Source organism: Halopseudomonas phragmitis (genome assembly GCF_002056295.1).
In the GTDB taxonomy this organism is placed as follows: domain Bacteria; phylum Pseudomonadota; class Gammaproteobacteria; order Pseudomonadales; family Pseudomonadaceae; genus Halopseudomonas; species Halopseudomonas phragmitis.
Genome location: NZ_CP020100.1, coordinates 2,303,150 through 2,359,402 on the forward strand (window position 1 = coordinate 2,303,150; position 56,253 = coordinate 2,359,402).

Annotated in this window: 55 protein-coding genes and 1 pseudogene (2 of these 56 only partly in view); 31 read left to right on the forward strand and 25 right to left on the reverse strand. The window is 59.4% G+C overall.

The features are described from left to right. Window positions 1–95, reverse strand: the 5' portion of a protein-coding gene (locus tag BVH74_RS10640) for a YecA/YgfB family protein (RefSeq protein WP_080050045.1). The gene continues 493 nt to the left of window position 1, outside the view; 95 of the gene's 588 nt are visible here — the first part of the coding sequence; its start codon is at window positions 93–95; its stop codon lies off the left edge, out of view. 165 nt (window positions 96–260) lie between these two features. On the opposite strand from BVH74_RS10640, the gene recQ reads away from it, so the two are divergent. Beyond that, window positions 261–2,399 (forward strand): DNA helicase RecQ, encoded by a 2,139-nt coding sequence (recQ, locus tag BVH74_RS10645; protein WP_080050046.1) that lies wholly within the window; start codon window positions 261–263, stop codon window positions 2,397–2,399. 28 nt (window positions 2,400–2,427) lie between these two features. On the opposite strand, the gene BVH74_RS10650 is transcribed toward recQ, so the two are convergent. Further along, window positions 2,428–4,611, reverse strand: a complete 2,184-nt coding sequence (locus BVH74_RS10650) for a patatin-like phospholipase family protein (RefSeq protein ID WP_080050047.1) — start codon at window positions 4,609–4,611, stop codon at window positions 2,428–2,430. Between the two features lie 159 nt (window positions 4,612–4,770). Here BVH74_RS10650 and BVH74_RS10655 point away from each other — a divergent pair, with 159 nt between their 5' ends. After that, window positions 4,771–5,586 (forward strand): UDP-2,3-diacylglucosamine diphosphatase, encoded by an 816-nt coding sequence (locus tag BVH74_RS10655; protein WP_080050048.1) that lies wholly within the window; start codon window positions 4,771–4,773, stop codon window positions 5,584–5,586. Here BVH74_RS10655 and BVH74_RS10660 read toward each other — a convergent pair. The 3 genes from BVH74_RS10660 to BVH74_RS10670 form a co-directional block, all read right to left on the reverse strand. Further along, a complete protein-coding gene (locus BVH74_RS10660; protein WP_080050049.1) occupies window positions 5,579–6,955 on the reverse strand; it encodes an adenylate/guanylate cyclase domain-containing protein in 1,377 nt (458 codons plus the stop codon). The genes BVH74_RS10655 and BVH74_RS10660 overlap by 8 nt on opposite strands. A gap of 133 nt (window positions 6,956–7,088) precedes the next feature. Then, on the reverse strand, window positions 7,089–7,670 hold the full coding sequence (locus tag BVH74_RS10665) for an HD domain-containing protein (protein ID WP_080050050.1): 582 nt from the start codon (window positions 7,668–7,670) through the stop codon (window positions 7,089–7,091). 94 nt (window positions 7,671–7,764) lie between these two features. Continuing rightward, entirely contained in the window at window positions 7,765–8,100 is a 336-nt protein-coding gene (locus BVH74_RS10670) for an Mpo1-like protein (protein WP_080050051.1), read from the reverse strand. Window positions 8,101–8,285: 185 nt separating this feature from the next. Here BVH74_RS10670 and BVH74_RS10675 point away from each other — a divergent pair, with 185 nt between their 5' ends. After that, on the forward strand, window positions 8,286–9,332 hold the full coding sequence (locus tag BVH74_RS10675; protein WP_080050052.1) for an AraC family transcriptional regulator: 1,047 nt from the start codon (window positions 8,286–8,288) through the stop codon (window positions 9,330–9,332). After that, window positions 9,332–9,889, forward strand: coding sequence for a nitroreductase family protein (locus BVH74_RS10680; RefSeq protein WP_080050053.1), 558 nt, complete (start codon window positions 9,332–9,334; stop codon window positions 9,887–9,889). Before BVH74_RS10675 ends, BVH74_RS10680 begins: the two co-directional genes overlap by 1 nt. 3 nt (window positions 9,890–9,892) lie before the next feature. Here the strand turns inward: BVH74_RS10680 and BVH74_RS10685 are convergent, their stop codons facing one another. From BVH74_RS10685 to BVH74_RS10705, 5 genes are all read right to left on the reverse strand, one after another. Then, window positions 9,893–11,227 carry a sensor histidine kinase gene (locus BVH74_RS10685; protein ID WP_080050054.1) on the reverse strand — a complete coding sequence of 445 codons (1,335 nt, stop codon included), beginning with the start codon at window positions 11,225–11,227 and terminating at the stop codon, window positions 9,893–9,895. An 11-nt stretch (window positions 11,228–11,238) separates the two neighbouring features. Further along, window positions 11,239–11,589 (reverse strand): Spy/CpxP family protein refolding chaperone, encoded by a 351-nt coding sequence (locus BVH74_RS10690; protein WP_080050055.1) that lies wholly within the window; start codon window positions 11,587–11,589, stop codon window positions 11,239–11,241. A gap of 209 nt (window positions 11,590–11,798) precedes the next feature. Then, on the reverse strand, window positions 11,799–12,488 hold the full coding sequence (locus BVH74_RS10695) for a response regulator (protein ID WP_080050056.1): 690 nt from the start codon (window positions 12,486–12,488) through the stop codon (window positions 11,799–11,801). After that, entirely contained in the window at window positions 12,476–12,880 is a 405-nt protein-coding gene (locus BVH74_RS10700; RefSeq protein ID WP_080050057.1) for an SH3 domain-containing protein, read from the reverse strand. Before BVH74_RS10700 ends, BVH74_RS10695 begins: the two co-directional genes overlap by 13 nt. An 11-nt stretch (window positions 12,881–12,891) precedes the next feature. Continuing rightward, the gene (locus tag BVH74_RS10705) at window positions 12,892–13,194 is read right to left on the reverse strand and encodes a YciI family protein (protein ID WP_080050058.1); all 303 of its coding nucleotides are present in this window, start codon (window positions 13,192–13,194) and stop codon (window positions 12,892–12,894) included. A gap of 139 nt (window positions 13,195–13,333) precedes the next feature. Between BVH74_RS10705 and BVH74_RS10710 the strand changes: the two genes are divergently transcribed. From BVH74_RS10710 to BVH74_RS10740, 7 genes and pseudogenes are all read left to right on the forward strand, one after another. Beyond that, window positions 13,334–14,191 (forward strand): PHP domain-containing protein, encoded by an 858-nt coding sequence (locus BVH74_RS10710; RefSeq protein ID WP_080050059.1) that lies wholly within the window; start codon window positions 13,334–13,336, stop codon window positions 14,189–14,191. 24 nt (window positions 14,192–14,215) lie between these two features. Then, the gene (locus BVH74_RS10715) at window positions 14,216–14,851 is read left to right on the forward strand and encodes an L-threonylcarbamoyladenylate synthase (protein ID WP_080050060.1); all 636 of its coding nucleotides are present in this window, start codon (window positions 14,216–14,218) and stop codon (window positions 14,849–14,851) included. Between the two features lie 82 nt (window positions 14,852–14,933). Then, complete coding sequence (locus tag BVH74_RS10720; protein WP_080050061.1) at window positions 14,934–16,151, forward strand: tryptophan--tRNA ligase; 1,218 nt, start codon at window positions 14,934–14,936, stop codon at window positions 16,149–16,151. Window positions 16,152–16,219: 68 nt separating this feature from the next. Further along, complete coding sequence (locus BVH74_RS10725; protein ID WP_080051701.1) at window positions 16,220–17,029, forward strand: segregation and condensation protein A; 810 nt, start codon at window positions 16,220–16,222, stop codon at window positions 17,027–17,029. Then, entirely contained in the window at window positions 17,010–17,762 is a 753-nt protein-coding gene (gene scpB / locus BVH74_RS10730) for an SMC-Scp complex subunit ScpB (protein WP_155121708.1), read from the forward strand. Before BVH74_RS10725 ends, scpB begins: the two co-directional genes overlap by 20 nt. 88 nt (window positions 17,763–17,850) lie before the next feature. After that, a pseudogene (gene rluB / locus BVH74_RS10735) lies at window positions 17,851–18,723 on the forward strand (23S rRNA pseudouridine(2605) synthase RluB); the annotation flags it as partial. Window positions 18,724–18,778: 55 nt separating this feature from the next. Beyond that, entirely contained in the window at window positions 18,779–19,519 is a 741-nt protein-coding gene (locus BVH74_RS10740; protein WP_080050064.1) for a SapC family protein, read from the forward strand. A gap of 52 nt (window positions 19,520–19,571) precedes the next feature. Here the strand turns inward: BVH74_RS10740 and BVH74_RS10745 are convergent, their stop codons facing one another. The 5 genes from BVH74_RS10745 to BVH74_RS10765 all read right to left on the reverse strand — a co-directional run bounded on the left by BVH74_RS10745 (window position 19,572) and on the right by BVH74_RS10765 (window position 24,109). Next, entirely contained in the window at window positions 19,572–20,474 is a 903-nt protein-coding gene (locus tag BVH74_RS10745; protein ID WP_080050065.1) for a GGDEF domain-containing protein, read from the reverse strand. A gap of 184 nt (window positions 20,475–20,658) precedes the next feature. Beyond that, the gene (locus tag BVH74_RS10750; protein ID WP_080050066.1) at window positions 20,659–21,402 is read right to left on the reverse strand and encodes a YciK family oxidoreductase; all 744 of its coding nucleotides are present in this window, start codon (window positions 21,400–21,402) and stop codon (window positions 20,659–20,661) included. Window position 21,403: 1 nt separating this feature from the next. Next, complete coding sequence (gene gph / locus BVH74_RS10755) at window positions 21,404–22,075, reverse strand: phosphoglycolate phosphatase (protein ID WP_080050067.1); 672 nt, start codon at window positions 22,073–22,075, stop codon at window positions 21,404–21,406. A 2-nt stretch (window positions 22,076–22,077) separates the two neighbouring features. Then, window positions 22,078–22,776: a bifunctional 2-polyprenyl-6-hydroxyphenol methylase/3-demethylubiquinol 3-O-methyltransferase UbiG gene (gene ubiG, locus BVH74_RS10760; RefSeq protein WP_080050068.1), complete on the reverse strand. Its 699-nt coding sequence runs from the start codon at window positions 22,774–22,776 to the stop codon at window positions 22,078–22,080. Continuing rightward, entirely contained in the window at window positions 22,769–24,109 is a 1,341-nt protein-coding gene (locus BVH74_RS10765) for a TRZ/ATZ family hydrolase (RefSeq protein WP_080050069.1), read from the reverse strand. Before BVH74_RS10765 ends, ubiG begins: the two co-directional genes overlap by 8 nt. 143 nt (window positions 24,110–24,252) lie before the next feature. On the opposite strand from BVH74_RS10765, the gene mtnA reads away from it, so the two are divergent. The 12 genes from mtnA (at window position 24,253) to pyrF (ending at window position 38,999) form a co-directional block, all read left to right on the forward strand. Next, window positions 24,253–25,329, forward strand: a complete 1,077-nt coding sequence (gene mtnA, locus BVH74_RS10770) for an S-methyl-5-thioribose-1-phosphate isomerase (protein ID WP_080050070.1) — start codon at window positions 24,253–24,255, stop codon at window positions 25,327–25,329. A gap of 188 nt (window positions 25,330–25,517) precedes the next feature. Then, a complete protein-coding gene (gene gyrA, locus BVH74_RS10775) occupies window positions 25,518–28,154 on the forward strand; it encodes a DNA gyrase subunit A (protein WP_080050071.1) in 2,637 nt (878 codons plus the stop codon). A gap of 8 nt (window positions 28,155–28,162) precedes the next feature. Next, window positions 28,163–29,245 carry a 3-phosphoserine/phosphohydroxythreonine transaminase gene (serC, locus tag BVH74_RS10780; RefSeq protein ID WP_080050072.1) on the forward strand — a complete coding sequence of 361 codons (1,083 nt, stop codon included), beginning with the start codon at window positions 28,163–28,165 and terminating at the stop codon, window positions 29,243–29,245. Window positions 29,246–29,249: 4 nt separating this feature from the next. After that, a complete protein-coding gene (pheA, locus tag BVH74_RS10785) occupies window positions 29,250–30,347 on the forward strand; it encodes a prephenate dehydratase (RefSeq protein ID WP_080050073.1) in 1,098 nt (365 codons plus the stop codon). A 34-nt stretch (window positions 30,348–30,381) separates the two neighbouring features. Further along, window positions 30,382–31,494 carry a histidinol-phosphate transaminase gene (gene hisC, locus BVH74_RS10790; protein ID WP_080050074.1) on the forward strand — a complete coding sequence of 371 codons (1,113 nt, stop codon included), beginning with the start codon at window positions 30,382–30,384 and terminating at the stop codon, window positions 31,492–31,494. Beyond that, window positions 31,487–33,730 carry a bifunctional prephenate dehydrogenase/3-phosphoshikimate 1-carboxyvinyltransferase gene (locus BVH74_RS10795; protein ID WP_080050075.1) on the forward strand — a complete coding sequence of 748 codons (2,244 nt, stop codon included), beginning with the start codon at window positions 31,487–31,489 and terminating at the stop codon, window positions 33,728–33,730. Before hisC ends, BVH74_RS10795 begins: the two co-directional genes overlap by 8 nt. Further along, the gene (cmk, locus tag BVH74_RS10800) at window positions 33,727–34,419 is read left to right on the forward strand and encodes a (d)CMP kinase (RefSeq protein ID WP_080050076.1); all 693 of its coding nucleotides are present in this window, start codon (window positions 33,727–33,729) and stop codon (window positions 34,417–34,419) included. The genes BVH74_RS10795 and cmk overlap by 4 nt, the downstream gene beginning before the upstream one ends. Before the next feature lie 156 nt (window positions 34,420–34,575). Next, entirely contained in the window at window positions 34,576–36,258 is a 1,683-nt protein-coding gene (gene rpsA / locus BVH74_RS10805; protein ID WP_080050077.1) for a 30S ribosomal protein S1, read from the forward strand. Between the two features lie 158 nt (window positions 36,259–36,416). Then, complete coding sequence (ihfB, locus tag BVH74_RS10810; protein WP_080050078.1) at window positions 36,417–36,701, forward strand: integration host factor subunit beta; 285 nt, start codon at window positions 36,417–36,419, stop codon at window positions 36,699–36,701. 73 nt (window positions 36,702–36,774) lie between these two features. Beyond that, window positions 36,775–37,074, forward strand: coding sequence for a lipopolysaccharide assembly protein LapA domain-containing protein (locus BVH74_RS10815; RefSeq protein ID WP_080050079.1), 300 nt, complete (start codon window positions 36,775–36,777; stop codon window positions 37,072–37,074). 5 nt (window positions 37,075–37,079) lie between these two features. After that, window positions 37,080–38,258, forward strand: a complete 1,179-nt coding sequence (gene lapB, locus BVH74_RS10820) for a lipopolysaccharide assembly protein LapB (protein ID WP_080050080.1) — start codon at window positions 37,080–37,082, stop codon at window positions 38,256–38,258. Window positions 38,259–38,297: 39 nt separating this feature from the next. Continuing rightward, window positions 38,298–38,999, forward strand: a complete 702-nt coding sequence (gene pyrF, locus BVH74_RS10825) for an orotidine-5'-phosphate decarboxylase (RefSeq protein ID WP_080050081.1) — start codon at window positions 38,298–38,300, stop codon at window positions 38,997–38,999. Window positions 39,000–39,047: 48 nt separating this feature from the next. On the opposite strand, the gene BVH74_RS10830 is transcribed toward pyrF, so the two are convergent. From BVH74_RS10830 to BVH74_RS10845, 4 genes are all read right to left on the reverse strand, one after another. Continuing rightward, window positions 39,048–40,103 carry an NAD(P)-dependent alcohol dehydrogenase gene (locus BVH74_RS10830; protein ID WP_080050082.1) on the reverse strand — a complete coding sequence of 352 codons (1,056 nt, stop codon included), beginning with the start codon at window positions 40,101–40,103 and terminating at the stop codon, window positions 39,048–39,050. A gap of 129 nt (window positions 40,104–40,232) precedes the next feature. After that, entirely contained in the window at window positions 40,233–40,700 is a 468-nt protein-coding gene (bfr, locus tag BVH74_RS10835; protein ID WP_080050083.1) for a bacterioferritin, read from the reverse strand. A gap of 118 nt (window positions 40,701–40,818) precedes the next feature. Then, on the reverse strand, window positions 40,819–41,031 hold the full coding sequence (locus BVH74_RS10840; RefSeq protein ID WP_080050084.1) for a bacterioferritin-associated ferredoxin: 213 nt from the start codon (window positions 41,029–41,031) through the stop codon (window positions 40,819–40,821). A gap of 122 nt (window positions 41,032–41,153) precedes the next feature. Next, a complete protein-coding gene (locus BVH74_RS10845) occupies window positions 41,154–41,573 on the reverse strand; it encodes an anti-virulence regulator CigR family protein (protein ID WP_269434084.1) in 420 nt (139 codons plus the stop codon). Between the two features lie 396 nt (window positions 41,574–41,969). Here BVH74_RS10845 and BVH74_RS10850 point away from each other — a divergent pair, with 396 nt between their 5' ends. The 6 genes from BVH74_RS10850 to BVH74_RS10875 all read left to right on the forward strand — a co-directional run bounded on the left by BVH74_RS10850 (window position 41,970) and on the right by BVH74_RS10875 (window position 48,832). Then, entirely contained in the window at window positions 41,970–43,400 is a 1,431-nt protein-coding gene (locus BVH74_RS10850) for an MFS transporter (protein ID WP_080050085.1), read from the forward strand. 154 nt (window positions 43,401–43,554) lie between these two features. After that, complete coding sequence (locus tag BVH74_RS10855; protein ID WP_080050086.1) at window positions 43,555–45,432, forward strand: MFS transporter; 1,878 nt, start codon at window positions 43,555–43,557, stop codon at window positions 45,430–45,432. Beyond that, window positions 45,433–46,404, forward strand: coding sequence for a DUF2157 domain-containing protein (locus tag BVH74_RS10860; protein WP_080050087.1), 972 nt, complete (start codon window positions 45,433–45,435; stop codon window positions 46,402–46,404). Further along, entirely contained in the window at window positions 46,401–47,462 is a 1,062-nt protein-coding gene (locus BVH74_RS10865) for a DUF4401 domain-containing protein (RefSeq protein WP_080050088.1), read from the forward strand. Before BVH74_RS10860 ends, BVH74_RS10865 begins: the two co-directional genes overlap by 4 nt. After that, on the forward strand, window positions 47,459–47,974 hold the full coding sequence (locus tag BVH74_RS10870) for a GDYXXLXY domain-containing protein (protein ID WP_080050089.1): 516 nt from the start codon (window positions 47,459–47,461) through the stop codon (window positions 47,972–47,974). The genes BVH74_RS10865 and BVH74_RS10870 overlap by 4 nt, the downstream gene beginning before the upstream one ends. Window positions 47,975–48,100: 126 nt before the next feature. After that, window positions 48,101–48,832: an SDR family oxidoreductase gene (locus tag BVH74_RS10875; RefSeq protein ID WP_080050090.1), complete on the forward strand. Its 732-nt coding sequence runs from the start codon at window positions 48,101–48,103 to the stop codon at window positions 48,830–48,832. A gap of 6 nt (window positions 48,833–48,838) precedes the next feature. On the opposite strand, the gene BVH74_RS10880 is transcribed toward BVH74_RS10875, so the two are convergent. From BVH74_RS10880 to msrB, 4 genes are all read right to left on the reverse strand, one after another. Further along, a complete protein-coding gene (locus BVH74_RS10880) occupies window positions 48,839–49,018 on the reverse strand; it encodes a PFL_1563 family small protein (protein WP_080050091.1) in 180 nt (59 codons plus the stop codon). Between the two features lie 106 nt (window positions 49,019–49,124). Beyond that, window positions 49,125–49,604 carry an FKBP-type peptidyl-prolyl cis-trans isomerase gene (locus BVH74_RS10885; protein ID WP_080050092.1) on the reverse strand — a complete coding sequence of 160 codons (480 nt, stop codon included), beginning with the start codon at window positions 49,602–49,604 and terminating at the stop codon, window positions 49,125–49,127. Between the two features lie 62 nt (window positions 49,605–49,666). Continuing rightward, a complete protein-coding gene (gene msrA, locus BVH74_RS10890; RefSeq protein ID WP_080050093.1) occupies window positions 49,667–50,281 on the reverse strand; it encodes a peptide-methionine (S)-S-oxide reductase MsrA in 615 nt (204 codons plus the stop codon). 3 nt (window positions 50,282–50,284) lie between these two features. Further along, complete coding sequence (gene msrB / locus BVH74_RS10895; protein WP_080050094.1) at window positions 50,285–50,803, reverse strand: peptide-methionine (R)-S-oxide reductase MsrB; 519 nt, start codon at window positions 50,801–50,803, stop codon at window positions 50,285–50,287. 149 nt (window positions 50,804–50,952) lie between these two features. Between msrB and BVH74_RS10900 the strand changes: the two genes are divergently transcribed. Further along, complete coding sequence (locus BVH74_RS10900) at window positions 50,953–52,176, forward strand: serine hydrolase domain-containing protein (protein ID WP_165443778.1); 1,224 nt, start codon at window positions 50,953–50,955, stop codon at window positions 52,174–52,176. A 149-nt stretch (window positions 52,177–52,325) separates the two neighbouring features. Here the strand turns inward: BVH74_RS10900 and BVH74_RS10905 are convergent, their stop codons facing one another. Together BVH74_RS10905 and argF are read right to left on the reverse strand one after the other, a co-directional pair. Further along, on the reverse strand, window positions 52,326–53,447 hold the full coding sequence (locus BVH74_RS10905; protein WP_080050096.1) for an ABC transporter ATP-binding protein: 1,122 nt from the start codon (window positions 53,445–53,447) through the stop codon (window positions 52,326–52,328). A gap of 14 nt (window positions 53,448–53,461) precedes the next feature. Further along, window positions 53,462–54,367 (reverse strand): ornithine carbamoyltransferase, encoded by a 906-nt coding sequence (gene argF, locus BVH74_RS10910; protein ID WP_080050097.1) that lies wholly within the window; start codon window positions 54,365–54,367, stop codon window positions 53,462–53,464. Window positions 54,368–54,652: 285 nt separating this feature from the next. On the opposite strand from argF, the gene BVH74_RS10915 reads away from it, so the two are divergent. After that, on the forward strand, window positions 54,653–56,253 hold the 5' portion of the coding sequence (locus tag BVH74_RS10915; protein ID WP_080050098.1) for a molybdopterin oxidoreductase family protein. Its footprint extends 493 nt past the window's final position; the window shows 1,601 of its 2,094 coding nt (coding positions 1–1,601); its start codon is at window positions 54,653–54,655; its stop codon lies off the right edge, out of view.

Here is a 56,253-nt window from a genome sequence, read left to right on the forward strand (position 1 = left end):
TAGCCATGCCCGGCAAGATAGTCCAGCGCCTCGTCATGCAGGTCGTCGGCGTCGAGGAACTGTTGCAGGCGTTCAAGTTTGGCAGCAAAGGACATGGGAACACCTCGTGGTCGATGATTCAGGCATTGTACGCATGGCCGGCGCAATTGCCAAAGGCTGAGTGCGTCCCGTCAACATTGACTATATGGCTGTGCAAGGCTGGTATAATCGTCGGCTTTCGACCGCCGAGCCCGCTCAGGGGCTATTGACCAAGGGGAAGCATGCGCGAGCAAGCGTTACAACGGCTGCGGGAGGTATTTGGCTACAGTCAGTTCCGTGGCCAGCAGAGCGATATTATCGATCAGGTAGCCCAAGGTGGCGATGCCCTGGTGTTGATGCCGACCGGTGGCGGTAAATCGCTGTGCTACCAGATCCCCGGCCTGTTGCGTTCAGGGCTGACAGTCGTGGTGTCGCCGTTGATCGCGCTGATGGACGATCAGGTCGCCACGCTCAACGAGCTGGGCCTGCGAGCGGCAGCCTTGAATTCAACCCTGGATGAGCAGGCTCAGCGTGAGATTGCCGATAGCATGCGCCGCGGCGAGCTGGAATTTCTCTATTTGGCTCCTGAGCGCTTGGTCAAGCCCCGAACTCTGGCCTTTCTGCAGAGCCTGGAGATCGCCCTGTTTGCGATTGACGAGGCCCACTGTGTGTCCCAATGGGGGCACGATTTCCGTCCGGAATACCTGCAACTCGGGGTGTTGGCCGAGCAGTTCCCCGGGGTGCCGCGCATTGCCCTGACCGCTACTGCCGATGAGCGTACCCGTCAGGAAATGATCCAGCGTCTGAAGCTGGAGCAGGCGCGCTGCTTCGTATCCGGTTTCGACCGGCCGAACATCTTCTACCGGATCGTACCCAAGGACCGGCCTCGCCAGCAGTTGCAGCAGTTCCTGGCCCAGCACCGGGGCAATGCCGGCATTGTCTATTGCATGTCGCGCAAGAAGGTCGAAGACACTGCCCAGTGGCTCAGTGAACAGGGCTGGCCGGCTTTGCCCTATCACGCCGGGCTCTCGGCGGAGCTGCGCAGCTATCACCAGAAGCGTTTTCTCAACGAGGAAGGGCTGATCATGGTCGCTACCATTGCCTTCGGTATGGGAATCGACAAGTCCAATGTGCGCTTTGTTGCCCATCTGGACCTGCCCAAGAGCGTTGAGGCCTATTACCAGGAAACCGGCCGGGCGGGGCGGGATGGCTTGCCGGCCGATGCCTGGATGGCCTATGGGTTGCAGGATGTTCTGATGCTCAACCAGATCATGGCCAACTCCGAAGGTGATGAGCGGCACAAGCGCATTGAGCGGCACAAGCTGGATGCCATGCTGGCTCTATGCGAGTTGACCAGTTGCCGGCGCCAGACCTTGCTGGGCTATTTCGACGAAACGCTGGCCGAGCCTTGCGGTCATTGTGATAACTGCCTGGAGCCGGTAAGCACCTGGGATGGCAGTGAAGCGGCGCGCATGGCACTGTCGACGGCCTACCGCAGCGGCCAGCGTTATGGCGTTGGGCATCTTATCGATATTTTGCTGGGACGCGACAACGACAAGATTCGCAGCGCCGGTCATCAGCACCTGTCTACATACGGGATTGGCAAGCAGCTTAGCGAGGCAGACTGGCGCTCGGTTTTTCGCCAGTTGATTGCCCGCGGCCTGATGGATATCGATCTGGATGGATATGGCGGGCTGCGTCTGAACGATAGCTGTCGTCCTTTGCTGCGCGGTGAACAGGGGCTGGCGTTGCGTCGCGATCCCAGTCGCTCGGCACCGTTGCCGGGCCGCAGCAGCGATCGCCCGGTGATCGCCGACGCCGATCGGGAGCTGTGGGAGCGACTGCGGGCGTTGCGCAAGCGCCTGGCTGAGGCCCACAGCGTGCCGCCTTATGTGATTTTCCCGGACTCAACCCTGGTCGATATGCTGCGTCAACGGCCTGCGACGCTGCAGGATATGGCGCTGGTCAGCGGGGTGGGTGCCCATAAGCTGGAGCGTTACGGGGCCGAATTTTTGCAGGTATTGCTTGAGGGGCAAGGCCGTGATCCGGCGGCTGAGAGTGCCCAGGGCAGCGCTCGCGAGGCTGTAGCACTGGCCTTGGCCGGAATGGGGGCGGAGCAGATTGCGCACCAGCTCGGCCAGCCGGTCAAGCAGGTCTGGATGCAGTTGGCGCAGGCGATCAGTCTGGGGCAGTTGGCGTTGGAGCAGGTGCTCGATCTGCCGGCCGAGCAAATCGAACGCTTGCAGGATGCCTTTCTCAATGATGGCGGCGATGAGCTGCCTGGAGTGCGGACCTTGGCCCGGCAACTGGATGAGCCGGTGGACGAAGGCATTCTGCACTGTATCCGGGCTGCTCTGGAGCTGGAGATTTCTGGCGCCTGAGGCTCTTGCCAGGGCGCCAGAACTATCGTCAGAAGGTCTGCCCCAGATTCATGTACAGCGCCCGCTCACCCTCCTGGTTGGCGCCAAAACCGAGGAACAGCGGGCCGAGCAGGGTGTCCATGCCAACCATCAGGCTGCCGGCACCCATATAACCGGTGTCGAAGCCATCGTCGTCCTTGTTGTAAACCCGCCCGTACTCGAAGCTTCCGCCCAGATAGAGCGGCAGACTGACCGGCAGGAAATTGCCCGGGTTCAGTTGCCGGTAGTAGATTACCCGACCCATATTGTAGTTCTGACCGGCCAGGCCATTCTGGCGGAAACCGGAAAACCTGCCGATGCCGCCGAGCAGGAAGCTGCTCTGGGCCACATCGACCTTGCTGTCGGTACGGCCAAGGAAGGCGCCCAGTTGCCAGGTGTTGGCTCCGAGACTGAACACCCGGTTGTACTTGAACTCGGCCTGGCGGTAACGCTCGTTGGCTCCCAGATCCGGTTCTGACAGACGCCAGACCAGTTTGCCCTCGTCACCCGCGCGCGGGAAGTTGACGTTGTCCAGCGTGTCGCGCTCAAGCTGCAGGGTGTAGAACGCTTCCTCGAAACTGAAGGACGGGGAGTCGGGGTCGCCAACCCGGACCTTCGATTCGCCCCAGTAGCGTGACAGGCCGAAACGTACCTCGCCGTTGTTGGCGATTTGTCGGCCCAGATTGATACCGCCGCCGTAGCGTAGCTGCCGGTAGTCGACGACCGGATCGTTGTCGATGATGACTTCGACGTTCTGCGATTCGACATCGATAAAGGGCGCAACGAAATAGCGTGAGCCAAAATCCAGGGGCTGGTAAAACTCGCTGTAAACGAGCTGGTGCTGGCCGATTTGCAGGCGAGTCAGCCATTCGGCGCCCAGGGGGTTGACGCCGTTGACCCGGTAACTGGCACCGATATTGAAATAGCTGCCGCCACGGAAATCATCGACCAGGTTGAGGCCCAGGCGCAGATAGTCGGTCCCGGTTTCCCGGCCGCTGGTGCGCACCAAAAGAACATTGCGCTCATCTTCGTTGACGATCTCATAATTGACCCGGCTGAAATAGTCGGTGCCGTAGATGGTGCCCATGTCCTTTTCCAGTCGCTCGATATTGAGCGGCTCGCCAATTTCCTGGCGCAACAGGTTGCGTACGACCTGATCGGACACCTTGCCACTGTTGATAATGCGAATTTCATCGATCACTGGGGTACGGACCGGGCGAGTGCTGGCCAGATTACCGCCTGGCTCAGCCTGAGAACGCAGTGCCAGTAGGGTTTGACCGTTGCTGTCTCTGAGACTCTGCTCGCCGGCGGCAATCGCTTCGGCAATTTCGGAGAAGCTGCTAAAGCCCATATCGCCCAGCGCTGGCTGCAACAGAAGATCATTGGGGCCGAGGGTCGCCAGCTGTTTCTCGGTATTAGCCCGGGTCAGCAGAGTGGTGGTCTGATCCATGATGTCGAGGATCGAGTTGAGATCGCTGGCGGATTTGAGCGGGGTGCCGATGTCGACCACGATTACCCGGTCAACACCCATGCTGCGGGCAACATCCACGGGCACGTTCTTGCTCAGCACCCCATCGACCAGTAGCCGGTCACCGATCTTGACCGGCGAGAAAAAGCCGGGCAGGGCGATACTGGCGCGAATAGCCTGGGGCAGATGGCCCTGGTCGAATACCACGGCCTCACCGGTGGCGATATCGGTAGCTACTGCCCGGAACGGAATTGGCAAACGGTCGAAGTTTTCGACATCGTTGGTGTGAACCAGCAGGGTCTCCAGAGCCAGGGTCAGGTTTTGGCCCTGCAGCAGGCCCAGAGGCAGACCCAAACGGCCACGGTCGAAGGTCAGGCGCTGCTTGACCAGGAAATCGCGGTCATCCTGTTTGCGCCGGTAGGGAATGTCCTCGCGCATGGGATTGTCGCTGAGGGTGTTCACCCAGTCCAGTTCCAGCGCTATGGCCTGCAGCTCATCGGCACTGTAGCCGGCGGCGTACAGACCGCCAATCACCGCACCCATGCTGGTGCCGGCGATCGCATGAATGGGAATGTTGAGTTCCTCGATCTGTTTGAGGACGCCAATGTGGGCCAGGCCGCGGGCGCCGCCGCCCGACAGTACCAGACCAGTGCGCAATTGATCTGCCTGCGCCTGCAGTAGCGGCGTCAGGACAACCAGCAGAACGAAAACAAGGCGTTTGAACATGATGCAAGCCTGAGATGGGCGGACGACAAATCCAGCTATTGTATACGAGGCTGGGAGTCGCGGCATGTGCAGATCCTTGTCACTGGGCGGTCATGTTTTCGCCATGTTGCTGTCACCAGGCGGGGTTAGCTTGGACTCAGGCTGAAGAGGAGAGTCCTCATGACCCAGGTAGAAACCCGGCGCCCCGGCGCCAAACAGCGGGTTCGCACCCTGTGGATATCCGACTTGCATCTGGGTACCCGCGGCTGTCAGGCCGACAAGCTGACGGCTTTTCTCAAACGCTACGACTGTGACCAGCTTTATCTGGTCGGCGATATCATCGATGGCTGGCGGTTACGCAAGGGCGTCTACTGGCCGCAGAGCCACACCAATGTGGTGCGTCGGGTGCTGACCATGAGCAAGCGGGGAACACGGGTCACCTATGTCACCGGCAACCATGACGAGTTCTTGCGCCGTTACTCGGTGCTTATGCTGGGCAATATCGAGCTGGTGGACGAGGCTGAGCATGTTACAGCCGATGGTCGGCGCCTGCTGGTCATTCATGGCGATCAGTTTGATGTCATCACTCGCTGCCACCGCTGGCTGGCGTTTCTGGGCGATCATGCCTACGAGTTCAGTCTGGTACTCAACCGCTGGTTCAACCATTGGCGCAGCCGGTTCGGTTACGGTTACTGGTCGTTATCGGCCTACCTCAAGCAGCGGGTCAAAAAGGCCGTCAACTTTATCAGCGACTTCGAAGATGCGCTGGCCCACGAGTGCGTCAAACGTGGCTACCAGGGTGTGGTTTGCGGGCATATTCATCACGCCGAGATTCGTGAGGTCAGCGGCATCGACTATCACAACTGTGGCGACTGGGTGGAATCCTGCACCGCGTTGATCGAGCACTGGGATGGACGGATCGAGCTGTACCAGTGGCACGAAACAGCCAGCCAGCCTGAGTTGCAGATGGTCGAGGGTGAAGCGGTCGCTAAATAATTACCTTGTCGCGCAGCTTGCGAGCAGCCTGCTCCAGAGCCTCGACAATATCGTCCTTGTCATAATTGCGGATGTGGCTGGTGTCCAGGTACATCGAGAAGCCCGGTTTCTCATGCTCGACAAAACTGGGCGCGGCACCCAGGTCGCGCCGTAGACCGACCACTTCGTAGATCTGCACTGGCTTGGAAAAGCCCTTGACTCCGATTTGCCCCTTGTCGCGGCACATGATGGTGTCCTTGATCAGGGAGTAGGTCTCGTGGGAAATCAGGATTTCACCCGCCTCGGCGGCGCTTTCCAGGCGACTGGCCAGATTAACCTCGCGGCCGATGATGGTGTAGTCCATGCGGCTGTGGGCGCCGAAGTTGCCGACCGTGCAATAACCGGTGCTCAGGCCCATGCGGATTTCCAGCGGACGAGTGATGCCCTGGCTGCGCCATTGCTGGCGCAGTACCTTCATATGTTTGCGCATGGCAATGGCCATGGATACCGCTGCCTCGGCGTCCTGCTTGGCTCCCTGGGTGAGCGGGTCGCCAAAGAACACCATCACGCAATCGCCGATGAACTTGTCGATGGTCCCGCCATATTGCAGGGCGATGCGCGCCATTTCGTTGAGATAGTTATTGAGCAGGTCGGTCAGGGCTTCAGCTTCCATCTCCTCGGCCAGCTCGGTAAAACCGCGAATGTCGGAAAAGAATACCGTGAGCTTCTTGCGTCGGGTCTCTAGGGTGACACTGCGCTTGCCGGAGAAAATAGACTCCCAGACCTGCGGTGACAGGTATTTGGACAGATTGGTGGCCAGCCGGGCGGTCTTTTCCTGCTCGACCCTGATGGCCCGTTGAGCCTGCTCCAGGCTGTTGCTCTGGCGGTAGACGAAGGTGGCGATCAGGCCGATGAACAGGCCGCCACTGAGCAGGCTGGCCAGCGATACCAGCAGGCTGCTGTGCAGCATCGGTTCAGGCATCAGTAGCAGGGCGCTGGCAACCAGTCCGATCAGTACCAGCAGCCAGGCACTCAACAGATAGAACGGGCCTCCGCTAATCAGGCAGGCAAAGCTGATCAGTAGCAGAAACATCAGGCTGGGCACCAGATTGAACTGGGCCAGGGTGATGAATACGCCAACGTGCAGAGCATCGATGGCCAGCAGACCCAGGCGCTGGTTTGGGCGCGAGTGAACCAGGCGCGGGCCGATCAGGCGAATCATCAGTGGGTAGAGCAGGGCATAGCCAATAATGCCCAGGTAAACCAGGTCATAGCCCTGCTGGTAGCCCATGGCCGCGAAGCTGATGGCGACGCACAGGTAAGCGATCATCCGCGAATGGTAGCCTTCCACAGGCGGTTTGGCCTGTTGCATACGGGGCTCGATGCTCATGCAGTTCCCTGATCAGATAGGTCCGGAGTCCGCAGCGGCGTGGGGCCGGCTGCTCGGACTGACCGGGCCGATCATAATATGCAAGACGGCCCAGGGGAACACTGGGCCGCTGATTCGGTTTGCTCGGAGCTTCTCAGGCCTCCTGAGCTTTGGCGTACATCGAGTTGCGTGGAGCGGCGAACACCCGGCGCAGCATGGGTTCGAAAAACTCCAGTTGCTCGTTCGGGTAGTCCGGATCAAACGCCGGGGCATCGTACTTGGCGCAGAACTCGGCGGTGTAGGCGTACAGCGGGTGATCCTTGAACTGGTCGCGCAGATGGCGATCCATGCCCAGGTGATGGAAAAAGTAATAGCCCTGGAAGACGCCGTGCTTTTCCACCATCCACAGGTTTTCCGGTGAGACGAAGGGCTTGAGAATGGCGGCGGCAATGTCAGGGTGGTTATACGAGCCCAGGGTGTCGCCAATATCGTGAAGCAGGGCGCAGACCACGTATTCCTCGTCACGACCGTCGCGGTGGGCACGTGTGGCAGTTTGCAGTGAGTGCTGCAGGCGATCGATCGGGAAGCCCCCGAAGTCGCCGTCGAGCAGTTTAAGGTGGGCCAGAATACGCTCTGGCAATTCCTTGGCGAAGGGACGGAAGTGGCCGGAAATGATATTCCAGTCTTCGGCGGTTCCTTCCTGCATGGCACGGAAGCTGGCGCGTTGTTCGCCCATCACGGTTCTCCTCGGTTGTTCTTGGTTTGTCGAGGCAGGGTAATCGCTAACCTGGGTGGGGACTGTCGCGTCCCCGACAGTTGGCACCAGAGCCCTAGAAACGAATCCGCCCGGTAAAGGCATCACGCAGCATGACCCAGTCGCCAATGAAGCTGTACAGTGGGTACTTGAACGTGGCCGGCTTGTTCTTCTCGAACAGGAAGTGACCAACCCAGGCGAAGCCGTAGCCGGCTACCGGCAAGGCCAGCAACCACCACCAGTTTTGGCTAAGCAGGGCGTAGGCCAGAATCAGCAGTACCAGACAACTGCCGACATAGTGCAGGCGGCGGCAGGTGTCATTGCTGTGTTCGCTGAGGTAGTAAGGGTAGAACTCGGCAAATGACTTGAATACCGGAGTGTCGTTGGCGTTTTGGGACGTGGGTGCTGACATGGCGGTTTCTCCAGGCTTTTCCCGTCACTATAGTGTAGCTCCCCTGGTGCCCGGCATGACCTGGGTGGCCAAAGCTGTGGCGTAGACGGTTTTTACCCTTGGCCGGTTTGTTCTATGATCGTGCCTTTTACATATTGACCATAACAACAGGCTTCAGGGGCACGACTCCTGGCTGCGAGAGAGCTATGCCGCATTCTGAACGCACCACATCATCCAGTTGGGCGCTGGCGATTGTCCAGGCGCTGGAGCTGAGTGGTCTTGATGGCCGAGCGTTGTTTGTCGAGCTGGGCGTTGATCCTGGACTGCTGAACGACCCTGATGCCCGCATTGCCCAGGATCAAATGACCCGGCTCTGGCAATTGGCGGTCGAGCGCTCGGGGGACCCGGCCATTGGTTTGAACATGGCCCAGGTGATTCGTCCTGCACATTTCAATGTAGTGGGCTTTGCCCTGATGTCGAGCCGTACCTTAAAGGATGGCTTTGCCCGCATTGTGCGTTATCAGCGGCTGATCGGTGAGGCGGCTGATCTGGCGCTGGAGGTACATCCGGACTGTTATCGGCTGGTCATGTCGATTCATGGTGATCGCTTGCCAGCGCCAGCCCAGAGCCATGATGCGGCGATGGCTTATGCCCTGGCTTTCTGCCGCTGGATGACCGGCCGTGTGTTGATGCCCCTGGAGGCTCATTTTGCCTATCCGGCGCCAGCCGAGCTGAGCGCCTATCAGGCTTTGTTCGGTTGCCCACTGGTGTTTGGTGCGCCGAGCTACAGCCTGAGTTTCTCCCGGAGCATGATGGAAGAGCCGTTGGCCACCGGCAATGAAACCCTGGCTCAGTTACACGATCAGTTGGCCGCCGACTACCTGATGCGGTTCGAACGTGACAGGGTGACTCATCAGGCCCGTCAGGTACTGTGTCGTCTGTTGCCGCAGGGCGAGCCCAAGCGCGAGGCAGTGGCCAGTGCGCTGCGCATGAGCACCAGAACCTTGCAGCGGCGCCTGCAGGACGAAAACACCAGCTATCAAGCGCTGCTTGATGAAACCCGGCGTGAGTTGGCGTTGCAGTATCTGGGGCAGCGACAACTGACCTTGCTGGAGATCGCCTATTTGCTCGGTTTTGCCGACCCGAGCAATTTTTTTCGGGCCTTCAAGCGCTGGTTCGGCATACCTCCCGGGCAGTATCGTGAGCGGCAATTGGCTCGTCGGCCAATGGTGAATAACGAAGAGGATCGATGATGGATGCGCTCAAAGCGCTGCATGAACGGGTTTCGGTTCCGCGCCTGACGGGCCCAGCCCCGACCCAGGCTCAGCGCGAAGCATTATTCCGGGCGGCCTTGCGGGCGCCGGATCATGCCTATCTGCGACCTTGGCGTTTTCTGGTGGTGGAGGGCGACGGGCTGGAACGGTTGGGAGAGTTGTTCGGTCGGGCGGCCTTGAGTGACTGCGCCGATATCACGACGGAAACTCTGGCCCGCTATCAGGGTTTGCCACTACGGGCACCGATGATGGTGATTGCCATCAGTTGCCATCAGGCGCACCCCAAGGTTCCTGAAATCGAACAGGATCTGGCCTGTGGTGTGGCGGTTGGCAATATGCTGCTGGCTGCCCATGCGCTGGGGCTGGGCGCGGTCTGGCGCACCGGCGAGCTGGCTTATCACCCGGTGGTGCGTGAGGGGCTGGGCGTGGCCGACAACGAACGGATCATCGCCTTTCTATATTTGGGCCAGCCGCTTGGGGCGCGCAAGGCCCTGCCAGAGTTGACGGTCGAGGATTATTTCCAGACCTGGGGATAGAGCTCAGGAGGCGTAATAGTCCTGGGCTGCCAGCTTCAAGCTAATACGTGCCTTCAGGCCACCAAGATCGCTGGCCGCGAAGCTCAGTTGGCCTTGATGGCGCTCCACCGCCCGACGGGCGATCGCCAACCCTAGTCCATGGCCGCTGTCGGTGGCCTGACCGGGTAGCCGGACAAAGGGTTCGCCAAGCTGACTTAGCCAGTCTTGCGGTACTCCGGGGCCCTGATCGTCGACTTCAATCAGGCAGTTCTGACCCTGGCGTGACAGGCGGACCCGGATCAGCCCTTGGGTAGGACTGAAGCGCTGGGCGTTGCGCAGCAGATTGTCCAGGGCGCTATAGAGCTGTTCTGGCCAGCCTTGCAGAGTGGCCTGGGTTCGCCCTTCAAGCACCAGCTCGCAATCTTCGGCGGCAAACTGAGCGTCATCGACCGCACGCGCCACCAGATTGTCGAGCTCGAAGGGTTGGCGTGGCTGATCCTGGGTATCCAGCCGGCTCAGGGTCAGGATGTCGTCAATCAGTGCATCCAGCCGACTGCATTCGCGGTCAAGCCGAGCCCACAGAGGGTCGTCCTCGGATAATTGCTGTTTGCTGCCCAGCGCCAGACCAATCCGCAGTCGGGCCAGTGGTGAGCGCAGTTCGTGGGAGATGTCGCGCATCAACTGTCGCTGGCTGTCCAGCAGGCTCTGTACCCGGTTGCCCATGCTCTCGAACTGCCTGGACAATTCACCGAATTCATCCTGGCGTTGGCCCAGATCCTGAAGCTTGGCTGCGTCGAAGTTACCCTTGGCCAAGGCTTGGGCAGCCTGGCCGAGTTTGGCCAGTGGTGCGGTCAGGTAACGGCTGAGCAGCAGGCTCAGCAGCGCTAGTACGGTCATGGCCAGTAGAACATTGGCAATTAGCGCCAGTGGTGTGCGTTGCCAGCGGAACAGCTCGGGACTGGGGACATGCAGGGTCAATTGATAGGTGCTGTCGGGTGAATCCCAGACCAGTTGGAACAGGCGTCCGTAACGAGGGGTTTCGCTGCCGGGCTCGCCTCGGGGATCGGCAAATCGCGGGGAGGTGGGCAAGGTGCCAGGCAGCAGCAGTTGCCCACTGGTGTCATACAGATTGGCCCGTAGTCGGTATTCCCGGCGTTGTTGTTCCAGCCAGCTCTGGGCGGCACGTGGGCCGCGCTGTTCGTAATGCTCGACCAACTGTTCGGCGAAGTCCCGTAGCTGTGGATGGAACTGCAGTAGCAGCCAGTCCTGTTGAAGGGTGCGGCTGACCAGAAAGCCCGATCCACCGACCAGCAGGGTTGCCAGCCAGAGTACCGCAAAGACTTTCCAGAACAGCCGCATATACGTTTACCTTAGCTTCTGTGTTGGTGTTTGCGCGGGCGATCGCCATCCCGATGGGAGCGACGCTCCTGCATACGTTCCTGCCGTTTTTCGCGCAGTTCGGCCATTTTGGCGCGTTGCTCATCGGTCAGCACGGCATCGACGCGGCTGATGCTTTCTTCGCGCAGGGCCTTGTGTTTTTCCCGTTGCTCGGCATGAATGCCGTGCAGTTGCTCCTGTTGCTCTGCTGTTAGTTCCAGAGCTTTGGCCATACGTTCCATATGGCGCTCATGGCGGGGTTCGGCATCTCCCGATGCAGCGAAAGCGACGGTAGCGATACCCGTAGACAGTGCCAGCAGACCGGCGATCAGGGCTTTCTTCATAATCTCTACTCCTGGTTCAGGGCTGGCCGGCTTGTCCGGCCATTGACTGCAGAGTGTAGAGATCGCCATGTCAAGCAGGGCTATCCTTTGGTAAAGGCAGTGTAAAGCTTAATGAGCCTGTGCAAAGGAAACACTGATTAAATCTGTTCCGGCGCCAACCGGGCTGCCGGGCTTGCGTGCAATTAATCAGTGTTGCCCAAAGTATGTCATTAGCTGTAAAGATAGCCGCGACCACGGATCGACTGGATGCGGCTACGGCCGTCGGGATGGTTGCCCAGTTTGCGCCGCAGGTTGCTCATGTGCATGTCCAGGCTGCGGTCGTAGGGGCCAAGGGGTTTGCCTAACGCTTCGCGTGACAGTGACTGGCGGTCGACCAGTTGGCCGTGGTTGTTCAGCAGGCAGCGCAGGATCAGTGCTTCGGTCTGGGTCAGCGGCAGTGGTTGTTCGCCCTGCCAGGCCAACAGGCTGTCCGGGTCCAGGCGAATATCGCCGGCTTGCAGTGGTTGGTGTCCTGTGCTGGTGTTTTGGCTGCGGCGCAGCAGCGCGCGTAGTCTGGCGACCAGCTCGCGGGGGTCGCAGGGTTTGGCCAGGTAGTCATCGGCACCCAGTTCCAGGCCAAGAATCCGATCCACCGGTTCGCCTCGGGCGCTGAGCATAAGTAGCGGGGTCTGGAATTCCTGGCGCAACGCGCGCAAAACATCCAGACCATTCATACCGGGCATCATGACGTCGAGGATTACCGCCTCGAACGGTTCGGCACGCAGTGCCTCAAGTCCGCTTTCGCCATCGTGGCGTACGGTCAGGCTGAAGCCTTCAACTGCCAGCCAGTCGCCCAGGAGCTCACAGAGCTCCTGGTCGTCATCGATCATCAATATCGGGTGTGAATTCAATTCAGCCATTCGCTACGTTTACGGCGGCCACCGATCCTGGCAAGCAGGAAGCCCAGCAGTAAACTGCCGGCGACGGTGGCTCCGCCAATAATGAACCATTGTTGACGTTGCTCTTCGAGCCTGGCACGGGCGCCAAGTTCCGCATCCAGTTGCCGAGCACGCAGGTTTTGGTTTTCTTCACGCAAACGCTGTAGTTCAAGGTTGGAGTCGTTTCCACCGGCCAGTTGTTCTGCCAGTTGCTGACGTTCGGCCTCAACCCGGGCCAGTTCGGCCTGGAGTACGCCGACATCTTGTGCGTTGGCGCTTGGTGGCGACTCTGGCTGGGTTGCACTCTCGTCAGCTATCGCCTGGATGCAAAGCAGGGCCGTGCCGCACAGCAGCGCAATCATCAATCGGGGCATCGCTGAACTCCTCAGGCCGGCAGCACGGGTTTAAAGGGTTTGATAAGTACTTCGGCATAGACTCCGGCGCTGACATAGGGGTCGGCATCGGCCCAGGCCCGGGCCTGTTCCAGAGACTCGAACTCGGCGACCACCAGGCTGCCGGTGAAACCAGCCGGGCCTGGGTCGTTGCTGTCGATGGCCGGATGCGGACCGGCCAGTAGCAGGCGCCCGGCGTTTTGCAGAGCTTGCAGGCGAGCCAGGTGATCAGGACGCGCCGCCAGGCGTGCGTCCAGTGTGTCTGGAGCGTCGCTGGCCATGATGGCGTAGTACATGAAGCTTCCTTATCTGTGATAGATAGTGAGGTTTTGATAGTAGTTTAGTAGTTGGCGGGCCTAAGTTATTGCATCGGCTGGGCCTTGTCAGCGTTCAACAGGCATAATAGTGAAAATATTTTGTCGGGCTGGAATAAACGTGATTGCTGATTTGCACATGCACAGTACCGCCTCGGATGGAGTCTTGGCTCCGGCTGAGTTGATGCGCCAGGCGGCCGAGGCAGGTGTCGAGCTGGTCGCTCTGACTGATCACGATACGTTGGAGGGGCTGACTGAAGCTCGGGCGGCGGCGTTGGCTGCCGGCATCCGTTGGGTCAGTGGGGTAGAGCTGTCGGCGCAGTGGCAAGGCCACACACTGCATGTCTTGGGTTATGGCTTTGATCCGGCTGCGCCGGCATTGCTTCAGGCCCTGGAAGAGGTGCGTGCAGGGCGCTGGCAGCGGGCGCAACAAATAGCCGAGCGGCTGGCGGCCAAGCGCATGCCTGGGGCCCTGGAAGGGGCGCAGGAGGTTCAGTTGGCCATGGGCGCGGATGCCGATGCGCCGCCAGCGCGCCCGCACTTTGCCGACTGGCTGGTGCGTGAAGGTCATGTAAGTGACCGGGCCGAGGCTTTTCGTAAGTGGTTGGGAGCTGGCAAGCTGGGCGATATCAAACAGCACTGGCCGGCTTTGGGCGAGGTGGTCGGGCAGATTCGTGCCGCCGATGGCATGGCGGTGTTGGCGCACCCCTGGCAGTATGGCTTTACTCGCAGCAAGCTACGGCGTCTGCTGCGTGAGTTCGCCTCTGCCGGAGGGCGGGGCATTGAAGTGGTCAATGGCCGACAGCCGCCAGAGCAGGTAGCTTACCTGGGCAAGCTGAGCAACGAGTTCGGGTTTCTGGCCAGTTGTGGCAGTGACTTTCACCATCCCGGTTCGCCATGGATGGCGTTGGGCGTGATGACTGCCATGCCGTCAGACTGCGAGCCAGTCTGGGCCGACAGGTTGTTCAACTACACTTGATGTATGCATGCAACGGATGATGATGTGAGCCAATACTTTCAGATACACCCCGAAAACCCGCAGGCGCGTCTTATTCGTCAGGCGGTTGAAATCATTCGCCAGGGTGGGGTGATCGCCTATCCCACCGATTCGGCCTACGCGCTGGGTTGTCATCTGGGTGATAAGGACGCGCAGGAGCGCATACGCCGATTGCGGCAACTGGACGACAAGCACAACTTCACCCTGGTCTGTCGCGATCTTTCTGAATTGAGCGTTTACGCCAAGGTCGACAACAGCATCTTTCGCCTGCTAAAGGCCAATACCCCCGGGCCTTACACCTTCATTCTCAATGCCACCACCGAAGTCCCGCGCCGGCTGCTGCACCCCAAGCGACGGACTATCGGCCTGCGGATTCCCAACCACCAGATCACCCTGGACCTGCTTGAGGCTTTGGGCGAGCCACTGATGAGTGTGACGCTGATGCTGCCGGGCGATAGTCTGCCGTTGACCGATCCGCAGATGATTCGTGACCGCCTGGGCAAGCAGCTCGATTTGATCATCGACGGTGGGGCCTGCAATATCGAACCGACGACCGTGGTCAGTCTGCTGGATGGTCAGATCGAGGTTCAACGGCTTGGACTGGGTGACCCCGAGCCGTTTGGCGCAAGCCGTGAACACTGATTGGGCCTGACGCCGCTGACGTCTGGCCCAATCCGGGTATAATCGCGCCACAACATACTGATGAGACCTTCAGGAGATACCTTTGAGTTCCGTTGATTCCCAGCGCCGTGTCCTGTCCGGCATGCGTCCGACCGGGCGCCTGCATCTTGGTCACTACCACGGAGTGCTGAAGAACTGGGTCAAGCTGCAGCATGAGTACGAGTGCTTCTTCTTCGCCGCCGACTGGCATGCGCTGACCACCCATTACGAAAACCCGCAGGATATCGAACAGAATGTCTGGGACATGCTGATTGATTGGCTGGCGGCTGGCGTCAGCGGTAACTCGGCGACTCTGTTCATCCAGTCTCAGGTGCCTGAGCATGCGGAGCTGCACCTGCTGCTGTCGATGGTCACTCCAGTCAGTTGGCTGGAGCGGGTGCCGACCTACAAGGACCAGCAGGAAAAACTCAAGGATCTGGATCTGGCAACTTACGGGTTCCTCGGTTATCCACTGCTGCAAAGTGCGGATATTCTGATTTACCGGGCCGGCCAGGTGCCGGTCGGGGCTGATCAGGTAGCGCATGTCGAGATCACCCGTGAGGTGGCGCGACGCTTCAACCATCTGTATGGCAAGGAGCCGGGCTTTGAAGACAAGGCCGAAGCCGCGATCCACAAAATGGGCAAGAAGGCCGCCAAGCTGTACAGCAGTTTGCGCAAGGCTTATCAGGAGCAGGGCGATGCCGATGCGCTGGAAACTGCCCGGGCACTGCTCAAGGAACAGCAGAACATTACCCTGGGCGACAAGGAGCGACTGTTCGGCTACCTTGAAGGTGGCGGCAAGGTGATCCTGCCCGAGCCCCAGGCGCTGCTGACCCCGGATTCGAAAATGCCGGGGCTGGACGGGCAGAAAATGTCCAAGTCCTACAACAACACCATCACCCTGCGTGACACCAGCGACGAGGTCAACGAGAAGGTCCGGCGCATGCCAACCGACCCGGCCCGGGTCCGCCGTACTGATCCGGGTGACCCGGACAAGTGCCCGGTCTGGCAACTGCACCAGGTGTATACCGACCAGGCAACCCATGACTGGGTGCAGCAGGGTTGCCGTAGCGCCGGGATTGGCTGCATTGACTGCAAGAAGCCGGTGATTGATGCGATCGCGACCGAGCTTGCACCCATGCAGCAGCGTGCCCGTGACTATGAGGGCAACCCCGATGCGGTTCGATTAATCCTCAACGAAGGAACCGAGCGGGCCCGTGAAGCGGCGCGCGATACTCTGGCCGAAGTACGCCAGGTCATGGGCCTGGAGTACCGTCGATAACCATGAGCGGACCGGAGCAGGCACAGGATTCGCCAACTCCGGCCGCCACGGCGGCTGATGCGTCTGTCATGACGCCACGTCAGCATGAACTGCCGTTCGCCATGGTCTATGGCCAGGCGGTGACTGAGCTGCCGCAGGATCTCTACATCCCCCCCGAAGCCCTCGAAGTCTTTCTGGAAGCCTTTGAGGGGCCGCTTGACCTGCTGTTGTACCTGATTCGGCGACAGAACATCGATATTCTCGACATCCCGGTGGCGGAAATCACTCGCCAGTACATGAGTTATGTCGAGTTGATGAAGACGGTACGTCTGGAGCTGGCTGCCGAATATCTGGTCATGGCGGCTATGCTGGCCGAGATTAAGTCACGCCTGCTGCTACCGCGCCACGATGACGGTCATGAGGATGAGGAAGATCCGCGGGCTGAGTTGATCCGGCGCCTACAGGAGTACGAGCGCTTCAAACAGGCAGCCGAAGACCTGGATGCGCTGCCGCGAGTTGGCCGCGATATCGTTCTTGCCAGTGCCGAAATGCCCGAGCAGCCAACCCGGCGTCTACATCCTGAGGTTAATCTGCAGGAGTTGCTGCTGGCACTGTCCGAAGTGCTGCGCCGCGCCGACATGTTCGAAAGTCACCAAGTTACCCGCGAAGCCTTGTCTACCCGGGAGCGCATGGCCGAAGTGCTGGAGCACCTCAAGGGTGGGCAGTTCGTGCCCTTTGTCAGTCTGTTTAGTGTCAGTGAAGGGCGGCTAGGGGTGGTGGTTACCTTTATGGCAGTGCTGGAGCTGATCAAGGAGCAACTGGTCGAATTGGTACAGAATGAACCGTTCGCCCCCATTCACGTCAAGGTCAGAGGTGAGGATGAGTCAACCAGCACTTGAACTGATTCTCGAGGCCGCGCTGCTGGCAGCAGGCAAGCCGTTGAGTCTTGAGCGTCTGCGTGAATTGTTCGACGAAGACCGCGCGCCGACCAATGAAGCTCTGCGCGAGGCTCTGGTTCGGCTTGGGGATAGCTACGCCGAGCGCGCCTTTGAGCTGCGAGAGGTGGCTGGCGGTTGGCGCTTGCAGGTACGTGAAGACTACATGCCCTGGGTCAGCCGGTTGTGGGAGGAGCGGCCGCAGCGCTATTCGCGAGCCATGCTTGAAACCCTGGCATTGATTGCCTATCGCCAGCCGATCACCCGTGGCGAAATTGAAGATATTCGCGGTGTTGCAGTCAGTAGTCAGATCATCAAGACTCTGCTTGAGCGCGAGTGGGTACGGGTAGTCGGGCACCGTGACGTGCCGGGCCGCCCGGCGATGTTCGCCACCACCCGGCAATTTCTCGACTATTTCAATATGCGCAGCCTCAATGAACTGCCGCCGTTGGCCACTATTCGCGATATCGATCAGCTTGAGCCGGAGTTGGAGTTCAAGGATGAAGGTGTCGATGCTGCTGCCGATCAGGCGCCCTGGATGCCGGTCGAGCCGCTCAAAGCGCTGGATGGCGAGGAAGGCGAAGAAACCGGCTTTCATGCGCTGCTGGACGAGCTCAAGGCAATGGAGGCCAATATTAAAACGGACTTCGACGACCTGTTGCCGGACGAGCCAGACGAGGATCAGGCGGGCAGCTAGGGTCTTCACTGCGATTGCGCTTGTGCTGCGCTGGTTATATCCTGCGCCTTGATTATCCACACACCGGGAGGTGCTCTAAATGACCGACATTATCGAAAACGATTCAACTCCTACCCCCCCCGCCAGCGGCGAAAAGCTGCAAAAGGTACTGGCACGACTTGGGCTTGGCTCGCGCCGCGAAATCGAAGCCTGGATTGGTGCTGGCAGGGTCGAGGTTAATGGCGAGGTGGCCCAGCTTGGTTGCCGGGTCGACAGTCTTGATCAGATCAGTGTTGATGGCCGGCCGCTGCGTCGGGATCTGAACACCGAAGTGATCCGCCGGGTGATGATCTACAACAAGCCTGAAGGCGAGGTTTGTACCCGTGATGACCCGGAAGGTCGACCGACCGTATTCGATCGCCTGCCACGCCTGAAGCAGGGTCGTTGGATCAATGTTGGGCGTCTGGACATCAATACCTCGGGCCTGTTGCTGTTTACTACCGACGGTGAACTGGCCAATCGGCTGATGCATCCCTCTTACCAGATGGACCGTGAATACGCAGTGCGGGTCATGGGTGAAGTCGATGAGGCCATGATCGAGCGACTGAAAACCGGCGTGATGCTCGAAGATGGCCCGGCGCGTTTTACCGATGTGGTTTCTTCCGGTGGTGACGGAATCAACCGCTGGTATCACGTTTGTCTGCTCGAAGGGCGCAACCGCGAAGTGCGTCGTCTGTGGGAGTCTCAGGGCGTCAAGGTAAGCCGTCTCAAGCGGGTGCGCTTCGGGCCGGTATTTCTCGGTGCCGAGCTGCCGATGGGGCGCTGGCGGGAAATGAAGCAGAACGAGATCGACACCTTGAGTGAGGAAGTCGGTCTGAAGCCGATCCCGTTGCCGGCGATGAAAACAGCCGACAAGGAAAAACTGAAACGGCATGAGCGCAAGCCGTCGATGCATCAGGCGCGTACCAGTCGCCGGCCGCGTCGGAGCTGACAAGGTTGATTGTACGGCCTTGATTACCAATATGGAGAATGAACGGATGCCAACGCTGTTGTTGTACAAGGAAATCAAGGCGCTCAATCGAGATGAGCACAAGCTGTTAAAGCTCAAAGCCGGCGGTGATAGTTATTTTGCCTCCGAAACCCATTTGGTCCCCTTGGCAGGCCTGGAGTTTTTCCAGGCCGCGCGCAGTTACCCGATTGTATTCGTTGGTGAGGGCGATAGTGTCAGTCCGATTGCTTTGCTGGGATTGGAGCAGGGTGATAACAGCTATGTGCAGGACGATGGTCAGTGGCATGCCAATGCCTATGTGCCTGCTTTTATCCGGCGTTACCCCTTTGTATTGGCGCAAGGGGAAGATGATGGTTTCACCGTTTGCATAGATGCCGGCTACTCGGGCTGGAATGAAACCCAAGGGCAAGCGCTTTTCAAGGACGATGGCTCGAACAGTGACTATCTGAATGAAATGATTCAGTTCATGCAGGGCTTTACCGCAGAAATGCAGCGTACCCGCGATTTTGTCGAAACCTTGAAGACATTAGATCTGCTGGTGGCACGTACGCTCAAGCTAACCCACATCAGTGGCGAGAGTTTTGTCTTGCGTGATTTCATGGCTGTTGATGAAGAACGTTTCCTCAAGCTTGACGACGATCAGGTCCTGAGACTGAATCGGAAGGGCTATTTAGGCTGGGTTTATGCTCATCTGATGTCGTTGGGTAATGCCAACCAGTTGTTTGAGCGCTACTTGGTCGCTCACCAGCAAGCGGCAGCTACCCACTAGGTGAGGGAGGGAACAGGCCTGATTAGGTCTGTTCTCCCATTCGTTTATTGGCTTATTCGCTGACCACGATATTGCGGCCGCGGTGTTTGGCGGCGTACATAAGTTTGTCGCAGCGATCGAGCAGCTCCCGGCCGGTCTCGTCGTTATGGCGGATGGCGACCCCCAGGCTTACGGTCATGGGTAGTGGTTGGCCATCGATCTTGAATTGCAGGTTTTCCACTGCACTGCGAATACGCTCGGCAATGCTTTTGGCAGGCTCCAGACCGGTGTTGCCCAGCACTACTACAAACTCCTCGCCTCCCAGACGATACAACCCATCCACTGCACGCAAACACTGGCGAGTGCAGTCAACCACAGTTTTCAGGGCCTGGTCGCCGTAGGCATGACCATAAATATCATTGATTTGCTTGAAGCGGTCCAGGTCCAGTACCAGCAGCGACAGAGGAGTGCGGTTGCGGATGGCAAGCTGAACCTCACGGTTGATGGCCTGGTCCATGGCCAAGCGGTTGCCGGCTCCGGTCAGGTTGTCGCGCAGGGCGCACGACACTGCCTCGTGGTACATCAGGGCGTTGCGTAGCGGATACAGCAGAGTGCTGAGCAGAGTTTCCAGGTTACTCAGTTCCAGTTCGCGAAAGCGTTTGGCGCGACTGAACTGCAGTTCGCCGAGAAAATCGTTGCCATGATTGAGTCGATAGCTGCAGCGATGCAGACTGGGGTTGCCCTGTTGCAGTTGCAGGTCGTGGGTGCTGTTCTGGTACTCCAGTCCGTCGACCGGGATCAGGCTTTGCAGTTCAGTGAAGAACAGTTCCAGAACCCGGTCGATTTCCAGTGAGGTTTGCAGCACCTGGAGCAATCGCTGGTGCAGTTCCGGCAGCGAGCGCTGCTGGCTGCTGGCAGGCTGAAGCAGTTTGCGGGCGCTGTCGAGATCGATGGTATTGCCTTGGGTCGACATCATGACAAATCCTGAGCGGGTGCTGGAATTATCTTGATTCAAGCAAGCTGTGTGCCATCGAAAATAAGTTCTTTATTATCAATGTGTTGGAGTTTTTTGATGGCGTTTTGGTGGCGAGGGTGGCAAAAAATTGCCGTTGCACGGGCTTTTTGCCGCTGCCCAGCGGCAGCGGCGTCGAAAAACCGTCTTATTGGGCGTTCAGCGCCTGGCCATTGATTTCGCGGCTGTCGGCACCCAGCAGGTAGAGAAATACCGGCATGATGGCGGCGGGCTCGGGATTGGTCTCCGGCTCTTCGGCCGGGTAGGCCTTGGCCCGCATGGCGGTGCGGGTAGCGCCGGGGTTGACGCTGTTAACCCGGATATTGCTGGTACCGTCCTGCTCGTCTGCCAAAACCTGCATCATGCCCTCCAGAGCGAACTTGGATACTGCATAGGGGCCCCAGTAGGCGCGCCCTGTGCGACCAACGCTGGATGACACCATGACTACCGAGGCGTCACCAGCGACGCGCAGTAGTGGCATCATCGCCTTGGTCAGCAGGAATGGGGCGTTGACGTTGACCTGCATGGCCTGCAGCCAGTCTTCGGTTTTGATCTGTTCGAACGGGGTGCGCGGGCCGCCCAGCAGGGCGGCGTTGTGGACCAGGCCGTCGAGTCGACCGAAGCTGTCGAAGAGCTGGTCGGCCAGGTCCTCGTAGTCCTTTTCAGTTGCGGTTTCCAGGTTGAGTACGCAAATGGCCGGTTGCGGCTGGCCCGCGGCCTCGATCTGATCGTATACCGCTTCCAGTTTGCTCAGGCTGCGGCCGATCAGTACTACGGTGGCGCCGTGAGCTGCGCAGCTCAGGGCGCAGGCCTTGCCAATTCCGTCGCTGGCGCCGGTGATGAGGATGACCCGATCCTTGAGCAGGTCGGTCGGGGCATGATAGTCGAACATGTTACTTCTCCTGTTGGCGTAACTGCATCAGCCAGGGATGCAATGCCGCTGCCTCGTGAATACTATGGTCAGCCTGCCAGGTACTGGGGTCGTCGCCGGGCGGCAGATAGCCGTACAGCGCTGCAACGGTCAGCATGCCGGCGGCGCGTCCGGCCTGAATGTCGCGCAGGTGGTCACCAATGAATACCGAATCGCGCGGCTCTACTCCCATCTCGACACAGGCTTTGAGCAAGGGTTCCGGGTGAGGTTTTGACTGGCTGACCTGGTCTGGGCAGACCAGGCTGGCGCAACGCTGACCAATCCCCATGGCGTCCAGTAATGGCACACTGAAGCGACTTAGCTTGTTGGTAACCACGCCCCAGGGCAGGCCTTCGCTATCGAGCCAGTCGAGCAGAGCTTCGATGCCCGGGTAGAAGCGGGTATGTACTGCCAGCTGGCGGTCATAGCGTTGCAGAAAGTCTTCGCGAAGCTCATGGAAACCGGGTGCCTGCGGGTTCAGTTCGAAGGCGGCGCAGAGCATGCCGATCGAGCCGTCCGATACCCGGCTGCGCACCTGATCTTCGGGCGCTGGCGGCAGGCCGCGTTCGGCGCGCATGACCTGGATGATGTCGACGAAGTCGCCTGCGGTATCCAACAGGGTTCCATCGAGATCGAACAGGACGCTGGTGATCATGACTACAGGCTCCGCTGGCAGTGAATCATGTAGTTGACGTCAACATCCTGCTCCAGGCGGTAGATCTTGGTCAGCGGGTTGTAGGTCAGGCCAGTGATGTCCTGCAGGTCCAGACCGGCTTCGCGGCTCCAGGCGCCCAGTTCAGCAGGACGGATGAATTTGGCGAATTCGTGAGTGCCGCGCGGCAACATGCGCAGTACGTATTCAGCTCCGACGATGGCGAACAGGAATGACTTGGGGTTGCGATTGATGGTCGAGAAGAACACCTGGCCGCCGGGTTTGACCAGTGTGGCGCAGGCACGGATCACCGATGAGGGGTCGGGTACGTGCTCGAGCATTTCCATGCAGGTCACCACGTCGAACTGGCCGGGGAGCTCTTCGGCCAACTCTTCAGCAGTGCACTGGCGATAATCGATCTCGACGCCGGATTCGAGCTGGTGCAGCCGGGCTACGCCAAGCGGCGCTTCGCCCATATCGATGCCGGTAACCTTGGCGCCACGCTGGGCCATGGCTTCGGCCAGGATGCCGCCGCCGCAGCCAACGTCAAGTACGGTCTTGCCGGCCAGGCCGGCGCGCTGGTCGATCCAATTGGTGCGCAGTGGGTTGATTTCATGCAGTGGGCGGAATTCGCTGTTGCGGTCCCACCAGCGGCTGGCCAGCGCCTCGAATTTGGCGATTTCAGCGCGATCGACATTAAGCATCCTGGGTATCCCCTTGTTGAATACGTTGAGCCCAGTCCCGGGCCTGGGCAAGCAGTGGCTCCAGTTCGAAGTGAGTCAGTTGTCGGTCGCGGACCCTTTCCCGGCCGGCAACCCATACGTCACTCACCTGGCTGGCGCTGCAGGTATAAAGCAGTTGTGATAATGCATGATACACCGGTTGGCGGCCGGGGCCCTCGAGTTCTACGGCGATCAGGTCGGCGGCCTTGCCGGGTTCCAGTGAGCCGATGCGCTCGCTCAGGCCCAAGGCCTTGGCGCCAGCCAGGGTAGCCATATGCAGGGCGGCGTGGGCATCCAGGGCAGTAGGTTGACCGCTGACACCCTTGGCCAGCAGGGCGGCTGTGCGCAACTCGCCAAGCATATCCAGATCGTTGTTGCTGGCTGCACCGTCGGTACCGAGCGCAACGTTGATACCTGCCTCCAGCAGGCGTTGGGTCGGGCAGAAACCGCTGGCCAGTTTGAGGTTGGATTCCGGGCAGTGGATCACCTGCACATCGAAGGCCTGAAGCAATTCAAGATCATTGTCGTCCACCTGGGTCATGTGCACGGCTTGCAGACGCGGGCTAAGTAGCCCCAGATCACGCAGGCGCTGAAGCGGGCGTCGTCCATCCTGTTGCAGGGCCTGATCGACTTCGGTTGCGGTTTCGTGCACATGCATGTGGACAGGCAGATCCAGTTCGTCGGCCAAAGTGCGGATTCGGGTCAGGGTATCATCGCCAACCGTATAGGGTGCGTGTGGGCCGAAGGCAATGCTGACCAGTGCACTGTGGCGTAGTTCGTCATGCAGGCGCAGGCCTTGACTGATGGCGTCGTTGGCGTCGCGGGCCCCGGGGATCGGGCTGTCGACGACCGGAAAGGCAATTTGTGCGCGGATTCCGCGCTCCTGCGCGACCTGGGCGGCCACTGCTGGATAGAAGTACATGTCGGCAAAGCAGGTGGTGCCGCCCAGCAGCATCTCCGCTACGGCCAGTTCGGTACCGATACGCACGAACTGTTCGTCGACCCAGCGGCCTTCGGCTGGCCAGATATGCTCCTGCAGCCAGGTCATCAGGGGCAGATCGTCGGCCAGGCCGCGCAGCAGGCTCATGGCGGCATGACCGTGGGCATTTACCAGGCCCGGTATTAGCAGATGATTGCCGAGCTCGCGCCACTCGCGTGGGCGTAGGTCGCCGCAGGCGCTTTGCGGCACAATGGCGAGAATGTTGCCCTGATGAATGGCCAGCGCGTGATCCGTCAGAAGTTGGCCGGCAGGTACTACCGGAGCGATCCAGCGTGCGCTGATCAGCAGGTCGAATTCGTTGGGTATCTGGAACATGGGCACAATACCTGCCTGGGTTGCGGTGTGGCGCAGTATACCCTCCGACAAGGTGTTATTGCTGCCCGGTGAGGTGTGTATGCAGGGTATAATCAGCGACTTTGATCATGCCGGCCTCCTGTCGGCAGTGGCTGGAGATGTGCATGTCACCGGATTTCACGTTGTTGCCCGAGACGTTCAAGGCGGTTGAGTGGTGCTCTGACTGCCTGCGTTTACTGGATCAGCGGCATTTGCCTGGGCAGGAGTTGTATCAGAATTGCGACGATGCGTCACAGGTTGCGGCGGCGATCCGTGACATGGTGGTGCGTGGTGCGCCGGCGATTGGTGTGGCTGCTGCTTATGGTATTGCGCTGGCGGCCCGGCGGATTGCTCAGGCTGACGATTGGGAATCTGCCCTGGCGGACGACTTTGCCTGTCTGGAGGTGGCTCGGCCAACTGCGGTAAATCTGACCTGGGCGTTGCGCATGATGCGAGAACAGTTGCGACGCCTGCCGGCTGATGCCGATGTGCCTGCCCGCTTGCTGCAAGCTGCCGAGGAAATCCATGCCGGTGATCGTGAAGCCAATCTCAGCATGGCGCGCTTGGGCTTGCAGGTGCTGCGCCGGCATGGGCGTGGCAAGCAGAAAGTGCTGACCCACTGCAATGCCGGAGCCCTGGCCACTGGCGGTTACGGTACAGCGCTTGGGGTTATCCGGGCTGCTCATGCGGCCGGAGTGCTTGAGCGGGTCTATGCCGATGAAACCCGGCCCTGGCTGCAGGGTGCCAGGCTGACGGCCTGGGAGTTGGTACGCGGAGGGGTGCCGGTCACGTTGCTGGCGGATGTCACTGCAGCCCATCTGATGAAGACCGAAGCGATCAGTTGGGTCATCGTGGGTGCTGACCGGATCGCGGCCAATGGCGATGTGGCCAACAAGATCGGCACCTATTCGCTGGCTGTATTGGCCATGCATCATGGGGTGCGGTTCATGGTGGTGGCGCCAACCTCGACCATCGACATGAGTCTGGAAGAGGGTGAGCTGATTCCGTTGGAAGAGCGCTCGGGTGATGAGTTGTTGCAGGTCGGTGGGCAGGATCTGACAACTGGTGCCGAGGTGTTCAATCCGGTGTTCGATGTTACGCCGGCCGACCTGATTGACGTGATTGTGACCGAAAAGGGCATTGTCGAGCGCCCCGACGCCCGCAAGCTGGCCGAGCTTATGAGTACCCGACGCCTGCACTGACTGGTTCTTGGCGCCGGGCGCTTTCGCGCTCCCTCCCTTACCTCGTCTGTGGTATGCTGCTGGGCTTTGATCGGGCGTGGTCCGGATCGCTCGACACAGAGTTTCGCCGGGCGCCGAGAGCCCCTTCGCGCACTGAACCAAAGCTATAGGCATCAGCAGGTTGCCGACTAATAAAGGAATGCCGTTTCATGGGTGAACTGGCCAAAGAAATCCTTCCAGTCAATATCGAAGACGAGCTGAAACAGTCCTACCTCGATTACGCTATGAGCGTCATCGTCGGCCGGGCACTGCCGGACGTGCGTGACGGCCTCAAGCCCGTACACCGGCGCGTGCTGTTCGCCATGAGCGAGCTGGGCAACGACTGGAACAAGGCATACAAGAAGTCCGCCCGTGTGGTCGGTGACGTGATCGGTAAATACCACCCGCACGGCGACTCGGCCGTTTATGACACCATCGTGCGGATGGCGCAGGACTTCTCCATGCGTTACCCGCTGGTTGACGGGCAGGGCAACTTCGGCTCGATCGACGGTGATAATGCCGCCGCCATGCGTTATACCGAAGTGCGGATGGCCAAGCTGGCACATGAGCTGCTGGCCGATCTGGACAAGGAAACCGTCGACTGGGTGCCCAACTATGACGGCACCGAACAGATCCCCGAGGTTTTGCCGACCAAGGTCCCCAATTTGCTGGTCAACGGTTCCAGCGGGATTGCCGTGGGCATGGCTACCAATATTCCGCCGCACAACCTGACCGAAGTGATCAATGGCTGTCTGGCGCTGATTGCCAACCCCGATCTGGGTGTTGACGAGCTAATGGAGTACATTCCAGGCCCCGACTTCCCCACCGCCGGCATCATCAATGGCCGCGCCGGTATCGTCGAGGCCTATCGCACTGGTCGCGGGCGCATTTATGTGCGGGCGCGCTGTGAAATCGAAGATATCGACAAGGTCGGTGGGCGTCAGCAGATCATCATCAACGAGCTTCCCTATCAGTTGAACAAGGCGCGGCTGATCGAGAAGATCGCCGAGCTGGTCAAGGAGAAGAAGCTCGAAGGTATCACCGAGCTGCGTGATGAGTCCGACAAGGACGGTATCCGGGTGGTGATCGAGCTGCGTCGTGGCGAAGTACCGGAAGTGGTACTCAACAACCTCTACGCCCAGACCCAGATGCAGAGCGTGTTCGGCATCAATATTGTCGGCCTGCTCGACGGCCAGCCAAAGATCCTGAATCTCAAGGAACTGCTCGAAGCCTTTATCCGTCACCGTCGTGAAGTGGTGACCCGGCGCACCGTGTACGAGCTGCGCAAGGCCCGTGAGCGCGGCCATATCCTTGAAGGTCAGGCGGTAGCCCTGTCCAACATCGACCCGGTTATCGAGCTGATCAAGGCATCGCCGACTCCGGCTGAGGCCAAGGAACGCCTGATTGCCACAGCCTGGGAACCGGGCGCCGTGGTGGAGATGGTCAAGCGCGCTGGCGCCGAGTCCTGCCGCCCGGAAGGGCTCGATGAGCAGTACGGTCTGCGTGAGGGCAAGTACTACCTGTCACCGGAGCAGGCTCAGGCAATTCTGGAATTGCGTCTGCACCGCCTGACCGGTCTGGAGCACGAGAAGCTGCTGGGCGAGTACCAGGAAATTCTGGTTCAGATTGGCGAGCTGCTGCGTATCCTCAACAGCCAGGAACGGCTGATGGAAGTGATCGTCGAAGAGCTGGAGCAGGTCAAAACCAGCTATGGCGATGAGCGCCGTACCGAGATCGTTGCTTCGCGCCTGGACCTGACCATTGCCGACCTGATTACCGAGGAAGATCGGGTAGTCACCATTTCCCATGGCGGTTACGCCAAGAGCCAGCCGCTGGCCGACTATCAGGCGCAGCGCCGTGGTGGTCGGGGCAAGGCCGCCACCGGGGTCAAGGACGAGGACTACGTTGAACACCTGCTGGTAGCTCACAGTCATACCACCCTGCTGCTGTTCTCCAGCAAGGGCAAGGTCTACTGGCTCAAGACCTATGAGATTCCCGAGGCCTCGCGCACCGCTCGAGGCCGGCCGCTGGTCAATCTGCTGCCGCTGGACGAAGGTGAGAAGATCACCACCATGCTGCCGGTTGATGAGTACACCGAAGGCTGGTTCATCTTCATGGCCACCGCCAATGGTACGGTCAAGAAAACCCCGCTGGAGCAGTTCAGTCGCCAGCGTAGTGTTGGTCTGATTGCCCTGGATCTGGATGAGGGGGATCGACTGATTGCCGCCGCGCTGACCGATGGTCAGCGTGAAGTCATGCTGTTCTCCGATGGCGGCAAGGTGACTCGCTTCCAGGAATCCGACGTGCGGGCCATGGGGCGGACTGCCCGGGGTGTCCGTGGCATGCGTCTGGCCGAGGGGCAGCGCCTGGTGTCGATGCTGATTGCCGAAGCGGATACCCAGATCCTGACGGCTTCCGAGCGTGGTTACGGCAAGCGTACCGCGGTCGAAGAGTTCCCGCAGTACAAGCGTGGTGGCCAGGGCGTGATCGCCATGGTGACCAATGAACGCAACGGTCCGTTGGTCGGGGCGATCCAGGTGGTCGATGGTGACGAGATCATGCTGATTTCCGATCAGGGCACGCTGGTCCGTACCCGGGTCAGTGAGGTCTCCAAATTGTCGCGCAATACTCAGGGTGTGACTCTGATCAAACTGGCCAATGGCGAGAAGCTTGTTGGTCTGGAGCGCGTACAGGAGCCGGAAGAAAGTGACGAGTTGCTCGATGAAGATGCCGTGGCTGATGGCGTTGACGTCGAGGTCAAAGAGTCTGGTGACGGCGGTGAGCCGCCAGTGAGTGAGCAGGAGTAACAGGCATCGTGAGCAAGCGTTTGTTCAATTTCTGCGCCGGCCCAGCGGCGCTGCCCGAAGCGGTGCTGCAGCAGGCCCGCGAAGAGTTGCTGGATTGGCAGGGCAAAGGTTTGTCTGTGATGGAAATGAGCCATCGCAGCGACGAGTTTGTCGGCATCGCCGAGCGCGCTGAGCAGGATCTGCGTGATCTGCTGGCGATTCCGAACAACTATAAGGTGCTGTTCCTGCAGGGCGGAGCCAGCCAGCAGTTTGCCCAGATTCCGCTCAATCTGCTGCCTGAGGGTGGCAGGGCCGATTATATCGACACCGGTATCTGGTCGGCCAAGGCCATCGAGGAGGCCTCGCGCTTCGGTAACGTACATGTTGCCGCCAGTGCCAAGGGCCATGACTACTTCGCAATTCCCGGGCAGAACGACTGGCAGCTCTCCGGCGATGCCGCCTATGTACACTACACCCCGAACGAGACCATCGGTGGGCTGGAGTTCAACTGGGTGCCGGAAGTGTCTGCGCCCTTGGTGGCAGACATGTCCTCGAACATACTGTCGCGTCCGCTTGATGTATCGAAGTTCGGTCTGATCTATGCCGGTGCGCAGAAAAATATCGGTCCCAGCGGCCTGGTAGTGGTAATCGTGCGTGAAGATCTGCTCGGTCGCGCGCGGGCCAGTTGTCCGACCATGCTCGACTATGCCGTGGCGGCCAAGAATGGCTCGATGTACAACACCCCGCCGACCTTCGCCTGGTACCTGTCCGGGCTGATTTTTCAGTGGCTCAAGCAGCAGGGTGGGCTGGAGGGGATGAAGCGCGTCAACGATGCCAAGCAGCGCAAGCTGTATGCCGCCATCGACGCCAGTGGGCTGTACAGCAACCCGATCAATGTCGCTGATCGCTCGTGGATGAACGTACCGTTCCGCCTGGCAGATGACCGCCTGGACAAGCCGTTCCTGGCTGGCGCCGAGGAGCGTGGGCTGCTTAATCTGAAGGGCCATCGCTCGGTCGGTGGTATGCGTGCGTCAATTTACAATGCGGTGCCGGAAGCGGCAGTGGATGCACTGGTGGCCTACATGGCCGAATTCGAGAAACAGCACGGTTGAACCCATGTCCGACGAAGCTCAACTCAAGGCCCTGCGTAATCGCATCGACAGCATCGACGAAAAAATTCTCGAGCTGATCAGTGAGCGCGCGCTCTGTGCCCAAACCGTGGCGCAGGTCAAACAGAAGGCCCTGCCTGAGGGCGAGAAAGCGGTTTTTTACCGTCCCGAGCGTGAAGCCTGGGTACTCAAGCACATCATGGAGCTGAACCAGGGGCCGCTCGACAACGAGGAAATGGCGCGCCTGTTCCGCGAGATCATGTCTGCCTGCTTGGCCCTGGAAGAGCCGCTCAAGGTTGCCTATCTGGGGCCGGAAGGTACCTTTACCCAGGCGGCGGCGCTGAAGCACTTCGGACATTCGGTGATCAGCGTGCCAATGGCGGCGATCGATGAAATCTTCCGTGAAGTGGCCGCCGGTGCAGTGCAGTTCGGCGTAGTGCCGGTGGAAAACTCCACTGAAGGCGCGATCAACCACACGCTGGACAGCTTCCTCGAGCACGACATGGTGATCTGTGGCGAAGTCGAGTTGCGCATTCATCATCACCTGCTGGTCGGCGAAAATACCAAGACCGACAAGATTTCCCGGGTCTATTCGCATGCCCAGTCGCTGGCCCAGTGCCGCAAGTGGCTGGATGCCCATTACCCGAATGTTGAGCGGGTGGCGGTGGCCAGTAACGCCGACGCGGCCAAGCGGGTCAAGGGGGAGTGGAATTCGGCGGCGATTGCCGGTGACATGGCCTGCGAACTCTATGGCCTGAGCAAGATCGCGGAAAAGATCGAGGACCGTCCGGACAACTCCACACGGTTCCTGATCATTGGCAACCAGAAGGTGCCGCCGACCGGCGACGACAAGACTTCGGTCATCGTCTCCATGCGCAATAAGCCGGGCGCGCTGCATCATCTGCTGGAACCGTTCCATACTAATGGCATCGACCTGACCCGGATCGAAACCCGGCCCTCGCGCAGCGGCAAGTGGACCTACGTATTCTTCATCGACTTCATCGGTCATCAGCATGACCCGCTGATCAAGGATGTGCTGGAGAAGATCAACGACGAGTCGGTGGCGCTGAAAGTGCTGGGCTCCTACCCGAAGGCAGTGTTGTAACACGGCCGATTCCCTCGGCCTGTGCGGAGCGCATATGAGCTGTGATTTTCTTGCCCTGGCCCTGCCCGGGGTGCAAAAGCTGTCTCCCTATGTCCCCGGCAAGCCGGTGGAAGAGCTGGCGCGCGAATTTGGTTTGCGCGCCGAAGACATCGTCAAGCTGGCCAGCAATGAGAACCCGCTTGGCCCCAGTCCGCTGGCGGTGGAAGCGATCAAGGCGAGTCTGCCGGAGCTGACCCGCTACCCGGATGGCAATGGCTTTGCGCTCAAGCAGGCGCTGTCGCGCGTGTTTTCTCTGCAGCCTGAGCAGTTGACCCTGGGTAATGGCTCCAACGACATTCTTGAGCTGGTAACCCGGGCGTTTGTTTCGCCCGAGCATGAGGTGGTGTTCAGTGAGCACGCCTTTGCCGTCTATCCGATCGTGACTCAGGCGGTTGGAGCCAAGGCAGTGGTGGTGCCGGCGCGCGATTGGGGGCATGATCTGGAGGCGATGGCGGCGGCCATTACTCCAGCGACCCGGCTGGTGTTCATCGCCAACCCGAACAATCCGACTGGCACCTGGCTTGGCAAGCCAGAGCTGGAAGCTTTTCTGGCCAAAGTGCCGGAGCGGGTCATCGTGGTGCTCGATGAGGCGTACACTGAATACGTCGAGGATGCCGATTTTCCGCGTGGTTTTGACTACCTGACGCAGTATCCCAACCTGCTGGTGTCGCGGACCTTCTCCAAGGCCTACGGTCTGGCAGCGCTGCGGGTGGGCTACGCCGCTAGTCATCCTCAGGTTGCCGACGCGCTGAATCGGGTGCGTCAGCCGTTCAATGTTAACAGTCTGGCGCTGGCCGCTGCGCTAGCCAGTCTCGGCGATCAGGCCTACCTTGAGGCCAGTCGGGCGATCAATCGCGAAGGGATGTTGCAGTTAGAGCACGGCTTTCGGGAGCTGGGGTTGAGCTGGATTCCCTCACGCGGCAACTTTGTTGCCGTCGATCTGGGTTGCGAGGCTGCCCCGGTGTTCCAGGCGCTGTTGCGCGAGGGTGTGATTGTGCGCCCGGTGGCCAACTACGGCATGCCCAATCATCTTCGGGTCACTGTTGGTCTGGGGATGGAGAATCAGCGCTTCCTTGAGGCGCTGACCAAGGTGCTCGACCGTGGTTGATGTCAACAGCCTGTCATCTTCTGTACCGACAATCGGTCGCCTTGCGGTAATCGGTCTGGGCCTGATCGGTGGTTCGTTTGCCAAGGGCATTCGCCAGGCTGGTGTGTGCGCTGAGGTTGTCGGTTGTGATCCCGATCCGATGGCGCGCCGGCTGGCCTTGCCGTTGGGGGTGGTCGACCGGGTGACCGACAATCTGGCTGAGGCGGTGCGTGATGCGGATGTGATTCTGCTGGCTGTGCCGGTGCTGGCGATGGAAAAGGTGCTGGCCGAACTGGCGACTTTGTCTCTGGGACAAGCGGTGCTGACCGATGTTGGCAGTACCAAGGGGGCTGTGGTCAAGGCGGTTGAGCAGGCCTTTGGTCAGATCCCGCCGCTGTTCGTGCCCGGGCACCCGATTGCCGGCTCCGAGAAAAGCGGGGTTGAGGCTGCTCGCGCCGAGTTGTTCAGGCGGCACAAGGTGATTCTGACTCCGCTGGAGAACACCAGCGAGCAAGCGCTGGAACTGGTCACCCGGCTATGGCATTGCCTGGGCGCAGATGTCGAGGCGATGCCTCTGGCTGACCATGACGAGGTGCTGGCAGCTACCAGTCATCTGCCGCATTTGCTGGCCTTCTCGCTGGTCGACACCCTGGCGGCTCGCAGCGAGAACCTGGAGATCTTCCGCTATGCGGCGGGAGGTTTTCGTGACTTTACCCGGATCGCTGCCAGTGATCCGGTGATGTGGCGTGATGTGTTCCTGGCCAATCGTGATGCGGTATTGCGCAGCCTGGACGACTTCACCCGGGATTTAAGCCGCTTGCGCGAAGCGGTCGAGGGGCGGGACGCCAACACCCTGTTGGGGGTGTTTACCCGTGCCAAGGCTGCGCGTGAGCATTTCAGTACCATTTTGGCCCGCAGGGCGTATATGGAACCTATGCAGACTCAAGCCATCAACTTCATCGCTCAGCCTGGAGGTCGTGTCAACGGCAGTATCCGGGTACCTGGCGACAAGTCCATCTCCCATCGCTCGATCATGCTCGGCTCGCTGGCCGAAGGTGTGACCGAAGTGGAGGGCTTTCTGGAGGGGGAGGACAGTCTGGCGACCCTGCAGGCGTTCCGCGACATGGGCGTGGTGATTGAAGGTCCGCACCATGGTCGCGTTACCATCAATGGGGTAGGACTGCAGGGCCTGCAGGCTCCGCCTGGCCCCCTGTACCTGGGCAACTCGGGAACCTCGATGCGTCTTTTGGCCGGTTTGCTGGCCGGTCAGGAGTTTGACACCGTGCTGACCGGTGATGCGTCGCTGTCCAAGCGCCCGATGGGGCGGGTGGCCAAACCATTGCGGGAAATGGGTGCGCAGATCGAAACTGCAGCAGATGGTCGCCCGCCGTTGCGCATTACAGGCGGCAGCAAATTGATGGGGATGGACTACCAGATGCCAGTGGCCAGCGCCCAGGTCAAATCTTGCCTGTTGCTGGCGGGTCTGTATGCCGGTGGCAGCACGTCGGTGACTGAGCCTGCGCCAACCCGTGATCATACCGAGCGGATGCTCAAAGGCTTTGGTTATCCGATCAAGGTTGAAGGTGCCAAGGCCACTATCGAGGCGGGTCACAAGCTGACTGCATGCAAGATCGATGTGCCGGCGGATATTTCTTCGGCCGCCTTCTTCATGGTTGCCGCCAGTATCGCCGAAGGCTCGGATCTGACCCTGGAGCACGTCGGCATCAACCCGACCCGGGTTGGGGTGATCAATATCCTCAAGGCCATGGGCGGTGATATCGAGCTGTCCAATGAGCGCGAAGTGGGTGGCGAGCCGGTGGCTGATATTCGTATTCGCAGCGCCAAGCTCAAAGGTATCGATATCCCGATTGATCAGGTGCCGCTGGCCATTGATGAGTTCCCGGTGTTGTTCGTGGCCGCAGCCTGTGCCCAGGGGCGTACCGTGCTGCGTGGCGCGGAAGAGTTGCGGGTCAAGGAGTCGGATCGGATCCAGGTCATGGCCGATGGTCTGCAGGCGCTGGGTGTCAGGGCTGAGCCGACCGCCGACGGGATCATCATCGATGGCGGGCCGATTGGTGGTGGCAAGGTAGATAGTCACGGTGATCATCGTATCGCCATGTCTTTCAGTGTTGCCTCACTGCGAGCTACCGGCGACATCCAGATCAGTGATTGCGCCAACGTGGCGACCTCCTTCCCGGGATTCATCGAGCTGGCCCGGTCTGTGGGTATTCAGGTCAGCCTGGAGGCATCGGCGTGACCGAACAAAGCACCCCGGTAATCACCATCGACGGTCCCGGCGGTTCGGGCAAGGGCACTATCGCCGGATTGCTGGCCGCACGCATAGGCTGGAATCTGCTCGACTCGGGTGCCCTGTACCGGTTGCTGGCCTTTGCCGCGCAGAATCATGGTGTCGACCTGACCAACGAGGAAGTGCTTACGCGGCTGGCTGCTCACCTGGACGTGCAGTTCGTGGCTGACGAAGGGCAGGGCGAGCAACGGATCATCCTTGAGGGTGAAGACGTGACCCGTGCCATCCGTACCGAGGCCATAGGTGCTGGCGCTTCTCAGGTCGCCTCCCTGCCAGCGGTGCGTGAGGCTTTGCTGCAGCGCCAGCAGGCCTTTCGCGAAGCGCCGGGGCTGGTGGCCGATGGTCGGGATATGGGGACCGTGGTGTTCAGCGACGCAGAATTGAAGATATTTCTGACCGCCAGCCCGCAGGAACGCGCCGAACGGCGGTACAAGCAGTTGCTGCAAAAGGGCGAAACTGCTAATCTGGCGAGTCTACTCGATGAGATTATGGCGCGTGATGAGCGCGACATGAATCGTAGCGTTGCGCCGCTCAAGCCGGCTGATGATGCGATCATGGTCGATTCTACCGACATGAGCATTGAGCAAGTACTTGAAACAGTTCAGATGGAAGCGCACAAGCGCGGCCTGCTGGGCTGATCAGGAGGGTTCCGTACCGGGTAACCAGCACCACCGGTACGGGCATTTATATCATCAACCCACGCAAGCTGGTGGCGTGGCGGGCTCGGGGCTGCATGGCGCGCGATGTTGGCGGCCAGGCGGTTGCGGCCTTTATTTACATTGACAGGAATCCAAATGAGCGAAAGCTTTGCCGAACTTTTTGAAGAAAGCCTGAAAACTCTCGATATGGAGCCGGGCTCCATCATCACCGGTATCGTTGTGGACATCGACTCCGACTGGGTCACCGTTCACGCCGGTCTGAAGTCCGAGGGTGTCATTCCGCGTGATCAGTTCCTGAACGATCAGGGCGAGCTTACCATCGCAGTGGGTGATGAGGTGCACGTTGCACTGGACGCCGTAGAAGACGGCTTCGGTGAAACCAAACTGTCCCGTGAGAAGGCCAAGCGCGCCGAATCCTGGAAAGTTCTCGAGGCAGCTTTCGCCGCCGAAGAAATCGTCAAGGGTGTCATCAACGGCAAGGTCAAAGGTGGCTTTACCGTCGACGTCAATACCATCCGTGCGTTCCTGCCGGGTTCGCTGGTCGATGTCCGTCCGGTGCGCGACACTGCCCACCTGGAAGGCAAGGAACTGGAATTCAAGGTCATCAAGCTCGACCAGAAGCGCAACAACGTTGTCGTTTCCCGCCGTGCTGTGCTGGAAGCCGAGAACAGTGCCGAGCGCGAAGCCCTGCTGGAAACCCTGCAGGAAGGTCAAGTGGTCAAGGGTATCGTCAAGAACCTCACCGACTACGGCGCGTTCGTCGATCTGGGCGGCGTCGATGGCCTGCTGCACATCACCGACATGGCCTGGAAGCGCATCAAGCATCCGTCCGAGATCGTCAATGTTGGCGATGAGATCGACGTCAAGGTGCTCAAGTTCGACCGCGAGCGCAATCGCGTCTCCCTGGGCCTGAAGCAACTGGGCGAAGATCCGTGGGTCGCCATCACCGGTCGTTATCCGGAAGGCACCCGTGTTACCGCCAAGGTCACCAACCTCACCGACTACGGCTGCTTCGCCGAGCTGGAAGAGGGTGTTGAAGGTCTGGTACACGTGTCTGAAATGGACTGGACCAACAAGAACATCCACCCGTCCAAGGTCGTTCAGGTCGGCGACGACGTGGAAGTCATGGTTCTGGATATCGACGAAGATCGTCGTCGTATCTCCCTGGGCATCAAGCAGTGCAAGATGAACCCGTGGGAAGAGTTCTCCAGCAAGTTCAACAAGGGCGACAAGATCTCCGGCTCCATCAAGTCGATCACCGATTTCGGTATCTTCATTGGTCTGGACGGCGGCATCGACGGTCTGGTTCACCTGTCCGATATCTCCTGGAACGAAGTCGGCGAAGAAGCCGTACGTCGCTTCAAGAAGGGCGACGAGATCGAAACCGTCATCCTGTCGGTTGACCCAGAGCGTGAGCGTATCTCCCTGGGCGTCAAGCAGTTGGAAGACGATCCGTTCTCGAACTTCGTTTCCCTGAACGACAAGGGCAGCATCGTTACCGGTACCGTCAAGGAAGTTGATGCCAAGGGTGCAGTCATCACTCTGGCCGACGATGTCGAAGGCACTCTGAAAGCCTCCGAAATCAGCCGTGACCGCGTTGAAGACGCCCGTAACGCGCTGAACGTTGGCGATGAAGTCGAAGCCAAGATCGTTGGTGTCGACCGTAAGAGCCGCGTGATCAGCCTGTCGATCAAGTCCAAGGACGTTGATGACGAGAAGGAAGCGATCCGCGATCTGCGTCAGCAGGAAGTGGCTGCTGCTGGCCCGACCACCATTGGTGATCTGATCAAGCAGCAAATGGAGAACAAGGGCAACTAAGTCCTTGTGATTCCTGAAAAAGGGCGACTTCGGTCGCCCTTTTTTGTGGCTTTGGGGTTATTCCTAGCTTTGTGCTCCTTATCAGGCTGTTCAAACGTCGTCAAGCATGGTAAAACCATAAAAAACGGATCTAGCCGCTTGAAAAAAAAGGAAAAACCATGACCAAGTCGGAGTTGATCGAGCGTATCGTCGAACAGCAGGGACAGTTATCGGCCAAGGATGTGGAACTGGCCATCAAAACCATGCTGGAGCACATGTCCCAGGCTTTGGCGACCGGCGAACGTATCGAGATTCGCGGTTTCGGCAGCTTCTCTTTGCACTATCGGGCACCTCGGGTTGGCCGCAATCCGAAGACCGGTGATGCGGTTGAGCTGGACGGCAAGTTCGTGCCGCACTTCAAGCCGGGCAAGGAGCTGCGTGACCGGGTTAATGAGTCGCTGTAAGCCTGGCGCTGTATCTCCCCTGAACTAGCCTGCGCTATACTCCGGCCTACACGAATGGATTGGAGTGTGTGGCATGCTATGGCTCAAGCGCGCAGTGCTGATCATTGTCCTTTTGCTGGTGGCACTGGCGACCCTTGATTTCATGCTGGAAAACCAGCAGAGCGTAACCCTTCAGTTTCTGGAAATGCAGTCTCCAGCGTTTCCGCTTTCCCTGTTCATTGTCTTTGCCTTCATTCTTGGTAGTTTGCTGGGAGTGTTCATCGGCTGGCTGATCACCACGCGTCTGCGTTTGCGGCTGATGTTGCAAAGCAATGAGTTGAACCGCTACCGCAAGGAAATTGACAAGCTGCGGACCCAGGCCGTCAAAGGCTGATTGCCATGCAGGAGCTGCTGTTCCTTGGCCTGTTCATGGCAGCCCTGGCGATAGGTTGGTTGCTTGGGCGGCGTGAGGCGATCAAGGTCGGTTTCATGCTCAAGCCGCACGGCAGTGCGATCGACAAGCAGTATTTCATCGGCCTTAACTACCTGCTCAACGAACAGCCGGACGAGGCGATTGAAACTTTTATTCGGGCGCTGGAAGTCAATCCGGAAACAGTAGAAACCCATATCGCCATTGGCAAGCTATTCTGCCAGCGTGGCGATGTCGAGCGTGCGATTAAGGTCCACCAGAACCTGTTGGCCCGGCCTAATCTGACTCGTGAGCAAGCTGACCGGGTTCAGCTTGAGTTGGCCAGAGATTACCTGGCGGTCGGTATGCTTAATCGTGCCGAGCGGTTGCTTGATGAACTGATCAACTCGAACTCCCAGCTCAAGGCCGAAGCTCTGGTAGATCTGATCATGGTCCATGAGCGCGAGCGCGACTGGGAGCATGCGATTGAGGCTGGGCGCAAGCTGGTGCGTGAGCGTGCTGATTTCAAGGTGGTGCTCGCGCATTACCACTGCGAATTGGCGCAAAAGCCCCAAAGCCTGGGCGAGTGGCCGCAGGTCAGGCGCCTGATGCGGGCAGCGCTCGAGGTGGACCCCGGGTGTGTGCGAGCGATGTTGATGCTGGCTGAGCTTGAACAGGCGCAGGGTCAGGTCCGTGAGGCGGCCAAATGGCTGCAGCGGTTGGCCGAACAGGACGCTGATTTTGTCCCTCAGGCCTTGCCGCTGGTACGTCGCTGCGCTGATAATGGCGGCCTGGATATGCAGGCCTACCTGGATCGGGTTTTGGCGGCGGACGGATTGCCGATGATGGCAACCGTGCTGGCCAAAGCCGATGAGCTGTATCAGCAGCAGGGGTTGAGTGCTGCCAGCCTGTTTGTGCTGGCACATATCCAGCAACGGCCTTCGCTGCGGGGGTTGTTGTATCTGATAGATCTGCACAAGGATCAGGTTGGCCAAAAAGGACGAGACAACCTGATGATCTTGCGTGGGATTGTCGAAGCGTTGCTGATCGACAAACACCAGTACCGTTGTGAGGCTTGTGGCTTTTCCGCCCGGCAGCTTCACTGGCAGTGTCCCACCTGTCACGGCTGGTCCACTCTAAGACCCCTCAAGGGGCGAGAGGCTGCCTGAGCGGCCATTCCCCTTTCGTATTTAGCACAGGACTGATGCATGCCTTGTCACACACCTATCATTGTCGCGCTGGATTTTGCCGACGCTGCTGACGCTCTGGCCCTCGCTGACCAGCTCAACCCCAGTCAGTGCCGGGTCAAGGTCGGCAAGGAGCTGTTTACCAGCAGTGGTCCGGCGGTGGTTGATGCGCTTCAGGCAAAGGGCTTTGAAGTGTTTCTGGATCTCAAGTTCCATGACATCCCCAACACCACGGCCAGCGCCGTACGAGCTGCTGCCGAGTTGGGCGTCTGGATGGTTAATGTGCATGCCGGAGGCGGGCGGCGGATGATGGAGGCCTGTCGTGAGGTGCTCGACCGGCGCTCTGGTGCACGTCCACTGCTGACCGCTGTCACCGTGCTGACCAGCATGGAGCAAGAGGATTTGCAGGAGGTCGGGATGGATATCGAGCCGATGGTTCAGGTCCAGCGCTTGGCGCGGCTTACCCAGGACTGTGGGCTCGATGGAGTGGTGTGCTCGGCGCGTGAGGCCAAGGCATTGCGTAGCGCTTTGGGTGATGATTTTCTGTTGGTCACGCCGGGTATTCGTCCGGCTGAAGCCAGTGCTGATGATCAGAAGCGTATCGTGACGCCGCGCCAGGGCCTGGACAACGGCAGCAGCTATCTGGTGATTGGCCGACCAATTACCCGTGCCGAACAGCCGGCGCAAGCGTTGCAGGCCATTATCGCCAGTCTGGCCGAGTAATGCACAACGGCTCCGGCCGCCGCTGGCGGCCGGTATTGGCCGTTGTCATTACGGGGTGATGGCCACCTTGAGTACCCCATCGCGCTGATGGCTGAACAGCTCATAGGCGGCGACAATGTCGTCGAGCTTGAAGCGGTGGGTAACCATGGCCGTCAGGTCGACCCGTCCTGATGCGACAACTTCCATCAAACGCCGCATGCGCTCTTTGCCGCCAGGGCATAGCGTGGTCACTATGGTGTGATCGCCCAGGCCTGCAGCAATGGCGTCAAGTGGCATCGACAACTTGCCCGAATAGACTCCGAGACTGGATAGAGTGCCGCCGGGCTTCAGCGCGCGCAGACAGGACTCGAAGGTTTGCTGGGTGCCGAGTGCTTCAATCGCAACATCTACCCCAGCGCCCTGGGTCTGTTCCCGAATCACGACCAAGGGATCCTGTTCCTTGAAGTTGATCGTGATATCCGCGCCCAGTCGCTTGGCAACCTCCAGGCGCTCATTGACGCCGTCGACCACGATGATCCGGGTCGCTCCCATCAGTTTGGCGCCAGCGGTGGCACACAGTCCTATTGGCCCCTGGGCAAAGATCGCCACAGTGTCGCCAATGCGGATATGACCACTTTCAGCGCCGCCAAAACCGGTACTCATGATGTCCGGGCACATCAGGACCTGCTCGTCGCTCAGACCGTCCGGGACTGGGGTCAGGTTGGCCTGGGCGTTGGGGATACGCACGTATTCGGCCTGGCAGCCGTCGATGCTGTTACCCAGTTGCCAGCCACCCATGGCATGCCCGCCGCACTGACTTGAGTGTCCATCCAGGCAGGGGTGACATTGACCGCAGGGGGTAATGGCCCCGGCAATGACCCGTTGACCGATGTGGTAGCCGCTAACTGCATTGCCAAGCTTTTCGATCACGCCAACCGGTTCGTGGCCAATGATCAAACCGGGCTTGACCGGGTACTCGCCTTTGAGAATGTGTACATCGGTGCCGCAAATGGTCGTCGTGGTCACGCGTAGAAGAGCGTCGGTCGGGCCGATGTCGGGGATGGGGCGCTGCTGAATTTCGATGCGGCCGGGTTCAACGAAAACCGCGGCTTTCATGCTGCTCATGGTGCACCTCCGGGGCAGGTGGCGGGATACTGAGCATTAACAATAGACCGGCTGGTGGCGTGTGGGGTTGATCTGGGTCAAGGTGGGCAAAGCTTCGCCACCCGGTGATCCGGGTGGCGGGTAGGTAGGTCAGCTCATTTGCGACTGCTGGTAATTCTCCAGACCAACCGCGTTGATCAGGCCGAGCTGGGTTTCCAGCCAGTCGACATGTTCCTCTTCGGAGTTGAGGATCTGTTCGCACAGATCGCGGCTACCGTAGTCGCCAACGCTTTCACAGTAAGCGATGGCCGCTTTGAGGTCCGGGATGCCTTTCATTTCCAGCTTGAGGTCGCACTCGAGGATTTCCCGAGTGTTCTCACCGATCAGCAGCTTGCCCAGATCCTGCAGATTGGGTAGGCCTTCGAGAAACAGTATCCGCTTGATCAGCATGTCGGCATGCTTCATTTCGTCAATGGATTCGTGATACTCGTGGTCGCCAAGCTTGTCCAGCCCCCAGTCCTGCAGCATGCGCGCATGGAGAAAATACTGGTTGATGGCAACCAGTTCGTTGCCAAGAATGGTATTGAGATGCTGGATGACTTTCTTGTCGCCTTTCATGACTGATGTCCTCACTTCAGTTCAGCTATCAGTCTGGTCTGGCGGTTGCTTAAAGTCAAATCTAAGTGGTTGATCTGGAAGGGAATTAGTAATGATTATCAGTTGGAATTAATGTCTGTCAGGCGGCGACCCAGAGCGAGTCGCCGGCCATGGCCGCGGCCTGACCGGCCAGCAATGTTTCATTCAGCAGGGACTTACAATCGCGCCCGCATTTTCCGCATTGACTGGCGACATCCAGAGACTCACGCAGATCGCGCATGCTGCATGCGCCACTATTGATCGCATCGCGAATCTGACGGTCGGTAACCCCTTTGCACAGACAGACGTACATGGCATGTCCCAGTTCTGAATGGTTATGCTGGACATGCTAATGGTAATGAGAATAGTTGTCAAACGAGTTTGAGATATTATTACGCGGCACGGTTAAGGGCGTACCGCGTAACGACGGCTCAATCAAAAAACATTGTCCAGAATAGCTTCTACAACTGCAGTAGTGACTGCTATCAGCACCAGATCGCGGCCTACCCGACGCCAGTCGTAGCCGGGGTAGTGGGGTAGTTGGGCGACCAGGCGGCTATCCAACTGTTTGGCGATTCCCGGGGGAAGGGGCTTGCCTCGGGCCAGATTCTTCCGGATGCCTGGTGGCAGGCTGTCGACCTGGCCAACATACATATGGTTGTCGCGCAGGATAGTGCGGATTACGGCTTCTTCGATAACCACCCGTGAGCTGGAGTGGTTATGGGTAGTTTGATACTGGTGGTGTCCCGCCTGGCCACGCGCATGCGGCGGCTGCGCCAATACGCTGCCGGCACATAGGCTGAGGGCTAGAAACAGGGTGCAATGGCGCGCGGTCATGAGTTTGTTCACGGGCATACGGGTTGTTCTCCTTTTGTCGTTTGAGTGTAACTGTGGTCTTTGGGTTCCGTCATGCTGTTGATTGAACCTTGCTCCAGAGCCATCAGTGAACTGAATGTGGCTCATGGTGGCCGATCGATAATGGCTGGGCCCCTTTATTTTCCGGCGTTCTGCCGTAGTTCAAAGAGCTTGACGACACAGTTCATTACAAGAATGAATGACTATTCAGTCAGTGCTGCTTGTAATGCTCCTATGGGAGCCTAGAATCGGTCAGGCTATACGGCGGCTGGTTGCCGGTTGGGGCATGGCTTGATTGCCGTGCACCATTTGCTACCGGCGCGGCCACGACGAGACGAACAATGAAAACAAGGCAAGCCCTGCGGGAGCTTGCACGTATCTCAGCGGGAGACAAGCATGAGTCAGTCTGGCGTTCTCAAGCGCTCCACCATCCTGGTTCACGGTTCCGTGGGCATGCCATTGGCAGTGATCGGTTACCCACTGGTGGTTTACCTGCCACCGTTTTACGCCCAGGAAGTTGGGCTCAACATGGCCTTGATGGCGCTAGTGCTGGTCATCGCTCGCATGTCCGATGTCATCACCGATCCGTTGATCGGCACCCTCAGTGACCGCTGGCAAACCCGGCTGGGGCGGCGCAAACCCTGGCTGCTGATGGGGATGCCGCTGATGCTGCTGGGTACGGTGATGATTTTCATGCCACCCGAGGGGGCTGGGATTGGCCATCTGCTGGTCTGGACCGTGATCATGTATCTGGGGTGGACCATGGTTACCTTGCCCTATGGTGCCTGGGGCGCTGAGCTTTCGCCCGCATACCACCAGCGCAGTCGGGTTACTGCTGCACGGGAGGGATTTGTGCTGGTAGGCCTGTTTCTTGCCGCCTTGGCTCCGGCCATCGTTCAGCGCCTGGGGGCCAAGTTTCAGGCCGGCGAGACTGACGGGGCTGTCATGCAGTTTGCGGTCTGGCTGCTGGGCAGTGATGGTCAGCTCAGTATCGGTTATGGTCCGATTCTGGCAGCGATGGCCTGGATGCTGTTGATTTTGCTGCCGTTGACCGTGCTGCTGGTGGTCACTACGGTCAAGGAAGCACCGCCTAAGTCAGTGCAGCGCACCGACTGGCGCAAGGGGTTGCGGGTACTGAAGAATAACGGCCCGTTCAAGCGCATGATGCTGATTCTGCTGATCGTGGTAACCGGTGAGTCATTCCGCAATGCACTGTCGGTTTTTTTCATGCAGCACGTTATTCAGATTCAGGCCCATATCGGCATGATGTACTTGCTGTACTTCGGGGTCGGTATTCTGGGGATTCCATTCTGGCTGATCGCCGGTAAACGTATCGGCAAGCACCGGGCGTTTTGTGTCGCGGTAGCAGTGTCGAGCCTGAGTATCATAGGTATGTTCTTCCTGCAGGCCGGCCAGTTGCTGCCGTTCGCCATCATGTTCGCGCTCAAGGGCTTCTGTTTTGCCGCCTTCCAGTTCCTGCCGCTGTCGATGCTGGCGGATATCGTTGATCTGGATACAGCCCGTAGCAAGGAGCATCGGACCGGGTTGTTCTTCGCCATGTCCGGCATGGCCCATAAACTGGCGATGGCGATCGGTCTGGGGTTGTCGCTTGGGCTGCTGGCGCTGGTCGGTTTCGATGCCCAGGCTGCTGAGCATAGCGACGGGCAACTGATGGCCTTGCGGGTGCTGTACATCCTTGGGCCGGTCATGTTGTATATGACCGCTTTCGCTATTTCCTGGCGCTATCCGCTGACCTCGGATCGTCAGGAGCGGATTCATCAATGGATTGTACGGCGTAACCGTCGTTTGGGGCTGGCTTCGCACTGACGGTGGGCTAACCAGCGCCCGGGGTTAGCGGGCGCTGGTATGAGAAAAGTCTAAAAAAGGTGCTGAATGACAACTCAGTATCCTTGCATGTGTCCTGATTCGTTTATGCTGACATCCTATAACAAGGACTCGCTGAACAAGGACCACCCTGCACATGGCACAACCCTCGCAATTCTCCCTGCTGGCCAGCAGGCGTTTTCTGCCTTACTTCCTCACCCAGTTATTTGGGGCTTTCAACGATAATTTGTTCAAGCAGGCGCTGATCCTGGCGATCCTGTACAAGCTCAGTTTTTCGGGTGATAGCAATCTACTGATCAACCTGTGCGCGTTGCTCTTCATTCTGCCGTTCTTCCTGTTTTCGGCACTGGGAGGTCAGTTCGGCGAGAAGTTTGCCAAGGATGCCCTGATCCGGGTAATCAAGGGCGGCGAGATCCTGATCATGCTGTTGGGGGCTGTCAGCGTGCTGTTTGGCAGCCTGCCACTGATGCTGCTGGTACTGTTCGCCATGGGGACTCAGTCAGCCCTGTTCGGCCCGGTCAAATATTCGATCCTGCCTCAGCACCTGCGAGAAGAGGAACTGGTTGGCGGGAACGCATTGGTGGAAATGGGCACCTTTCTGGCGATTTTGGGCGGCACCCTGTATGCCGGCATCCTCATGGCTGGCGATGGCTGGGCTGTCTGGGTCGGCGGGTCGGTAGTGGCGGTAGCACTTTTCGGGTTTGTGACCAGCCTGGGTATTCCCAGGGCTGCGGCAGCCTTACCGGGGCTGAAGCTGGACTGGAATATTTTGCGCCAGTCCTGGGCCATCATGCATCTGGGGTTGGTCAAGCAGGTGCCTTCGGTATCGCGCTCGCTGCTGGGCAACTCCTGGTTCTGGTTTCTCGGGGCGACCTATCTGACCCAGATTCCCGGGTTCGCCAAGGATTATCTGCACGGCGATGAAAGTGTGGTAACCCTGATTTTGATGGTGTTTTCCGTGGGTATCGCGCTGGGCTCAATGCTGTGTGAGCGCTTGTCCGGACGCAAGGTGGAAATCGGTCTGGTGCCATTCGGCTCATTGGGCTTGACCCTGTTCGGCCTGCTGCTGTGGTGGGGCGCCGGGAGTGTTGAGGCTGCCAGCGTCGAGTACACCTGGCTGGGTCTGATGAGCCAGCCAGCCGCCTGGTGGGTGATGAGCTGCATTCTCGGTCTGGGAGTATTCGGTGGTTTCTACATCGTTCCACTGTATGCGCTGATCCAGGCCCGTACCCGCGATGAAGAACGGGCCCGGGTGATTGCTGCGAACAATATCCTCAATGCTTTGTTCATGGTGCTGTCGGCGGTTACCGCGATTGCGTTGTTGACCCAGGCGGGCTTGTCGATCCCTGAGCTGTTTTTGGTCATTTCGCTGATGAACGTGGCGGTCAATGTCTACATCTTCAAGGTCGTGCCCGAGTTCACCATGCGTTTTCTGGTATGGCTGCTCAGCCACTCCATGTACCGGGTTTCGCATGACAATCTGGAGGCGATTCCGGACGACGGAGCTTGCGTGCTGGTCTGCAATCACGTGTCTTTCGTTGATGCTTTGCTGATCGGCGGCGCAGTGCGCCGACCGGTGCGCTTCGTGATGTACTACAAGATCTACAATTTACCTGTGCTGAACTTCATTTTCCGCACCGCCGGCACTGTGCCGATTGCGGCCCGGCATGAGGATGAGCAGGTGTATGAAGAGGCTTTTCGGCGTATTGGTGAATATCTGGAAGCAGGGGAAGTAGTCTGCATCTTCCCGGAGGGCAAGCTGACCGGTAACGGCGAGATCAATGAGTTTCGCAATGGCATCGCGCGCATCATTGAAGAGCACCCGGTGCCGGTGATTCCCATGGCTCTGCGTGGGCTGTGGGGCAGTTTCTTCAGCCGCGCCCCGGACAAAGGCTTTTTTCGCCGCTTCTGGTCGCGAGTGGGGCTGGTGGCGGGTGTGCCTCTGGCGCCGGAGCAGGTCACCAGTCAGGACTTGCAACAACAGGTCAGCCAGTTGCGTGGCGAGGGACGCTAAATGATGGGGTTGCGCGAGCGTGATCAGTTGCACCGCTGGGTCGAGAGCGGCCGGCTCGGAGCCGAGCAGTGGCAACAGTTGGAGCGCCTGGGCTGGCATCAGCCGGACTCCCGACAATGGCGCAACCTGCTTGATCGTCTGCTGGCGCTGGCCGGGGTTTTGCTGCTGGCTGTCGGGCTGATTTTCTTTCTGGCCTGGAACTGGGATGACCTGCACCGGTTTGCCAAGCTGGGGCTGGCTGTCGGGGCGCTGACAACGTTCACTGCACTAGCTGGTTACGCCGCGCCCTATTCATCGTTGCAACGTGCCATGCTGCTGGGCTGCGCCCTGACCAGCGGTGCCTTGCTGGCGTTGATCGGGCAGACCTATCAGACCGGGGCTGATATCTGGCAATTGTTTGCTGCCTGGGCTGTGTTGATGTTGCCCTGGGCGCTGCTGTCGCGTTCGGCAGTCTGTTGGGGGCTGTGGTTGCTGGTTTGTAATCTGGCGTTGCTGCGTTTCTTCATCAGCATGCCGATGTTTCAACTGTTCTGGGGTTTTGGCCAGGCTGACGGCTTGCTGATGCTGGGGTTGTTCAATCTCGCGGTACTGCTGCTGTTCGAGTGGCTTGAACCGTACCTGCTTTGCCGCCCTGCGCGGTTGATTCAGCGCTTGGCAGGCTTGCTGTTGCTGGCGGCCTGGACACCAGGGGGCTTGCTAGGCTGGTGGGAAAGTGGGTTTGCTGCGGTGTTGCTGGTTTTGCTGGTGGTGTGCGCGGTTGGGATAGTGGGCTATCTGTATCTGCGCCGGGATCTGCCATTGCTGGCCTTGCAGCTGTTCTGCCTGATCATTGTCGGAGCTTCGGGGCTGGCACGCGGGCTGGAGGCTTTGGATGGCTTCATGCTGTTCAATATCCTGGGTGGCTATCTGCTGCTCAGCAGTGCACTGGCTTCGATCTGGTTACATCGCTTGTACCGGGAGGGGCGGGGATGAAGCAGGCCTGGCTGGATAACTTGCTCAAGGCCATGGGGCGTGAGCGCCTGATTGATTCTGCCCAACACCAGGGGCTGCTGGAGCTGGAGGGTTCGCCCTGGTGGCTGTCGCTTTTGCTTGGCGCTGCCGCCTGGTTGTCGGCGCTGATGATCGGTGGTGCTTTTTTCATGCCGGTGATGCTGCTGGCTGATGGCCCCTGGGGGCAGATGCTGGTTGGGGTGTTGATGCTGGGAGCGAGTGTCTGGCTGTTTCGTCAGCCGGGCTTGTTCTCCGCCCAGTTGGCTCTGGCCTTTTCTCTTAGTGGCCAGTTGATTGTGATGATTGCCTTGGTGCAAGGACTGGATTTGCCAACATACCGGTTGAGTTACCCGGCGCTGATCAGCGCGCTGTTGGCAGCAGCTCTGTTCTGGATGCCCGCAACAGCGCTGCACCGTATGCTTTGCGCTTTGCTGGTATTGGGAAATATCGCAGTGCTGATTGGCGCCGGTCCAGCGCTGGCGCTATATGGCCTGCTACTGGCGGGCGCAGCGGTGGTTGGCTGGTTGGCTCGCGCGCATTGGGCGTTGGCCGGTCTGGCGCAATGGCTCAGGCCTCTGCTCAATGCGGCCACGCTGGTTGCTCTGGTGTTAATGCTGTTCGGCCATCAAAGCGTCATGGAAATGCTCTGGCAACGCCTGGGCACGGGTACGGTGCATCACTGGCTGCCACTGTTCTATCGTCTGGGTGCAGGGCTGCTGTTGCTCGGAGTGGGGTTGTGGTTACTAAGAAACAGCGGGCGCCAGCGGCTGCTCTTGTTGGTGCCACTGTTGCTGCTATGTCTGTTGCTCAACCAGGCACCGGGCCTGCTGGTTAGCGCCGCCCTGGGGCTGGCTGCCTGGCAGGCAGGAAGCCGGCTCTGGAGTGTCGTGGCGCCGGTGTTTGCGCTGGGATATCTGGGGGAGCTGTACTACAACTTGCATTTGAGCTTGCTGGATAAGTCGCTGGTTTTGGTACTCAGCGGCATGGGATTACTGGTGCTGCGCTGGTTGGCGTTGCGCTGGATTGGGAGGCTGTCATGACTCGAAGCTGGCAACGGCTGGGCATGTTTGCTGCCTGGCTGCTGGTGGTTGCGGTAGCCCTGGCTGCTGTCTGGGGGCATGAGCGCACCTTGCGTGATGGGCATGTGGTCTTGCTTGAACTGGCCCCGGTAGACCCGCGCTCGCTGATGCAGGGTGACTATATGGCGCTGCGCTTCGCAGTTGACCTGCAGCTTCATCAGGCCGATGGTTGGCCTGACGAGGAGGGGGTAGCGCCACGGTTCGCTTGGCTTGTTCTTGATCAGCAGCAGCGTGGGCGGTTACAGGCTGTAGCTGATGAATTACCCGATACCGAAGCGCTCCTGGCTATGCGCATACGGCGTCAGGATGGTGGTTATAGCGTAGGCCCCAATGCCTTCTTCTTTCAGGAAGGAACGGCTGAGCGCTATGAAGCGGCTCGCTGGGGTGGCTTCCGGGTTCGTGCTGACGGAACGGCGTTGCTGCAGGCGCTCTATGATGCCGAACTGGAGTTGATCGGCAGCAACCAGCGCTGAGCGTGGCAGTCTCTGTTGTCGATTTGATCACAATTATGAATGAATGGTCATTCTTGTTTGTATCTTGCTGTTGTTTATTGGTTTTTGGTTCTATGGTAGGGCTACTGATTGAACAGGAGATAAACCATGGAACTCAGTGGCAAGGTCGTCGTGATCACCGGCGCCAGCAGTGGTATAGGCGCAGCAACAGCCACTCACCTGGCCGGCCTCGGGGCCCGGGTCGTGCTGGGCGCGCGGCGCGCGGCACGGCTGGAGGCGCTGGCCGCCGATATTCACCAGGCCGGTGGTGAAGCATTGTGGCAAGAGACCGATGTGACCAATCGCGATCAGGTTCGCGCTCTGGTTGAACTGGCCGTACAGCGCTACGGCCGGCTGGATGTGTTGATCAATAATGCCGGCCTGATGGCGGTTGGTTCGATCCACAAACTGGCGGTTGATGAGTGGGAGCGAATGGTTGATATCAATCTCAAGGGGGTGCTGCATGGGGTGGCGGCGGCATTGCCGGTCTTTCAGCAGCAACAGGCCGGGCATCTGATCAATCTGGGGTCACTGGCTTCGCACAAGGTGGCGCCTGGCGGAGCCGTTTACAGCGCCACCAAGTTTGCTGTCCGGGCTCTGACTGAAGGGCTGCGTCAGGAGTGCCCGAACATTCGCTGCAGTCTGATATCGCCGGGCGCCATCGCCACTGAGCTGCCCTACGGCAGTTCTGACGAGAGGGCCGTCAGGGCGCTGGAACAGGCCTATCAGATTGCCTTGCCCGCAGAGTCGGTGGCCCAGACGATTGCCTGGACGCTGGCTCAGCCGGCTGAGGTGGATATCAACGAAATCATCATCCGCCCCACCGTGCAGCCGTTCTGACCAGGTTCAGCGGGTGCCCTTGCTGGCCCGGTGCGGATTGGCCCAGGTTTGGCCGCTGACCCCGTTTGGGATGTTCTGGATTTCCCCGCCAGCATTCAGGAAAGCATCGATTTGGTCCTGAATCGACTGGTGGGTAGCGATGGCGGCGTCGTTCTTGCGTTTGCTTGCAGTAGTTTTCGCGGACATGGGAACCTGCCGGTTTTGGAATAAGACCCACCACCATACAGGTTTTGCAGCAATAAAGCCCGGATTCACGGCAAAAGCCGGACAGGCGGCTGTCCGGCAGGCCGGTTCAGTGCTGGTGGCCGCCTACGCCATGGGCGTGCCCGTGGGCAATTTCTTCTTCGGTGGCGGCGCGGACATCGAGAATCTCGATGGCGAAGGTCAGCTCCTTGCCGGCCAGTGGGTGGTTGGTATCCACTTCCACCTGCTTGAGGCCGACCTTGGTCACAGTAACCTGGACCGGACCGCGTTCGGTTTGCAGAACGGCGACCATGCCGGGTTTCCACTTTTTGGCGCCTTGCAGGTACTTGACCTGGACTTTCTGGGTGGCGTTTTCGCGCGGCTGGCCGTAGGCCTTTTCAGCGGGAATGGTGACGCTGAAGCTGTCGCCGGCCTGGCGGCCTTCCAGGGCCTCGACCAAACCGTCAATCAGGCCGGCCTGGCCGTGCAGGTAGAGCACTGGCTCATGTTTGTACGAGCTTTCGATCTCGCCACTGGCATCGGACAGGGTGTAGTGAAACTGGACAACGGTATTGTTGGCGATCTGCATCGTTCCTGCTCGCTGGCTGGTTGAAAGAGCGGATTATCCAGTGCCGGCCGGCGAATGCCAAGTCAGCGCTTGGCAGGTTCGCCCCAGAGCTCTTTGAGGCGGGCGTCGCGCCCGCAGCGGCTGCGATAGAAGTTGTAGCGTAGGGGGTTCTTCAGATAGTAGTCCTGGTGGTACTCCTCGGCCGGATAGAAGGCCGTTTGCGGCAGGATTTCGGTCACGATGGGGCGGGCAAAGCGTCCCGAGTCGGTCAGGGCCTGGCGCGAGGTTTCCAGCACTGCACGCTGGTGTTCGTTGGCATAGAACAGCGCACTGCGGTATTGCCGGCCACGGTCGCAGAACTGGGCGTTGGCGGTCAACGGATCAATGGTCGGCCAATAGGCTTCGACCAGGCTGGCGAAGCTGGTCTGCTGCGGATCGTAGAACACCGCTACCGCTTCGATATGCTCGGTGCGGCCGGCCGAGACCATTGGATAGTTGGCGCTTTGGGCGTCGCCGCCGATATAGCCGGAGATGGTTTCGGCCACGCCAGGCAGCTTGTCGAAATCGGCTTCGGTACACCAGAAACAGCCGCCAGCGAAGACTGCCATTTGGGTGCCAGGCGGACCTTCCGTCAGGGCCTGGTTGGCGTGGGTCGGGGTGATACACAGCAGGGTCAGGATCAGCATTAGCCAGGGCATGGGTCAGCCTCGCAGTGGCGGCAGGGGCTGGTCAGCAGGCACGAAACGTAGCGCCACGCCATTGTTGCACCAGCGTTTACCCAGCGGTGCGGGGCCATCGTTGAACACATGGCCCTGGTGGCCACCACAGCGGGTACAGTGATACTCGGTACGTGGCCACAGCAGTCTGAAATCGAGTTTGGTGCCCAGTGCACCCTCAATGGGTTGGGTGAAACTGGGCCAGCCGGTGCCACTGTCGTACTTGTCTTCGCTGCGAAACAGCGGCAGGTAACAGGCTGCGCATAGGTAGCTGCCAGGTGCGTAGAGCTGATCCAGCGGGCTGCTGCCGGGGCGCTCGGTGGCCTCTTCGAACAAGACTTTCCAGGCTTCGGCCGAAACCTTGTCGCGCCAATAGCTGGGTGGATGCGCAAGGCGCGTAGGGGGCTGGGCGGACAAGGGCGAGTCTGCGGCCAGGGTAAAACCGCTGAACAGCGGCAGTACCGGCAGACTGGCCAGACCTGTCAACAGGGTTCTGCGGTTCATGGACTGCTCCTGTCGCAGCGGGGGTTCTGATTTGACCGCGCTGCCTTGGTTTGGTTGCCAGATCATAAGTATGGCAGGTGCGGCAGTGGCAATTGATAATGCTTGGCGCTAATGTTGCGATCATTGCATACCCGATAGAGGAAACAAGAATGCATCTTTTTCGAGTCAAAGATTTTTTATGTCTTGCTGTCGCCCTGTTACTGGCCACGCCAGCGCTTGGGGCACCGTTCGACCCTCAGCGCCTGGCCATGCTGGACCAGGCGCTGCAGGCCGAAGTGGAGCAGGGGCGTCTGGCCGGCATAGCCCTGTTGATCGAGCGTGACGGCGAACAGGTCTATCGGCGCGAGGTTGGTTATCAGGATCTGGCCAGTCAAACCCCTCTGGCTGAAGACAGCCTGTACAAGATTTTCTCCCTGACTAAGCCGGTAACCGCTGTGGCAGTGCTGATGCTGGTGGAAGAGGGCAAACTGGCGCTGGATCAGGCGGTTGAGCATTACCTGCCGGAGTTCAAGGGTTTGCAAGTCGCAATAGCCGACGGTGAGGGTGGTCGCCCGGTGACCGAGCCGGCCAGCCATCCGGTCACGCTGCGGGAGTTGATGAACTACACCGGCGGCTTCAGCTATGGTCGGTTCAGTCAGTCACAGGTTGATACGCTGTATGAACAGGCTGACCTGTTCAGCACCGATCAGACCCTGGCAGAGATGGTTGCCAAGGTGGCAGCCCTGCCGCTACGTCAGCAGCCCGGGACGCTCTGGCATTACAGCATATCGGTCGATATCCAGGCACGCATAGTTGAGGTCGTCACCGGCCAGCCGTACGCCGAGTTTCTTGCTGAGCGTATTTTCCAGCCGCTGGGTATGCATGAAACCGCTTACCAGGTTACGCCAGAGCAGGCCCCGCGCCTGGTTACCTCCTATCATCCGGTGGCGGGTGAGGGGCTCAAGCCACTGCCCAACGATAGCTATCTCTTGTCACCCAAACTGACTATGGGTGGTAGTGGCCTGATTTCCAGCATGGATGACTATCTACGTTTTGCCCGCATGCTGCTCAATGAGGGCGAACTTGATGGAGTGCGTTTGCTCAAGCCGGAAAGCGTGCGGATGATGGCCAGCAACCAACTGCCCGAGGGTGTGGCTGGTCCGAACTGGGCACCTGGCAACCTGTTTGGCCTGAATGTGGCTGTGGTCAACGATCCGGAGCCGGCCGGCTTTCTGCCAGTGGGTACTTTCTGGTGGTGGGGGATTCAGGGACCCTGGATGTGGGTCGATCCGAGCAACGATACCGTTATTCTGGGCATGATGCAGAATACTGATTACCGTCACTCACGGGTGGTGCATAACACCATCAGCCAGATTCTCTATCGCCAGCGCTAACCCTACTCTAGGGAGCCTCTGAAAACGTAGGCGAGGCAGGCAAGACAAGGCAAAAACAGCCGAAAAAGCGCAGTTTACGTGGTGTAAATGAGCATTTTGAGGCTGTTTTTAACGCAGTATTGCCAACGCAGGTAGTTTTCAGGTGTTCCCTAGTTGCTGGCGGCGGGCCCGGCATCCAGCACCTGCTCCAGCGGGAGCTGGGCATGGGTATTGACGCTGCCCTGGGCGGCAAACACCACCAGGTGGTCGGCGGCGATGCGGATGCCGACCATCTCGCCCATGGCGTGATCATCGTGGCTGGGGAAGATCGACTCAAGAATGCTGCCGGTCGGCAGTTGCAGGCGGTACAGCGTGGTAGCGCCGAAGAATGTCTTGCCAATGATCCGCGCCCGCAGGCTGCTATTTTCCTGACCGACGATGTCGTCCGGGCGCAACAGCACATCCACCGAGCTGCCTTCGGGCAATTGATAGGCGCGGTTACCGCGGATTACCCCCAGTTCGGTCTGCACCGTATCGGGTGAGAGCAACTGGCCGCGGATAAAGTAGCCCTGGCCAATGAAACTGGCAACAAAGGGTGTGGCCGGCTCATGGTACAGGTTGTAGGGCGTATCCCACTGTTGCAGATGACCTTCCTTGAGCACCCCGACGTGATCGCACACCGCGAAGGCTTCGCTTTGGTCGTGGGTCACCAGCATGGCGCTAATGCCCCGATGCTTGAGAATCTCACGCACCTCGGCCGACAGCCGGCGGCGCAATTCACCATCGAGATTGGAGAAGGGCTCGTCCATCAGCAGCAGCTTGGGTGCTGGCGCCAGAGCCCGGGCTAGTGCAACCCGTTGTTGCTGGCCGCCGGACAGTTCATGGGGGTAGCGCTTGCCCAAGTGGTTCAGTTTGACCAGGTCGAGCAGTTCATTAACGATCCGCTGGCGCTCAGGGTGACGCACAATGCCGAAGCTGATGTTCTCGCTGACAGTCAGGTGCGGGAACAGGGCGTAGTCCTGAAAAACCATGCCGATCTGGCGCTGTTCAGGCGGGATTCGCTTGCCTGGTGAGGAAAGCTGGCGGCCATCCAGACGGATGTTGCCGGCGCTGATCGGTTCGAACCCAGCAATTGCGCGCAGAGTCGTGGTTTTACCACAGCCCGAAGGGCCGAGCAGACAACCGATGTCGCCGGCCCGCAGATGGATGTCCAGATTGGCGACCACGGTATGACCCGCATAGCCACAGGCCAGCTGGTTAAGTTCCAGAAGAATGCCGTGGGAATTGGTCATTGGTGGGCTCCGGCTTAGTCGACCAGCAAAAATTCCACCAGCGCCTTTTGCGCGTGCAGACGGTTTTCGGCTTGATCAAATACAACGCTGCGCGGGTCATCCATCAGTTCGGCGCTGACTTCCTCGCCCCGGTGCGCAGGCAGGCAATGCATGAACAGTACCGACTTGTCGGCCAGATCCAGCAGCTCAGGGGTGACCTGATAGGGGGCAAAGCGCTTGAGTCGGGCTTGGGCTTCATCTTCCTGGCCCATCGAGGCCCAGACGTCGGTATTGACCAGGTGGGCACCGGCAACCGCTTCACGTGGGTCGCGGGTCAGGGTGACGCGATCACCTGCGGCAGCCAGAAACTGCTGGTCGGGCTCATAACCTTCGGGGCAGGCGACTTTGAGCTGGAAGTCGAATTGCATGGCTGCCTGAATGAAGGTGTTGCACATGTTGTTGCCGTCACCGATCCAGGCCACGGTCTTGCCCTGAATCGATCCACGGTGCTCAAGGTAGGTCTGCATGTCAGCCAGCAATTGGCAGGGGTGCAGATCGTCGCTCAGACCATTGATCACCGGGACTTGAGAATACTGGGCGAAGGTTTCCAGAGTCTGGTGGGCAAAGGTGCGGATCATTACCGCATCGCACATGGATGACAGTACCCGGGCGCTGTCCTCGATCGGTTCCCCGCGACCAAGCTGGGTATCGCGTGGCGACAGGAAGATGGCCTGACCACCTAGCTGGATCATGCCGGCCTCAAAGGATACCCGAGTCCGGGTCGAGGCCTTCTCGAAGATCATCGCCAGGACCCGGTTTTTCAGCGGCTCGTAGATCACGCCTTGACGATGCAGAGACTTCAGCTCAATGCCTCGTTTGAGCAAGCTGGTCAGTTCTGCAGTAGTGCAGTCCATCAAGGAGAGAAAGTGCCGTACTGTCATGTCGTGCTACCTGTGCTACCTCGCTCGCACGGCGAGCGGAAACAGTAAGCCATACCGCGAGCCTGACGGCCCGGTACAAGCCATGTCAAAAAAGAGAAGCCGCGATCTTATAGGTAAAATCCGTCGCAAGGCAAATAGCCACAGCCCACGTGGGGTCGGATTGTTGGGATTCAGTCACTGAATGCTGACGTATTCCTGGGCTGGAGCCCGTGCTGGCCGGCTTGTTCTGCACCGCATACCGGCCTAGAGTGGAACGATTAAAACAAGCGTATAAAAAGGTGCGCCATGCCTGAGACTCATTTCCGTGCCTGTCATCTGTGCGAAGCCATTTGTGGCTTGGCGATCACTACCGAGGGCGAGCAGATCCTGTCGATCAAGGGCGACCCTGACGACCCCTTCAGCCGCGGCCATATCTGTCCCAAGGCTGTAGCCTTGCAGGATATCCAGAACGACCCCCAGCGTTTGCGTCAGCCAGTGCGCCGGATTGGCGATCAGTGGCAGCCGATCGGCTGGGACGAAGCCTTTGAGCTGGTAGCCGGGCGGCTAGCCCAGATTCAGCTCGAGCATGGGCGCAACGCCGTGGCGGTATACATGGGCAATCCCAATGTCCACAACTATGGCTCACTGACCCATGGCAATTACTTTCTCGGGCAGTTGCGCACTCGCCAGCGCTACTCTGCTACCTCGGTTGATCAGTTGCCGCATCACTTAGTGTCACTTTGGCTGTATGGCCACATGTCGATGATCCCGATTCCGGATATCGACCACACCGATCATTTTCTGATGCTCGGTGCCAATCCATTGGCATCCAACGGCAGCATCATGACCGTGCCGGATGTCGGCCGGCGGATCAAGGATCTTAAAGCCCGTGGCGGCAAGCTGGTGGTCATCGACCCGCGTCGCAGCGAAACCGCCGAGGTCGCCAGCGAGCACCTGTTTATCCAGCCCGGTACGGATGTGGCGTTATTGCTGGGTATGCTCAATACCCTGTTTGCCGAGAAGCTGGAGCGTCCAAGCCCGGTGCTGGATCTGTGCGTGGGGCTCGACCAGGTGCGCGAGGCATTGGCTGAGTTCGACGCTGAACGCATGGCGCCCTTTTGTGGGATCGAGGCAGGTGCAATTCGCCGGTTGGCGCGTGAATTCGCCGCTGCCGAGCGGGCCGTGTGCTATGGACGTATGGGCGTTTCGGTGCAGCGTTATGGCACCTTGTGCCAGTGGCTGATCCAGTTGATCAATCTGGTGACCGGTAATCTTGATCAGCCCGGCGGGTCGCTGTTCCCCGAGCCGGCTTTTGCGGTCACCAAGGGCAAACCTGGTCATTTCAACGAATGGCAGAGCCGGGTTTCAGGTTTGCCAGAGTTTAATGGCGAGCTGCCTGTGGCGGTGCTGGCCGAAGAAATCCAGACCCCGGGTGAGGGGCAGATCAGAGCGCTGGTGACCTCCGCCGGCAACCCGGTGCTGTCCACTCCCAATGGTCGGCAGCTCGACGAGGCGCTGGCAGGGCTGGAGTTCATGGTCAGTGTCGATCTGTATATCAATGAGACCACTCGGCACGCCGATGTCATCCTGCCGCCGACCTCAAGTCTGGAACATGATCACTACGACATCGTGTTCAATAACTTCGCGGTGCGCAATGTGACCCGCTACAACCAGCCGGTATTGCCCAAGCCAGCAGGTAGTCTGCATGACTGGGAGATTTTCGTCGGTCTGGGCCAGGCCTTTTCCCGGCTGACCGGGCAGGAGCCCCGGCCTGTGCTGGCACCAGATCAGATGGTCGATCTGGCCCTGCGCGCCGGGCCTCATGCTGAGCGGCTCAGCCTCGACGTGCTCAAGCAGCATCCGCATGGTATTGATCTTGGGCCTCTGCAACCCAGCCTGGCGAAACG

Coding starts and splice junctions, on each gene's coding strand:
- ihfB (WP_080050078.1), top strand. CDS start 36,417: ATGACCAAGTCGGAGTTGATCGAGCGTATCGTCGAACAGCAGGGACAG.
- BVH74_RS10830 (WP_080050082.1), bottom strand. CDS start 40,103: ATGAGCAGCATGAAAGCCGCGGTTTTCGTTGAACCCGGCCGCATCGAA.
- pheA (WP_080050073.1), top strand. CDS start 29,250: ATGTCCGACGAAGCTCAACTCAAGGCCCTGCGTAATCGCATCGACAGC.
- BVH74_RS10885 (WP_080050092.1), bottom strand. CDS start 49,604: ATGCAGATCGCCAACAATACCGTTGTCCAGTTTCACTACACCCTGTCC.
- BVH74_RS10900 (WP_165443778.1), top strand. CDS start 50,953: ATGCATCTTTTTCGAGTCAAAGATTTTTTATGTCTTGCTGTCGCCCTG.
- BVH74_RS10680 (WP_080050053.1), top strand. CDS start 9,332: ATGGATGCGCTCAAAGCGCTGCATGAACGGGTTTCGGTTCCGCGCCTG.
- lapB (WP_080050080.1), top strand. CDS start 37,080: ATGCAGGAGCTGCTGTTCCTTGGCCTGTTCATGGCAGCCCTGGCGATA.
- BVH74_RS10655 (WP_080050048.1), top strand. CDS start 4,771: ATGACCCAGGTAGAAACCCGGCGCCCCGGCGCCAAACAGCGGGTTCGC.
- BVH74_RS10865 (WP_080050088.1), top strand. CDS start 46,401: ATGAAGCAGGCCTGGCTGGATAACTTGCTCAAGGCCATGGGGCGTGAG.
- BVH74_RS10740 (WP_080050064.1), top strand. CDS start 18,779: ATGCCAACGCTGTTGTTGTACAAGGAAATCAAGGCGCTCAATCGAGAT.
- BVH74_RS10765 (WP_080050069.1), bottom strand. CDS start 24,109: ATGTTCCAGATACCCAACGAATTCGACCTGCTGATCAGCGCACGCTGG.
- hisC (WP_080050074.1), top strand. CDS start 30,382: ATGAGCTGTGATTTTCTTGCCCTGGCCCTGCCCGGGGTGCAAAAGCTG.
- BVH74_RS10705 (WP_080050058.1), bottom strand. CDS start 13,194: ATGTACTACGCCATCATGGCCAGCGACGCTCCAGACACACTGGACGCA.
- BVH74_RS10665 (WP_080050050.1), bottom strand. CDS start 7,670: ATGGGCGAACAACGCGCCAGCTTCCGTGCCATGCAGGAAGGAACCGCC.
- BVH74_RS10860 (WP_080050087.1), top strand. CDS start 45,433: ATGATGGGGTTGCGCGAGCGTGATCAGTTGCACCGCTGGGTCGAGAGC.
- BVH74_RS10695 (WP_080050056.1), bottom strand. CDS start 12,488: ATGGCTGAATTGAATTCACACCCGATATTGATGATCGATGACGACCAG.
- msrA (WP_080050093.1), bottom strand. CDS start 50,281: ATGCCCTGGCTAATGCTGATCCTGACCCTGCTGTGTATCACCCCGACC.
- BVH74_RS10690 (WP_080050055.1), bottom strand. CDS start 11,589: ATGAAGAAAGCCCTGATCGCCGGTCTGCTGGCACTGTCTACGGGTATC.
- mtnA (WP_080050070.1), top strand. CDS start 24,253: ATGTCACCGGATTTCACGTTGTTGCCCGAGACGTTCAAGGCGGTTGAG.
- BVH74_RS10815 (WP_080050079.1), top strand. CDS start 36,775: ATGCTATGGCTCAAGCGCGCAGTGCTGATCATTGTCCTTTTGCTGGTG.
- gyrA (WP_080050071.1), top strand. CDS start 25,518: ATGGGTGAACTGGCCAAAGAAATCCTTCCAGTCAATATCGAAGACGAG.
- BVH74_RS10675 (WP_080050052.1), top strand. CDS start 8,286: ATGCCGCATTCTGAACGCACCACATCATCCAGTTGGGCGCTGGCGATT.
- scpB (WP_155121708.1), top strand. CDS start 17,010: ATGAGTCAACCAGCACTTGAACTGATTCTCGAGGCCGCGCTGCTGGCA.
- BVH74_RS10685 (WP_080050054.1), bottom strand. CDS start 11,227: ATGCGGCTGTTCTGGAAAGTCTTTGCGGTACTCTGGCTGGCAACCCTG.
- BVH74_RS10845 (WP_269434084.1), bottom strand. CDS start 41,573: ATGCCCGTGAACAAACTCATGACCGCGCGCCATTGCACCCTGTTTCTA.
- BVH74_RS10905 (WP_080050096.1), bottom strand. CDS start 53,447: ATGACCAATTCCCACGGCATTCTTCTGGAACTTAACCAGCTGGCCTGT.
- argF (WP_080050097.1), bottom strand. CDS start 54,367: ATGACAGTACGGCACTTTCTCTCCTTGATGGACTGCACTACTGCAGAA.
- BVH74_RS10870 (WP_080050089.1), top strand. CDS start 47,459: ATGACTCGAAGCTGGCAACGGCTGGGCATGTTTGCTGCCTGGCTGCTG.
- BVH74_RS10725 (WP_080051701.1), top strand. CDS start 16,220: ATGACGCCACGTCAGCATGAACTGCCGTTCGCCATGGTCTATGGCCAG.
- pyrF (WP_080050081.1), top strand. CDS start 38,298: ATGCCTTGTCACACACCTATCATTGTCGCGCTGGATTTTGCCGACGCT.
- ubiG (WP_080050068.1), bottom strand. CDS start 22,776: ATGCTTAATGTCGATCGCGCTGAAATCGCCAAATTCGAGGCGCTGGCC.
- recQ (WP_080050046.1), top strand. CDS start 261: ATGCGCGAGCAAGCGTTACAACGGCTGCGGGAGGTATTTGGCTACAGT.
- rpsA (WP_080050077.1), top strand. CDS start 34,576: ATGAGCGAAAGCTTTGCCGAACTTTTTGAAGAAAGCCTGAAAACTCTC.
- BVH74_RS10745 (WP_080050065.1), bottom strand. CDS start 20,474: ATGATGTCGACCCAAGGCAATACCATCGATCTCGACAGCGCCCGCAAA.
- BVH74_RS10660 (WP_080050049.1), bottom strand. CDS start 6,955: ATGAGCATCGAGCCCCGTATGCAACAGGCCAAACCGCCTGTGGAAGGC.
- bfr (WP_080050083.1), bottom strand. CDS start 40,700: ATGAAAGGCGACAAGAAAGTCATCCAGCATCTCAATACCATTCTTGGC.
- msrB (WP_080050094.1), bottom strand. CDS start 50,803: ATGAACCGCAGAACCCTGTTGACAGGTCTGGCCAGTCTGCCGGTACTG.
- BVH74_RS10650 (WP_080050047.1), bottom strand. CDS start 4,611: ATGTTCAAACGCCTTGTTTTCGTTCTGCTGGTTGTCCTGACGCCGCTA.
- BVH74_RS10670 (WP_080050051.1), bottom strand. CDS start 8,100: ATGTCAGCACCCACGTCCCAAAACGCCAACGACACTCCGGTATTCAAG.
- BVH74_RS10875 (WP_080050090.1), top strand. CDS start 48,101: ATGGAACTCAGTGGCAAGGTCGTCGTGATCACCGGCGCCAGCAGTGGT.
- BVH74_RS10855 (WP_080050086.1), top strand. CDS start 43,555: ATGGCACAACCCTCGCAATTCTCCCTGCTGGCCAGCAGGCGTTTTCTG.
- BVH74_RS10880 (WP_080050091.1), bottom strand. CDS start 49,018: ATGTCCGCGAAAACTACTGCAAGCAAACGCAAGAACGACGCCGCCATC.
- gph (WP_080050067.1), bottom strand. CDS start 22,075: ATGATCACCAGCGTCCTGTTCGATCTCGATGGAACCCTGTTGGATACC.
- BVH74_RS10850 (WP_080050085.1), top strand. CDS start 41,970: ATGAGTCAGTCTGGCGTTCTCAAGCGCTCCACCATCCTGGTTCACGGT.
- BVH74_RS10840 (WP_080050084.1), bottom strand. CDS start 41,031: ATGTACGTCTGTCTGTGCAAAGGGGTTACCGACCGTCAGATTCGCGAT.
- BVH74_RS10700 (WP_080050057.1), bottom strand. CDS start 12,880: ATGCCCCGATTGATGATTGCGCTGCTGTGCGGCACGGCCCTGCTTTGC.
- BVH74_RS10750 (WP_080050066.1), bottom strand. CDS start 21,402: ATGTTCGACTATCATGCCCCGACCGACCTGCTCAAGGATCGGGTCATC.